At 72.9% G+C, this 56,350-nt stretch carries 54 protein-coding genes, 2 tRNA genes, 1 pseudogene and 1 riboswitch (1 of these 58 cut by a window edge); of the genes and pseudogenes, 33 read left to right on the forward strand and 24 right to left on the reverse strand.

All coding sequences use genetic code 11. The annotated features are described in order from the left end of the window. Positions 1–797 (reverse strand): TIGR01777 family oxidoreductase (locus LX15_RS18855; protein ID WP_253671018.1); only part of this gene is annotated, 797 nt, incomplete at its 3' end. A gap of 48 nt (positions 798–845) precedes the next feature. On the opposite strand from LX15_RS18855, the gene LX15_RS18860 reads away from it, so the two are divergent. Then, on the forward strand, positions 846–995 hold the full coding sequence (locus tag LX15_RS18860; protein ID WP_253670940.1) for a hypothetical protein: 150 nt from the start codon (positions 846–848) through the stop codon (positions 993–995). Between the two features lie 403 nt (positions 996–1,398). On the opposite strand, the gene sucB is transcribed toward LX15_RS18860, so the two are convergent. Both sucB and lpdA read right to left on the reverse strand, forming a co-directional pair. Continuing rightward, positions 1,399–3,189, reverse strand: coding sequence for a 2-oxoglutarate dehydrogenase, E2 component, dihydrolipoamide succinyltransferase (sucB, locus tag LX15_RS18865; protein WP_253670941.1), 1,791 nt, complete (start codon positions 3,187–3,189; stop codon positions 1,399–1,401). Between the two features lie 55 nt (positions 3,190–3,244). Continuing rightward, complete coding sequence (lpdA, locus tag LX15_RS18870) at positions 3,245–4,615, reverse strand: dihydrolipoyl dehydrogenase (RefSeq protein WP_253670942.1); 1,371 nt, start codon at positions 4,613–4,615, stop codon at positions 3,245–3,247. 318 nt (positions 4,616–4,933) lie between these two features. Between lpdA and LX15_RS18875 the strand changes: the two genes are divergently transcribed. Then, positions 4,934–5,266: an oxidoreductase gene (locus LX15_RS18875; protein ID WP_253670943.1), complete on the forward strand. Its 333-nt coding sequence runs from the start codon at positions 4,934–4,936 to the stop codon at positions 5,264–5,266. 296 nt (positions 5,267–5,562) lie between these two features. On the opposite strand, the gene LX15_RS18880 is transcribed toward LX15_RS18875, so the two are convergent. Together LX15_RS18880 and LX15_RS18885 are read right to left on the reverse strand one after the other, a co-directional pair. Continuing rightward, complete coding sequence (locus tag LX15_RS18880) at positions 5,563–5,895, reverse strand: antibiotic biosynthesis monooxygenase family protein (RefSeq protein WP_253670944.1); 333 nt, start codon at positions 5,893–5,895, stop codon at positions 5,563–5,565. A 134-nt stretch (positions 5,896–6,029) separates the two neighbouring features. Beyond that, a complete protein-coding gene (locus tag LX15_RS18885) occupies positions 6,030–7,523 on the reverse strand; it encodes a leucyl aminopeptidase (RefSeq protein WP_253670945.1) in 1,494 nt (497 codons plus the stop codon). 400 nt (positions 7,524–7,923) lie between these two features. On the opposite strand from LX15_RS18885, the gene LX15_RS18890 reads away from it, so the two are divergent. From LX15_RS18890 to LX15_RS18910, 5 genes are read left to right on the forward strand one after another with little or no spacing between them, the layout of a single operon-like run. Further along, positions 7,924–9,345 (forward strand): amino acid permease, encoded by a 1,422-nt coding sequence (locus LX15_RS18890; protein ID WP_253670946.1) that lies wholly within the window; start codon positions 7,924–7,926, stop codon positions 9,343–9,345. Positions 9,346–9,356: 11 nt separating this feature from the next. Continuing rightward, on the forward strand, positions 9,357–10,466 hold the full coding sequence (gene gcvT / locus LX15_RS18895; protein WP_253670947.1) for a glycine cleavage system aminomethyltransferase GcvT: 1,110 nt from the start codon (positions 9,357–9,359) through the stop codon (positions 10,464–10,466). After that, entirely contained in the window at positions 10,463–11,131 is a 669-nt protein-coding gene (locus tag LX15_RS18900) for a ribonuclease FAU-1 family protein (protein ID WP_253670948.1), read from the forward strand. Before gcvT ends, LX15_RS18900 begins: the two co-directional genes overlap by 4 nt. Then, positions 11,115–11,762, forward strand: coding sequence for a ribonuclease FAU-1 family protein (locus tag LX15_RS18905; RefSeq protein ID WP_253670949.1), 648 nt, complete (start codon positions 11,115–11,117; stop codon positions 11,760–11,762). The genes LX15_RS18900 and LX15_RS18905 overlap by 17 nt, the downstream gene beginning before the upstream one ends. Then, positions 11,762–12,118 carry an MmcQ/YjbR family DNA-binding protein gene (locus LX15_RS18910; RefSeq protein WP_253670950.1) on the forward strand — a complete coding sequence of 119 codons (357 nt, stop codon included), beginning with the start codon at positions 11,762–11,764 and terminating at the stop codon, positions 12,116–12,118. Before LX15_RS18905 ends, LX15_RS18910 begins: the two co-directional genes overlap by 1 nt. A 101-nt stretch (positions 12,119–12,219) precedes the next feature. On the opposite strand, the gene LX15_RS18915 is transcribed toward LX15_RS18910, so the two are convergent. Beyond that, entirely contained in the window at positions 12,220–12,510 is a 291-nt protein-coding gene (locus tag LX15_RS18915; RefSeq protein ID WP_253670951.1) for a hypothetical protein, read from the reverse strand. A 73-nt stretch (positions 12,511–12,583) separates the two neighbouring features. Continuing rightward, on the reverse strand, positions 12,584–12,874 hold the full coding sequence (locus tag LX15_RS18920; RefSeq protein ID WP_253670952.1) for a hypothetical protein: 291 nt from the start codon (positions 12,872–12,874) through the stop codon (positions 12,584–12,586). A gap of 115 nt (positions 12,875–12,989) precedes the next feature. On the opposite strand from LX15_RS18920, the gene LX15_RS18925 reads away from it, so the two are divergent. Next, positions 12,990–14,093, forward strand: coding sequence for a branched-chain amino acid aminotransferase (locus tag LX15_RS18925; RefSeq protein ID WP_253670953.1), 1,104 nt, complete (start codon positions 12,990–12,992; stop codon positions 14,091–14,093). 559 nt (positions 14,094–14,652) lie between these two features. On the opposite strand, the gene LX15_RS18930 is transcribed toward LX15_RS18925, so the two are convergent. The 3 genes and pseudogenes from LX15_RS18930 to LX15_RS18940 all read right to left on the reverse strand — a co-directional run. Continuing rightward, positions 14,653–15,396, reverse strand: a complete 744-nt coding sequence (locus tag LX15_RS18930; protein WP_253670954.1) for an adenosylcobinamide-GDP ribazoletransferase — start codon at positions 15,394–15,396, stop codon at positions 14,653–14,655. Positions 15,397–15,407: 11 nt separating this feature from the next. Continuing rightward, entirely contained in the window at positions 15,408–16,487 is a 1,080-nt protein-coding gene (cobT, locus tag LX15_RS18935; protein WP_253671019.1) for a nicotinate-nucleotide--dimethylbenzimidazole phosphoribosyltransferase, read from the reverse strand. A 153-nt stretch (positions 16,488–16,640) separates the two neighbouring features. After that, positions 16,641–17,192: pseudogene (locus LX15_RS18940) on the reverse strand (bifunctional adenosylcobinamide kinase/adenosylcobinamide-phosphate guanylyltransferase); the annotation flags it as partial. Between the two features lie 48 nt (positions 17,193–17,240). Between LX15_RS18940 and LX15_RS18945 the strand changes: the two are divergent. Beyond that, a complete protein-coding gene (locus LX15_RS18945) occupies positions 17,241–17,444 on the forward strand; it encodes a hypothetical protein (RefSeq protein ID WP_253670955.1) in 204 nt (67 codons plus the stop codon). Between the two features lie 76 nt (positions 17,445–17,520). Here LX15_RS18945 and LX15_RS18950 read toward each other — a convergent pair whose 3' ends face one another. After that, positions 17,521–18,504: an aldo/keto reductase family protein gene (locus LX15_RS18950; protein ID WP_253670956.1), complete on the reverse strand. Its 984-nt coding sequence runs from the start codon at positions 18,502–18,504 to the stop codon at positions 17,521–17,523. A 58-nt stretch (positions 18,505–18,562) separates the two neighbouring features. Continuing rightward, positions 18,563–19,201 (reverse strand): DUF3043 domain-containing protein, encoded by a 639-nt coding sequence (locus LX15_RS18955; RefSeq protein WP_253670957.1) that lies wholly within the window; start codon positions 19,199–19,201, stop codon positions 18,563–18,565. Between the two features lie 802 nt (positions 19,202–20,003). Here LX15_RS18955 and LX15_RS18960 point away from each other — a divergent pair. Next, positions 20,004–20,372 (forward strand): HesB/IscA family protein, encoded by a 369-nt coding sequence (locus LX15_RS18960; RefSeq protein WP_253670958.1) that lies wholly within the window; start codon positions 20,004–20,006, stop codon positions 20,370–20,372. 682 nt (positions 20,373–21,054) lie between these two features. Continuing rightward, positions 21,055–21,990, forward strand: coding sequence for a carbohydrate kinase family protein (locus tag LX15_RS18965; RefSeq protein ID WP_253671020.1), 936 nt, complete (start codon positions 21,055–21,057; stop codon positions 21,988–21,990). A gap of 545 nt (positions 21,991–22,535) precedes the next feature. Here the strand turns inward: LX15_RS18965 and asnB are convergent. Then, positions 22,536–24,452 carry an asparagine synthase (glutamine-hydrolyzing) gene (asnB, locus tag LX15_RS18970; RefSeq protein ID WP_253670959.1) on the reverse strand — a complete coding sequence of 639 codons (1,917 nt, stop codon included), beginning with the start codon at positions 24,450–24,452 and terminating at the stop codon, positions 22,536–22,538. Between the two features lie 344 nt (positions 24,453–24,796). Here asnB and ctaC point away from each other — a divergent pair, with 344 nt between their 5' ends. Continuing rightward, complete coding sequence (gene ctaC, locus LX15_RS18975) at positions 24,797–25,723, forward strand: aa3-type cytochrome oxidase subunit II (protein ID WP_253670960.1); 927 nt, start codon at positions 24,797–24,799, stop codon at positions 25,721–25,723. 53 nt (positions 25,724–25,776) lie between these two features. Then, on the forward strand, positions 25,777–26,175 hold the full coding sequence (locus LX15_RS18980; RefSeq protein ID WP_253670961.1) for a cytochrome c oxidase subunit 4: 399 nt from the start codon (positions 25,777–25,779) through the stop codon (positions 26,173–26,175). Positions 26,176–26,311: 136 nt separating this feature from the next. Here LX15_RS18980 and LX15_RS18985 read toward each other — a convergent pair whose 3' ends face one another. After that, complete coding sequence (locus LX15_RS18985; protein ID WP_372502754.1) at positions 26,312–27,361, reverse strand: DMT family transporter; 1,050 nt, start codon at positions 27,359–27,361, stop codon at positions 26,312–26,314. Positions 27,362–27,455: 94 nt separating this feature from the next. On the opposite strand from LX15_RS18985, the gene LX15_RS18990 reads away from it, so the two are divergent. Continuing rightward, the gene (locus LX15_RS18990) at positions 27,456–28,412 is read left to right on the forward strand and encodes a GlxA family transcriptional regulator (protein ID WP_253671022.1); all 957 of its coding nucleotides are present in this window, start codon (positions 27,456–27,458) and stop codon (positions 28,410–28,412) included. A gap of 179 nt (positions 28,413–28,591) precedes the next feature. Here the strand turns inward: LX15_RS18990 and trpD are convergent, their stop codons facing one another. Genes trpD through LX15_RS19005 form a run of 3 tightly spaced genes read right to left on the reverse strand, consistent with a single transcriptional unit; the run spans position 28,592 to position 30,720 of the window. Further along, a complete protein-coding gene (trpD, locus tag LX15_RS18995) occupies positions 28,592–29,689 on the reverse strand; it encodes an anthranilate phosphoribosyltransferase (protein WP_253670962.1) in 1,098 nt (365 codons plus the stop codon). Between the two features lie 9 nt (positions 29,690–29,698). Then, positions 29,699–30,109, reverse strand: coding sequence for a response regulator (locus tag LX15_RS19000; protein ID WP_253670963.1), 411 nt, complete (start codon positions 30,107–30,109; stop codon positions 29,699–29,701). A 38-nt stretch (positions 30,110–30,147) separates the two neighbouring features. Then, entirely contained in the window at positions 30,148–30,720 is a 573-nt protein-coding gene (locus tag LX15_RS19005) for a hypothetical protein (RefSeq protein WP_372502756.1), read from the reverse strand. Between the two features lie 123 nt (positions 30,721–30,843). Between LX15_RS19005 and ctaE the strand changes: the two genes are divergently transcribed. The 4 genes from ctaE to qcrB are packed head-to-tail and all read left to right on the forward strand — an operon-like array spanning position 30,844 to position 35,089. After that, a complete protein-coding gene (gene ctaE, locus LX15_RS19010) occupies positions 30,844–31,455 on the forward strand; it encodes an aa3-type cytochrome oxidase subunit III (protein ID WP_253670964.1) in 612 nt (203 codons plus the stop codon). A 51-nt stretch (positions 31,456–31,506) separates the two neighbouring features. Beyond that, entirely contained in the window at positions 31,507–32,313 is an 807-nt protein-coding gene (qcrC, locus tag LX15_RS19015; RefSeq protein WP_253670965.1) for a cytochrome bc1 complex diheme cytochrome c subunit, read from the forward strand. Continuing rightward, positions 32,310–33,428, forward strand: a complete 1,119-nt coding sequence (gene qcrA, locus LX15_RS19020; protein ID WP_253670966.1) for a cytochrome bc1 complex Rieske iron-sulfur subunit — start codon at positions 32,310–32,312, stop codon at positions 33,426–33,428. Before qcrC ends, qcrA begins: the two co-directional genes overlap by 4 nt. Beyond that, a complete protein-coding gene (gene qcrB, locus LX15_RS19025; protein ID WP_301304866.1) occupies positions 33,425–35,089 on the forward strand; it encodes a cytochrome bc1 complex cytochrome b subunit in 1,665 nt (554 codons plus the stop codon). The genes qcrA and qcrB overlap by 4 nt, the downstream gene beginning before the upstream one ends. A 666-nt stretch (positions 35,090–35,755) precedes the next feature. Here the strand turns inward: qcrB and LX15_RS19030 are convergent. Together LX15_RS19030 and LX15_RS19035 are read right to left on the reverse strand one after the other, a co-directional pair. Next, entirely contained in the window at positions 35,756–36,043 is a 288-nt protein-coding gene (locus LX15_RS19030) for an Lrp/AsnC family transcriptional regulator (RefSeq protein ID WP_253670967.1), read from the reverse strand. 96 nt (positions 36,044–36,139) lie between these two features. Next, positions 36,140–37,855, reverse strand: coding sequence for a DEDD exonuclease domain-containing protein (locus tag LX15_RS19035; RefSeq protein ID WP_253670968.1), 1,716 nt, complete (start codon positions 37,853–37,855; stop codon positions 36,140–36,142). An 88-nt stretch (positions 37,856–37,943) separates the two neighbouring features. On the opposite strand from LX15_RS19035, the gene LX15_RS19040 reads away from it, so the two are divergent. The 8 genes from LX15_RS19040 (at position 37,944) to LX15_RS19075 (ending at position 46,607) form a co-directional block, all read left to right on the forward strand. After that, entirely contained in the window at positions 37,944–39,392 is a 1,449-nt protein-coding gene (locus LX15_RS19040) for an NYN domain-containing protein (RefSeq protein WP_253670969.1), read from the forward strand. A gap of 696 nt (positions 39,393–40,088) precedes the next feature. Further along, a complete protein-coding gene (locus LX15_RS19045) occupies positions 40,089–40,367 on the forward strand; it encodes a hypothetical protein (protein WP_253671030.1) in 279 nt (92 codons plus the stop codon). Positions 40,368–40,524: 157 nt separating this feature from the next. Further along, positions 40,525–40,680: riboswitch (cyclic di-AMP (ydaO/yuaA leader) on the forward strand. A 99-nt stretch (positions 40,681–40,779) separates the two neighbouring features. Then, entirely contained in the window at positions 40,780–41,730 is a 951-nt protein-coding gene (locus LX15_RS33175; protein WP_253670970.1) for a C40 family peptidase, read from the forward strand. A gap of 154 nt (positions 41,731–41,884) precedes the next feature. Continuing rightward, complete coding sequence (locus LX15_RS19055; RefSeq protein ID WP_253670971.1) at positions 41,885–43,255, forward strand: basic secretory family protein; 1,371 nt, start codon at positions 41,885–41,887, stop codon at positions 43,253–43,255. A gap of 34 nt (positions 43,256–43,289) precedes the next feature. Further along, the gene (locus tag LX15_RS19060; protein WP_253670972.1) at positions 43,290–44,423 is read left to right on the forward strand and encodes a glycosyltransferase family 4 protein; all 1,134 of its coding nucleotides are present in this window, start codon (positions 43,290–43,292) and stop codon (positions 44,421–44,423) included. Positions 44,424–44,940: 517 nt separating this feature from the next. Further along, positions 44,941–45,414, forward strand: a complete 474-nt coding sequence (locus tag LX15_RS19065) for a ribose-5-phosphate isomerase (RefSeq protein WP_253670973.1) — start codon at positions 44,941–44,943, stop codon at positions 45,412–45,414. 9 nt (positions 45,415–45,423) lie between these two features. Further along, positions 45,424–45,780 carry a hypothetical protein gene (locus LX15_RS19070; RefSeq protein ID WP_253670974.1) on the forward strand — a complete coding sequence of 119 codons (357 nt, stop codon included), beginning with the start codon at positions 45,424–45,426 and terminating at the stop codon, positions 45,778–45,780. A gap of 14 nt (positions 45,781–45,794) precedes the next feature. Continuing rightward, on the forward strand, positions 45,795–46,607 hold the full coding sequence (locus LX15_RS19075) for an Fpg/Nei family DNA glycosylase (RefSeq protein WP_253670975.1): 813 nt from the start codon (positions 45,795–45,797) through the stop codon (positions 46,605–46,607). Positions 46,608–46,808: 201 nt separating this feature from the next. On the opposite strand, the gene LX15_RS19080 is transcribed toward LX15_RS19075, so the two are convergent. The 4 genes from LX15_RS19080 to LX15_RS19095 form a co-directional block, all read right to left on the reverse strand. After that, on the reverse strand, positions 46,809–47,588 hold the full coding sequence (locus LX15_RS19080) for a hypothetical protein (RefSeq protein ID WP_253670976.1): 780 nt from the start codon (positions 47,586–47,588) through the stop codon (positions 46,809–46,811). A gap of 315 nt (positions 47,589–47,903) precedes the next feature. After that, entirely contained in the window at positions 47,904–49,130 is a 1,227-nt protein-coding gene (locus LX15_RS19085) for a GNAT family N-acetyltransferase (RefSeq protein WP_253670977.1), read from the reverse strand. An 81-nt stretch (positions 49,131–49,211) separates the two neighbouring features. After that, on the reverse strand, positions 49,212–49,892 hold the full coding sequence (locus LX15_RS19090) for an alpha/beta hydrolase (protein ID WP_253670978.1): 681 nt from the start codon (positions 49,890–49,892) through the stop codon (positions 49,212–49,214). Positions 49,893–50,214: 322 nt separating this feature from the next. Further along, a tRNA-Gly gene (locus LX15_RS19095) sits at positions 50,215–50,288 on the reverse strand. A 107-nt stretch (positions 50,289–50,395) separates the two neighbouring features. On the opposite strand from LX15_RS19095, the gene LX15_RS19100 reads away from it, so the two are divergent. The 7 genes from LX15_RS19100 to LX15_RS19130 all read left to right on the forward strand — a co-directional run bounded on the left by LX15_RS19100 (position 50,396) and on the right by LX15_RS19130 (position 55,931). Continuing rightward, positions 50,396–50,469 (forward strand) — tRNA-Pro (locus LX15_RS19100). Between the two features lie 27 nt (positions 50,470–50,496). Then, a complete protein-coding gene (locus tag LX15_RS19105) occupies positions 50,497–50,709 on the forward strand; it encodes a DUF1737 domain-containing protein (protein ID WP_253670979.1) in 213 nt (70 codons plus the stop codon). A gap of 121 nt (positions 50,710–50,830) precedes the next feature. Then, on the forward strand, positions 50,831–52,213 hold the full coding sequence (gene tig, locus LX15_RS19110) for a trigger factor (protein WP_253670980.1): 1,383 nt from the start codon (positions 50,831–50,833) through the stop codon (positions 52,211–52,213). A gap of 276 nt (positions 52,214–52,489) precedes the next feature. Further along, the gene (locus LX15_RS19115; protein ID WP_253671024.1) at positions 52,490–53,071 is read left to right on the forward strand and encodes an ATP-dependent Clp protease proteolytic subunit; all 582 of its coding nucleotides are present in this window, start codon (positions 52,490–52,492) and stop codon (positions 53,069–53,071) included. Between the two features lie 21 nt (positions 53,072–53,092). Next, complete coding sequence (locus tag LX15_RS19120) at positions 53,093–53,746, forward strand: ATP-dependent Clp protease proteolytic subunit (RefSeq protein WP_308213488.1); 654 nt, start codon at positions 53,093–53,095, stop codon at positions 53,744–53,746. Positions 53,747–53,963: 217 nt separating this feature from the next. Then, positions 53,964–55,238, forward strand: coding sequence for an ATP-dependent Clp protease ATP-binding subunit ClpX (gene clpX, locus LX15_RS19125; RefSeq protein ID WP_253670981.1), 1,275 nt, complete (start codon positions 53,964–53,966; stop codon positions 55,236–55,238). A gap of 288 nt (positions 55,239–55,526) precedes the next feature. Next, complete coding sequence (locus LX15_RS19130; RefSeq protein ID WP_253670982.1) at positions 55,527–55,931, forward strand: protealysin inhibitor emfourin; 405 nt, start codon at positions 55,527–55,529, stop codon at positions 55,929–55,931. A 66-nt stretch (positions 55,932–55,997) separates the two neighbouring features. Here LX15_RS19130 and LX15_RS19135 read toward each other — a convergent pair whose 3' ends face one another. Continuing rightward, positions 55,998–56,350 carry the 3' end of an alpha/beta hydrolase gene (locus LX15_RS19135; protein WP_253670983.1) on the reverse strand. The gene runs 568 nt beyond the window's last position, so only the last 353 of its 921 coding nucleotides appear in the window; the start codon falls outside the window, past its right edge; it ends in the stop codon at positions 55,998–56,000.

Raw genomic sequence — 56,350 nt, forward strand, 5'->3', positions numbered from 1 at the left:
TGGCCGGTCAGCAGGGTCTCCGCGGCCTCGCCGAGCACGGCCCGCAACGCGAACCCGGGGACCACCCACGGCGTGGGGCGGCGCAGCGCGTCCCCGAGCGCGTGGATGAACTCGGTGTTGGTGACCGGAGCTGGCGCGGTGAGATTGACCGGCCCGGACAGGGACGGGTGCTCCAGCACGAACCGGATGGCGTTGACCTCGTCGTCCAGCGAGATCCACGACAGGTACTGCCGGCCGTCGCCCCACCGGCCGCCCAGGAACGCGGAGAAGAGGGGACGCAGCCGGCCCAGCGCCCCGCCGGACGGGGACAGCACGACGCCGCTGCGCAGCCGCGCGACCCTGACCCCCGCATCGACGGCGGGGGACGTCGCGTCCTCCCAGCGTTGGCACAGCTCGGCGAGGAACCCGCCGCCGGAGGGGGCCGCCTCGGTGACGACCTCGTCGCGGGTGTCGCCGTAGTAGCCCACGGCCGAGGCGTTGACCAGCACCGGGACCCCGTGGTCGACCACCGCGCCGGCCAGGACCTCGGTGGGCACGATCCTGGTGTCCAACAGGAGCTGCTTGCGCGCGGCCGACCACCGTCCGTCCCCGACGCTGACGCCGCAGAGGTTGACCACCGCGTCCGCGCCGTCGAGCGCCCCGGGCTGGAGCTCACCGGCCGGGGGATCCCAGCTCCGCTCGTCCGGGGCCGAGGGCCGCCGCCGCACCAGCCGCACCACCTCGTGCCCGGCCGCGCGCAACGCGGGGACCAGGGAGGTGCCGATCAGGCCGGAAGAGCCGGCGACCACGACGCGCATGCTGCCGATCGTGGCCGAGGGCGGCACGGAGCGCGACCCCATCGGGGTGTGATCACCATCCCGAGCGGCCGGGTCCGCTACCCGTCGTCGCTGTTCGCCGCCGACGGACAGCCCCCACCCGCCCTGGGGGGCGAGCCCCAGTCCAGCCTAGCGCTGACGCCGGCCGCCGCCATGCCCGTCTGCATGACCTGTGGATGAACTGACGGGTTGTGGATAACTCGGTCCCCTGACCAGGTACGTCTCCGGCTCCCGCAGGCGGAGCGGCAAGAACGGTGGGACTGTGAGGGATTGCCCTGGCGTCAGTTCCGGCCGTGAGCGGATCGCTGAGGAAGAGCACGCGAGCGGAATCCCGGCTGGCGGCGCGGAGAACACCACCTCGGCGTCCGAACCGGTGGGCATGAGGTCCGGCGACACCCCCAGCCCCAGCGCGCGTCCACCCCTCTCGCACATCGACCACGCCCGACCGGGTCGACGTCCCCGGTCCCCGCACGGCCGGCGGCGGGCCAGACGAAGCCCTGGCAGCGACACCGAGCCCCCGCCCATGAACGCCGAAGGCCCCCGCCGCGGGCGCGGCGGGGGCCTTCACAGCCAGGAACGGGCGTCAGAGGCCGAGGTCGGCCTCGAACGCGCCCTCCTCCAGCCGGTTCTTGATGGTGGTCAGGAACCGGCCGGCGTCGGCGCCGTCCACCAGGCGGTGGTCGTAGGTCAGCGCCAGGTACATCATCGAGCGGATCGCGATGGTGTCGTCGCCGTTCTCGTCGGTCACCACCACCGGGCGCTTCGTCACCACGCCGACGCCCAGGATGCCGACCTGCGGCTGGACGATGATCGGGGTGTCGAACAGCGCGCCGTTGCTGCCGAGGTTGGTCAGCGAGAAGGTGCCGCCGGCCAGCTCGTCCGGGGTCACCTTGTTCGCCCTCGCGCGGGAGGCGAGGTCGGCGATCTTGTGCGCCAGGCCGGCCAGGTTCAGGTCGCCGGCGTTGTGGATCACCGCGTTGAGCAGGCCGCGCTCGGTGTCGATCGCGATGCCCAGGTGCTCGGCGCCGTGGTAGGTGACCTCCTTGGCCTCCTCGTTGATCGAGGCGTTCAGCTTCGGGTGCTGCTTGAGCGCCTCGACGGCCGCCTTGGCGAAGAACGGCAGGAAGGTCAGCTTGACGCCCTCGCGGGCCTCGAACGCGGCCTTCGCCCGCGCCCGCAGCCGCGCGATCTTGGTGACGTCGACCTCGAACACCTGGGTGAGCTGCGCCGACTCGGCCAGCGACTCCCTGGTCCGCTGCGCGACGATCTGCCGCAGCCTCGGCAGCTTCTCGGTCCGGCCGCGCAGGGCCTGCGCCTCGGCCGACGGCTGGGCGGCCGGAGCGGCGGCGCGCGGCGCGGCGGCGGCCGGAGCGGCCTTGGCCTTCGCGGCCTCGACCGCGGCCAGCACGTCCTGCTTGCGGATGCGGCCACCCACGCCGGTGCCCTTGATGGTGTTCAGGTCCACCCCGTGCTCGGCGGCCAGCTTGCGCACCAGCGGCGTCACGTACGGGGCGCCGGCCTCGCCGTTGCCCTGCGGCTCGGCCGGGGCGGCCGGCGCCTGCCACGCCGCGGGCGCGGCGGGAGCGGGCGCAGCCGGCTGGGCTGGGGCGGCCTGGGCTGGGGCTGCCTGGCTGGGGGCCGGCGGCTGCGGAGCGGGCTGCGCCGGGGCGGCGGGCGCCGGAGCCTGGGCCTGGGCCGGAGCGGGGGCCGGAGCCGACGGGGCGGGCTGCGCGGCGGGGGCCGGGGCGGCCGCGGCGGCACCCGGCTGGCCCACGACGGCCAGCTCCGCGCCGACCTCGACGGTCTGGTCCTCGCCGACCTTGATCTCCAGCAGCGTGCCGGCGACCGGCGACGGGATCTCGGTGTCGACCTTGTCGGTGGAGACCTCCAGCAGCGGCTCGTCCACCTCCACGGTCTCGCCGACCTGCTTCAGCCACCGGGTGACAGTGCCCTCGGTGACGCTCTCACCGAGCGCCGGCATCGTCACCGGGGTGCCCTGGGCGGCGCCGGAGGGCGCGGGCGCCGGGGCGGCCGGCTGCTCGGCGGGCGCGGGCTGGGCGGGCTCCGCCGGGGCGGCGGGCTGCTCGGCCTGGGGCGCGGCGGCGGGGGCCGGCGCGGGCTCGGCCGCGGCCTCGCCCTCCTCGCCGATCACCGCGAGCTCGGCGCCGACCTCGACGGTCTCGTCCTCGTTGACGACGATGCGCTGCAACACACCGGCGGCAGGGGACGGGATCTCGGTGTCCACCTTGTCGGTCGACACCTCGAGCAACGGCTCGTCCACCTCGACCCGGTCGCCGACCTGCTTCAGCCACCGGGTGACGGTGCCCTCGGTGACGCTCTCACCGAGCGCCGGCATCTGGACGGAGAAGGCCATCGTTCGCTGACTCCTCGTGCTTCGTGCTGGCTTGGCTGTCCTCGCGCGGTCCGGCTCAGCCGTGCGCGTGCAGCGGCTTGCCGGCCAGGGCGAGGTGGGCCTCGCCGAGGGCCTCGTTCTGGGTGGGGTGCGCGTGCACCAGCGGTGCGACGTCGTCGGCGGTGGCCTCCCAGTTGTAGATGAGCTGGGCCTCGCCGATCAGCTCGCCGACCCGCGCGCCGACCATGTGCACGCCGACCACCGGGCCGTCAGCGGCCTTCACCAGCTTGATCGCGCCGGCGGTCTTGAGGATCTGGCTCTTGCCGTTGCCGGCCAGGTCGTAGGTGACGGTCTGGACCTCGCCGTACCGCTCCTTGGCCTGGGCCTCGGTCAGGCCGACCGAGGCGACCTCCGGCTCGCAGTAGGTGACCCGGGGGATGCCGCTCTCGTCGACCGGCCGCGGGTTCAGCCCGGCGATCTCCTCGGCGATGAAGATGCCCTGCTGGAAGCCGCGGTGCGCGAGCTGGAGGCCGGGGACCAGGTCGCCGACCGCGTAGACGTTCGGCAGGTTGGTGCGCAGCCGCTCGTCGGTGAGGACGAAGCCGCGCTCCATGCGGACGCCGGCCTCCTCGTAGCCGTGGCCCGCGCTGTTCGGGCCGCGGCCGACGGCGACCAGCAGCAGGTCGGCCTCGAGCTGCTCGCCGGACTCCAGGCTGACCGTCACGCCCGTCTCGGACTGGGTGGCGCCGGTGAACCGGACGCCGGTCTTGAACTTGATGCCGCGCTTGCGGAAGGCGCGCTCCAACTGCTTGGAGCTGAACTCGTCCTCCGCGGGGACCAGTCGGGGCAGGGCCTCGACGATGGTCACGTCGGCGCCGAAGGAGCGCCACACGCTGGCGAACTCCACGCCGATCACGCCGCCGCCCAGCACCACGACCCGCTCGGGGACGAAGTCCAGGTTCAGGGCCTGGTCGCTGGTGACGATCCTGCCGCCGATCTCCAGGCCCGGCAGGCTGCGCGAGTAGGAGCCGGTGGCGAGCACGACGTTGCGGCCGGTGTAGCGCTGGCCGTTGACCTCGACGGCGTTCGGGCCGACGAACCGGCCGGTGCCCTCGACGTAGGTGATGCCGCGCGACTTCACCAGGCCCTGGAGGCCCTTGTAGAGCCGGCCGACCACGCCGTCCTTGTAGGAGTTCACGCCGGCGATGTCGATGCCCTCCAGCGAGGACTTGACACCGAACTGGTCGCCCTCGCGGGCCGAGTCGGCGACCTCCGCCGCGTGCAGCAGGGCCTTGGTCGGGATGCACCCGCGGTGCAGGCAGGTGCCCCCGAGCTTGTCCTTCTCCACCAGGACGACGGACAGGCCGAGCTGTGCCGCGCGAAGGGCGCAGGCGTAGCCGCCCGAGCCGCCGCCGAGGATCACGAGGTCGGCGGAGGTGTCGGTCACGGGATCTCCTCGACAGGCAACATTGGCTATTCAGGTCTGGCGTGCCTCACGCGCGGGTGGGCGCGCGGCATCCGCCATCTTGTCACCTGTTCGGCAGCGTCGGCGACGCGGGTTGGCGCATGTCGGACCGATCCTCGGCGCGCTCGGGACCCGCCTGGCGCGCGGTGGTCACGGCGCGTGGGGAGCCCCTCCCGCTCGGTGTCCGGCCGGCGACTGGCAAGATCGTCGGCCGCGCTGTCGCCTTTGCCGGAAACCGACCCCTGATCGACGGGGTGAACTGGCACGATCGTGGGACGAGCGACAGGGGGAGGGGGCGAGATGGGCCTGTTCGACCGGTTTCGGCGGGATCGGCGGCCGTCGTCGGGTCGGCGGGCCGACGACGGGGACATCGCCCACCTCACGGCCTGGGCGGGGTCCCGGCGGGGTGTCGAGGCGTACCTGGAGCCGAGCACGGCCGTGACGGAGACCACCGTGGTGTTGATCGCACACGACGGGGAGTGGACCCGTCGGCGGGTCGCCGGCCAGGAGGCGGCGGCCAGGTGGGCCCGCAAGTTGGCGATCCCGCTCTACGACGTGCAGAAAGTCGGCTACCCGCAACGCATGCGCGACTACACCGCGCGCCAGCGGGAGCGGGAGCGCCGGTCGGACTGAGCGGCTGGCGGCCGCGGACGGCTCTCGGTCGGGCGTCAGTTGGCCTCGGTCGGGGTGGCCCTCTGGTCGTCGCCCTGATGTTCGTCTTCGGCCGCTCCCGGCGAACGTCGACCTCCGGTGATCGACGCGTTCGCGTTCAGGGGCTGGGAGAACCGTGGCCGCACGGCGAATCCAGCTTTTCCGGTGTCATTCGTCAGGCTGATGCTCCAGGCCCGGCGGCCTTCGTGGTCCCATTGGGCTCACCCGGTTTCCATGCCGGAGCCGGCGACCGACCCGCGTGACGGCGGGACGCCCGGTCAGCGCTCGAAACCGTAGGACCGCTCGACCCTGGCCACCCGCACCTCGTACGCCTCGTACCACCGCGTGCGGCCCTGGTCCTGCGCCTCGACGTGCTCCAGGTCGCGACGCCAGGCCCTGATCGCGTCCTCGTCCCGCCAGTACGACACCGTGATCCCCAGGCCGTCGTCGCGGGCGTGCTCGACACCCAGGAACCCCGGTCGCCCGGCGGCCAGTTCCAGCATGCGCCGCGCCGTCTCCTGATACCCCTCGTCCACGTCCGTGCGGCGTGAACTGAAGATCACCGCGTAGTAGGGCGGGCGGGGAAGCCGCGCCAAGCCAGACGTCTCCATGCCGCGGACCTTTCTCGTCAGTGTGGGGTGGTGGCCCGACAACGACCGCCACCGGGTGGTTCTTCGTCAGACGGACAGGGTCCCCGCGCCAGAGGCGCGGGGACCCTGCCGGGAACGCGGTCGCGGCGCGGTTGTCAGCCGTTCGCCGCGATGTCGGCGAGCACGGCGGCGATGGTGCGCACCGGCACGCCCGTGCCGCCCTTCGGCGTGTAGCCGTAGGGGCCGCCCGTGTTGTAGGCGGGGCCGGCGACGTCGATGTGCGCCCACTGGACGCCCTCGGCCACGAACTCGCGCAGGAACAGGCCAGCGGACAGCATGCCGCCCCACCGGTGCCCGGTGACGTTGGCGATGTCGGCCAGCTTCGAGTCCAGGTCGGCCCGCAGCTCCTCGGGCAGCGGCATGGCCCAGGCGTTCTCGCCGACGCCCGCGCCCAGCGCGGCGACCCGGTCGCGGAACTCGTCCGACCCCATCACGCCCGCGGTCCGCTTGCCCAGCGCCACCACGGCCGCGCCGGTCAGCGTCGAGGTCTCGATCAGGTAGTCCGGGCCGTCCTCGCAGGCGCGCACGATCGCGTCGGACAGGATCAGCCGGCCCTCGGCGTCGGTGTTGAGCACCTCGACGGTCTTGCCGCCGTACATGGTCAGCACGTCGCCGGGGCGGTACGCGCTGCCCGAGGGCATGTTCTCGGCCATCGGCACGGTCGCCACGACCTCCAGCGGCAGCTTCAGCTTCGCCGCCAGCACGACCGAGGCCACCATCACGGCGGCGCCGGACATGTCCGAGGTCATCTCGTCCATGTTGGCGGCCGGCTTGATCGAGATGCCGCCGGTGTCGAACGTGATGCCCTTGCCCACCAGGGCGACCTTCTTCTTCGCCTTGGCCGGGCGGTAGGCCATGCGGACCAGGCGCGGCGGGCGCGCCGAGCCGCCGCCGACGCCGAGGATGCCGCCGAAGCCGCCCTTGCGCAGCGCCTTCTCGTCCAGCACCTCGACCTCGAGGCCGGCGGCGCGGCCCAGCTCGGCGGCGCGCTCGGCGAACGACGCCGGGTACAGGTCGTTGGGGGCGGTGTTGATGAAGTCGCGGGCGGTGGCCACGGCCTCCGCCACCAGCGTGGCGGTCTTGATCGCGGCCTTGTGCGCCCTGGCGGTGCCCTCGGCCGGCGCCACGAGGTCGAGCCGGCCCAGCGAGGACTCGCCCTTCTCGGACTTGTACTCGGTGAAGGAGTAGGCGCCCAGCAGGCTGCCCTCGGCCGCGGCGACGAGGTCGAGCGAGGAGAGTGTGCTGACCGCCTTGGCGGTGCCGGCCAGCGCGCGCGCCGCGGCGCCGGAGGCCCTGCGGACCTGCTCGGCGGTGGGCCGGCCGTCGGTCGGGCGGCCGAGGCCGACCGCCACGAGCAGGTCGGCGGAGACCGTGCCCCTGGTGGGAACCTTCACGACCTCGTCGGCCCTGCCGCTGGCGCCGACCAGGCGCAGCAGCTCCAGCAGGCCGCCGCCGAAGGCCGTGTCGATCGGCTCCGCGCCCGGCGCCAGCTCCAGCCCGTCCGCTCCCTGGACGGTGCCGATGACGACGGCGTCGACGGCGAGGCCGGCCGGGTCGCTGTCGGTGAGGGCGAGCTTCGGCAAGGTCACGGTTGCTCCTCTGCTTGTGCTGGACCCGCCTCGGGTCGGCAGGCGACCACGAGCGTCGCACGGGAGGTGTCGCGCACGCCTGACCTCCTCACGAACGCGGGTCGACATCCGGGACGGCACCGTCCGTCGCGAGGGTGCGCTACGGACGGTGAGGAATGTGCCGCATGCTAGTGCTCGTGCGGGCGATATCAGCCGTCAGGGCGTTTCCGAAGGGCTCTCGTGTCTGTCACCGTGTCCTCGGCCGGGGCACGGTGATCGAGGCTCGGCGGGGACCCCGCGCACGCGCGCTCCCGACGCCGGCGGCGTCCCCGGCCCGGGGAGACGGCGCGCTCCCCGCGCGGGCGGGCACCCGACCGCCCCGCCGCCCGTCCCAGACCGTTCGCACGCCGGGAGACCGCGGGTGAGAGACCAGAAGTCCGTCGACGTCCAGCGCGACGCTGGCGCCGTCCCCGGGGGAGCAGGCCCGTCCCCCGCACACCACCACGACGACGGCACCACAGCCGGGGCGGACGTTCCGCCGGGCGCTGCCGCGCCGGCCGGTGCGGTGGCGGGCAACGGAACCACCGCCGCGACCCGCTGGCCGGGTCTGGGCGGCGCGTCCAGGACCGTGCCGGTCGCCGTGCTGCTGGGCACCGCCGGCATGCTCGGCGCCGGTGTCTTCCTCGGCCCCGCGCCGGCCGCCGCGCTCGCCGGCCGCTGGTACCTGCCCGCGCTGCTGCTCACCGCGCTGGCCACCACGTGCTTCGTGATCGGCAGCGCCGGCGCGGCGGCCTGGCACGCGGAGCCCGGCGGCAGCTACGCCTACATCAGGGACCAGCTCGGCCCGGTCCCCGGCCGGATGGCCGCCGCCCTGGTCCTCGCCGGCCGCGCCGCCGCCGCGGCCGCCATCGCCGGCGCGCTCGCCCACTACCTGCTGCCGTCCCACCCCATGGTCGTCGCCGTCGTCCTGATCGCGCTGGCCACCGCGTTCAACGCGGCGGGCCTGCGGCTGGGCCGCTGGGGATGGCTGCCGGTGGTGTTCGTGGTGCTGGTCCTCGGCCTCGTCGTGGCGACCGCCTTCGCGATCGAACCGCCGGCGGCGGTCCCGGTCGCCCCGCCCGGCCAGGCGGGCGCGGACGACGTGCGGGGGATGTCCGCCGCCGCGGCCGTCGCCTTCTTCCACTTCGCCGGGTTCGAGCGGCTGGCCTCGCCCGTGACGCTGTCCGACCGGTTCCCGCAGCGGGTGCTGCGGATCGCGTTGCCGCTCGTGGTGCTGCTCGCGCTGGCCGCGCAGCTCGTGGTGGGCCTGGCGCTGCTGCGCCAGCTCGGCCCCGCCCGGCTGGCGATCTCCCCGGCGCCGCTGCTCGACCTGCTCGTCGCGGCCGACGCCACCGCGTTGGCCCCGCTGGTCGTGCTGGCCGCGGTCGCGGCCATGGCGCCGATGCTGGTCGTCGCCCTCGCCGGGGTCAGGGCCGGCGCGTCCGCGGTCATCCGCGGCCGGGACGTCCCGCTGCGGATCAGCCTCGTCACCGGCCCGCGCGGGCCGTGGCGCCTCGACGTGGTGGGCGGCGGCGTCGCCGCGGTGTTCGTCGTCGCGCTGGGGCCGGTCCACTCGCTCCAGCTCGCGGCGTGCTGCCTGCTCTTCTACTACGCCTTCGCCAGCGCGGGGGCCCGACTGGTGCTGCTGGACGGGCCGTCGTGGCCGATGCGGTCGGCCTGCCTCGGCATGGGGCTGGCGGTGATCCTCGCCATGAGTTCCCCCGTGCCCTACCTCGTGGCCACGGTGGCGATCGCGGGCTCCGGCGTCGCCCTCGGGACCCTCATGAACCGTTGGTGGCGGTAGCGTCGGGGACCGTGAGCGAGACAGCGCTGCGGCACAGTCCCCTGCACGCCGCCCACGCGGCCCTGGGCGCCACGTTCGCGCCGTTCGGCGGCTGGGAGATGCCGATCCAGTACGCCGACGGCGGCGTGGTCGCCGAGCACACCGCGGTGCGGGAGGCGGTCGGCGTCTTCGACGTCTCGCACCTGGGCAAGGCGCTCGTGTCGGGGCGGGGCGCCGCCGAGTTCGTCAACGCCTGCCTCACCAACGACCTGCGGCGGATCACGCCGGGCCAGGCCCAGTACACCCTGTGCTGCACCGAGTCGGGCGGGGTCGTGGACGACCTGATCGCCTACCTCGTCGGCGAGGACGAGGTCTTCCTGGTGCCCAACGCCGCCAACACCGCCGAGGTGTGCCGCCGGCTGGCCGCCGCCGCGCCGCCGGGGGTCGCCGTCACCGACCTGCACACCGACCACGGCGTGCTCGCCGTGCAGGGGCCGCGCTCGGCCGAGGTGCTCACCGCGCTCGGCCTGCCCGCCGACCTGGACTACATGGCGTTCACCGACGCCGAGTGGTCGGGCCGGCCGGTCCGCGTCTGCCGCACCGGGTACACCGGCGAGCACGGCTACGAGCTGCTGCCCCGCTGGGACGACACGCCGGCGCTGTGGACGGCCCTGCTCGCGGCGGCCGAGGACCGCGGCGGCCGCGCCTGCGGGCTCGGCGCGCGGGACACGCTGCGCACCGAGATGGGCTATCCCCTGCACGGCCAGGACCTCTCGCCGGAGATCAGCCCGGTCCAGGCGGGGGCCGGCTGGGCGGTGGGCTGGAAGAAGCCCGCGTTCTGGGGCCGCGACGCCCTGGTCGCCGAGCGGGCGGAGGGCCCGGCGCGCCGCCTGCGGGGTCTGCGCGCGCTGGAGCGGGGCGTCCCGCGACCGGGCATGCCGGTCCTCGACGCCGGCGGGAGGCGGATCGGCGTCACCACGTCGGGCACGTTCTCCCCGACGCTGAGGACGGGTGTGGCGCTCGCGCTGGTCGACACCTCGGCCGGTGTCGAGCCGGGGGCCGAGGCGCTGCTCGACGTCCGGGGCCGGAGGCTGCGGTGCGAGGTCGTCAAGCCGCCGTTCGTCCAGGCCCACGTGCGATGACCCGGACCGCGACCCCGCCGGGCGGCGGCCCCGTGTGGCGGCCGGGCGACGAGCTGCTCTACCGCCTGCCCCGCCTCGACGACCCGCTCGGCCCGGTCCACCCCGCCCGCGTGATCGCCGACGACGGGCGGGAGCTGGTGTGCTGGGTCCCCGGCGGCACCGAGGTCGTGGCGATGCGGCTGCCCGGCGGCCGGCAGCAGCGGGACGTGCCGCTCGGCGAGCGGTTCACCTCGCCCCGCACGGCCGTGCGCTCCCGGTGGTTCGGCGGCGGCACCCTCCGGCTGGTCCTGGAGGAGCACTGGTCGTCGGTGTGGTGGTTCTTCGAGCCGGACGGCGCGTTCCGCAACTGGTACGTCAACCTGGAGATCCCGCTCGGCCGGGACGCCGCCGGCGTGCTCCGGGTCGACGGTGCCCTCGACGTCGCGGTCTCGGCGGACGGCCGCTGGGAGTGGAAGGACGAGGACGAGGCCGAGGCGATCGTCGACGCGGGACTGGTGAGCCGGGAGCAGATGGACCGGTTGCGGGCGGAGGGCGAGCGGATGATCGCGTTGGCCGAGGCTGGGCGGTTCCCGTTCGACGGGACCTGGTGCGACTTCCGCCCCGACCCCGCGTGGCCCGTCCCGAGCCTGCCCGAAGGGTTGGCCCCCGATGTCGTCGCCAACTGAGCCCCGCCGCGCCTGGCGGCCGGGCGACGAGCTGCTCTACCGGTTCCGCCGGCCCGACGGCAGCACCGGGCAGATCCACCCCGCGACCGTGGTCGCCGACGACGACCGGGGCCTGGTCTGCTGGGTGCCGGCGGGCACGGCGATCCTGGGCACCCGGCTGTCCGACGGCCGCCGCGTCCGTGACCTGCCGCTGGCCGAGCGCTTCGCCGCCCGCCGGGTCCACTTCCGCGACCGGTGGCGGGGCGTGTCCACCCTGCGCCTGGTCCCCGAGCGGGACTGGTGGTCGGTGTGGTGGTTCTTCGAGCCGGACGGCGCGTTCCGCAACTGGTACGTCAACCTGGAGATCCCGCTCGGCCGCTGGCATGGCGGGGTGGACCGGATCGACGGCGTGCTGGACCTCGTCGTCACGCCGGACCGCCGCTGGAGCTGGAAGGACGAGGACGAGGCCGCGCAGGCCCTCGCGGTCGGCCGGCTCACCCCCGAGCAGCTCGACCGGTTGCGGGCGGAGGGCGAGCGGATGATCGCGTTGGCCGAGGCTGGGCGGTTCCCGTTCGACGGAACCTGGTGCGACTTCCGTCCCGACCCCGCGTGGCCCGTCCCGAGCCTGCCCGACCTCGCCGAGGCGCGGTGATGGACCGCGCCGCGTTCCGGCGGCACGCGCTGTCGCTGCCCGACGCCGAGGAGGTCGAGACGTGGGGCACCCCCACGTTCCGCGTCCACGGGAAGATCTTCGCGATGGCCGGGACCGACCTGTCCACGGCGAGCGTGAAGACCGGCCTCGACGAGCAGGCCGCGCTGACCAGCGCCCGACCGGACGTCTACTCGGTCGCCCCCTACGTGGGGCGGTTCGGCTGGGTCGCCGTGGACGTGCGCGCGGCCGACCCGGGCGAACTGCGGGACCTGCTCACCGAGGCGTGGCGCCGCACCGCCCCGAGACGGCTCGTCGCCGCCTTCGACGCCGAGGCCGCCCGTCGCGACGCGCTGTGAGCGACGCGCTGTGAGCGATGAGCGGTGCGCGGTGCGCGTGAGCCGGGTGAAACGCCGTGAACGCCGTGAACGCGGCGAGTGGGGTTGAGCGCGGCGGATGCTCAGCGTCGGTGTCGTCGCCGGCACGAGCCGAACGCCCACAGCACGGCGAGTCCAGGCGCGGCCAGCGCGCAGAGGATGGCCAGGACCAGCAGGACCGGCCCGCCGCCCGCCGAGTCGCCGTCTCCCGGCGTCTTCCCGATCAACCCGAGCACCAGCAACGGCACCGCCGTCCACCCCAGGACGGAGACCACGGCCAGCAGGACCCATAAGCTCGCGCGCCCACGGGACCGCTTCGCGGGCGTGGCGCCGTTCTCCTTCTTGATCATCACGAACACCCCCAGGGCCGCCATGCTGCCAGCGGTGGGTGACCGAGAAACGGTGTTCGCGAGGGTTCGCGCTCGGGCGCTCCGAGCGCTCCAGGCGCTACAGGATCGTGAAGGCCGTGAGCACGGCCGCGACCACCGCGACACCGACGAGCGCGCGCGTGGACAACTCGGGCGGGAACCAGCGCCCGTGCCGACGCCGCCACCAGAACAACGCGCCGCCGGCCGCGAGGACGGCCAGCACGACGCCCACCTCGTCCAGCAGGATGTAGCCGTCGAGGAGGAGCAGCCCGACGGTCAACGGCGTCAGCGCGGCCAGCCCGGCCGCCCGCAGGTCCTGCGAGAGGTCGGTCGGCTGCGGCGTGTTCTCGGGACCGCTCTGGCTACTCACGGCCGGCATCGTAGGACGCGCCGCCGGCCGTGGGGGCGGGTCGGGGGAGATCGTCGGAAGGCCGACAGGTGGGAACACGACTTTCGGAATCCTGATAGTGGACTACGGTGCATCCATGACGACAGCGTTGCCGTTCTCCCGGACGCCGAACCCGCACCCGGCCTCGCCGGAGCGGCGGGCGGAGGTGCTGGCCCGGCCGGGCTTCGGTCAGCACTTCACCGACCACATGGTCACCATCCGTTGGGACGTCCAGCAGGGCTGGCACGACGCGCGGGTGGAGCCCTACGGCGCCATCGCCCTCGACCCGGCCGCCATGGTGCTGCACTACGGCCAGGCGATCTTCGAGGGGCTCAAGGTCTACCGGCAGCCGGACGGCTCCCTGGCCTCGTTCCGCCCCGACGCCAACGCGGACCGCTTCCGGGCCTCCGCCCACCGCCTCGCCATGCCCGAGCTGCCCAACGAGCTGTTCGTGGACTCGCTGCGGGAGCTGCTCGCCCTCGACGGCGGGTGGGTGCCGGCGGCCGGCGGCGAGGAGTCGCTGTACGTCCGGCCGTTCATGATCTCGACCGAGGCGGCGCTGGGCGTGCGGCCGGCCAACGAGTACCTGTACGCGCTCATCGCCTCGCCCGCCGGCGCGTACTTCTCCGGCGGCGTCCGCCCGGTGAGCGTGTGGCTGTCGACCGAGTACGTGCGGGCCTGCCCCGGCGGCACCGGCGCGGCGAAGTTCGCCGGCAACTACGCGGCGTCCCTGCTGGCGCAGGCGCAGGCGGCCGAGCAGGGCTGCGACCAGGTCGTCTGGCTGGACGCGTGTGAGCGGCGGTTCGTCGAGGAGATGGGCGGGATGAACCTGTTCTTCGTCCTCGGCAGCGGCTCGGACGCGCGCCTGGTCACCCCGGAGCTGTCCGGCGCGCTGCTGCCCGGCGTCACGCGGGACTCCCTGCTCCAGCTCGGGCGGGACCGGGGGATGGCGGTGGAGGAGCGGAAGATCTCCACCGACGAGTGGGAGAAGGGCGTCGCCTCCGGCGAGATCACCGAGGTCTTCGCGTGCGGCACGGCGGCGGTGATCACGCCGGTCGGCAGGGTCAAGCACGCCCACGGCGAGTTCCTGGTCAACGGGGGCGAGGCCGGCGAGGTGACGATGGCGCTGCGACGCCAGCTCACCGAGATCCAGCGCGGCGTCGCGCCGGACCCGCACGGTTGGATGACCCGTCTCGCCTGAGTCGGCTGGTCGCCTGAGTCGGCTGGTCGTCGGACTCTGGACAACGGACTCCGGTCGACGGACTCCGGTCGACGGACTCTGGTTGGCTGACGGCTGAGCCGGCTGTCGGCTTGGGACGCGGTGTGGACGCGGACGCGTCAGGCCCCTCTCCTCGCTCTGGGGAGAGGGGCCTTTTGTTGTTGCCTGTCAAGGCTTTCGCTCGTGCGGGGGACGGGGTTATCCACAGGTGTGCTGGTTGTCCACAGGTTTGTGTGATCACCTTCGCGGTGGGGTGCGGAGCGGATAGGCTGGAGCAGGGCTCGCCCCCCAGGGCGGGTGGGGGCTGTCCTCTGGTGAATGTGCTCCCCGGCGCACGGGAGTGGTGAACCGTTTTCTGTGTGGTGTCAACCCTTTCGCCGGTTTGGGCGACGTGGTTGTCCACAGGGGCCTGAGTTGTCCACAGCGGACCGATGTGACCTTTCGGCGTGGGGTGGTTGTCGGCAGGCTGGAGCGGGGCTCGCCCCCCCAGGGCGGGTGGGGGCTGCACTCTGGTGAGGGGTGTGGTCGGGGGGAGTGGTGGTCAGCCCAGACAGGTCGTGACCAGCACGGCCGTGGTCGCGACCTCGCAGCCCGCCCCCAGGACGTCCCCGGTGATCCCGCCGAAGCGGCGCGTCGCGTGCCAGGTGAGCAGTGTGACCAGTCCGGCCGCCGCCAGCACGGCCAGCGGCCCCTGCCACGGCCGTTCCGGCACGGCGGCCGTCCCGAGCGCCGCCAACACCAGCCACCACGCCACCGGCACGAGCGTCGGCTGCGAGCCCGCGACCAGCGCGCCCATGCCCTCGGGCCGCGCCGCCGGCACACCCCGGCGGCAGCACCAGGCGAACGCCGCCCGTCCCGCGGCCACCGCCAGCACCACCGCGGCCCACCGGCCGTCCTCAGCCAGCGCGGCCAGCGCGCTCGCCTGCGCCCCCAACACCAGGACCAGCGCCACGACCGCGAACGGCCCGGCGCCACCGTCCTTCATCACCGCGAGCGCCCGCTCGGGCGGCCCGTAGCAGCCCAGCCCGTCCACGACGTCGGCCAGCCCGTCGACGTGCATGCCCCTGGTGAGCAGCACCAGCAGGCCCAGCACCGCGAACCCGGACACCAGCCCCGGCGCGCCCGCCGCCCGCGCCCCGGCCAGCGCCGCGGCGCCCAGACCCCCCACCAGGGCCCCGACGAGGGGCGCCAGCGCGATCGCGCGCCGGCAGACGTCCCGGTCGAACCGCCCGGCGGGGACGGGGAGCACGGTGAGCCAGGTCAGCGCCAGCCGCAGTCCGTGCACCGCCGACCCGCTCAGCCCTCGGCGGAGGCGGCCAGCTCGGACGGCCGGTCGCTCACCCCGGCGTCCTCGAACGTGGCCATCTCGGCGAGCACCCGCACGGCCATCGAGAGCAGCGGCAGCGCCGCCACCGCCCCGGAGCCCTCGCCCAGCCGCATGTCCATCTCCAGCAGGGGCTTCAGGTCCAGGTGCTCCAACACCATCGCGTGCGCCGGCTCCACGGAGCGGTGCCCCGCGACCCACCAGTCCCTGGCCCCGGGCGCCAGCTCCTCGGCGATCAGCGCCGCCGCGCCGACCACGACGCCGTCCAGCACGACCGGCGTGCGGCGCACGGCCGCCTGCGCCAGGAAACCGGCCATCGCGGCGATGTCGGCCCCGGAGGAGGTGCGCAGCAGCGCCACCGGGTCGTGCACGACCCGGCGGGCCCGTCGCAGCGCGTCGCGGATCGCGGCGCACTTGCGCATCCAGCCCTCGTCGTCGACCCCGGTGCCCCTGCCGATCACCGCGACCGGCTCGGCTCCGGTCAGCGCGGCGACCAGCACGGCCGACGGGGTGGTGTTGCCGATGCCCATGTCCCCGGCCACCAGCAGGTCGGCTCCGCCGTCGACCTCCTCGTCGGCGATCGCCCTGCCGGCCGCGACCGCGGCCAGCACCTCGGCCTCGGTGAGCGCGTCCTCGCGGTCGATCGAGCCGGAGCCGCGCCGCACCTTGTGCGCGCGCACCTCCTCGGGCGTGTCGGCGTCCACGGCGAGGTCCACCACGCGCACGCCGGCGCCCGCCGCGTCGGCCAGCACGTTGACGGCCGCGCCGCCGGCGAGGAAGTTGGCCACCATCTGGCCGGTGACCTCGCTGGGGTAGGCGGACACCCCGTGCCGGGCCACGCCGTGGTCCCCGGCGAACACGACGACCCTCGGCCGGGCCAGCGGGCGCGGCGGGCACAGGCCCTGGCACGCCGCCAGCCACACGCCCAGCTCCTCGATGCGGCCGAGCGAGCCGGTGGGCTTGGTCAGCCGGCCGTGCCGGGCCAGGGCCGCGGCCCGGACCTCGGCGTCCGGCGGGGCGATCGGGGGGAACGCGACCAGCCCCCGGTCCACCAGGCTCCCCGTCGTGTCCCGGGCCGGGGCCTCAGCGACCACCGGGGCGGGCCGCGCCGCCTGGCCCGACGTCGCCGCGTCGACCTCGCCGTCGGGCGTCTCGGAAGAAGGCATCCCGTACCTCCGTGCTCCACCGCCGCGCAACGTCAGCGGGATTCCCGCGACGAGCAACAGGACCTCGTCGCACTCGTCGGCCAGCGCGGCGTTGAGCGCGCCGAGCTCGTCCCGGAAGAGCCTGCCAGAGCGGGTCGACGGCACCACGCCGAGCCCGACCTCGGCCGACACCAGCACGACGCGCGCCGGGCAGTCGCGGACCGCGCCCACCAGCTCGGCGCACCGCCCGCGCACCCGGTCCAGCCCCGAGCCCTCCCACGCGCCGGCGTCGTCCATCTCGCCGGTCAGCCAGGTCGCGACGTCGTCCACGAGGTACGGGCCGTCGCCGGGCGCCGCGGCGCGCAGCAGGGCCGCCACGTCGGCGGTCTCCACCGTCCGCCAGCCCTCGGGCCGGCGGCGCACATGGTCCTCGACCCGGGCGCGCCACTCGGCGTCGTCGCCGTCCACGCGGGCGGTGGCCACGTAGACCACGGACTCCTCCGCCGCGACCAGGCCCTCGGCGTGCGCCGACTTGCCGGAGCGTGCGCCACCGAGTACGAGAGTGCGCTGCGCCACTCCGACCTCCTTGATCGACCTTCCTGGGTCATCCACCGGCGGGACAACGCTACCGTTTGGCCACGCGGTGGAAGGGAGCCCGAGGTGGTCTACCGGTGGCGTTACCAGGACTCGGCGGGCGGCGAGGTCATCGGGCCGGACGAGCGGTTCGACGACCAGGCCTCGGCCGAGCTGTGGCTGGAGGACAACTGGCCGGACCTGCTCGACGGCGGCGTGGAGCAGGTGACGTTGCTGCACAACGACGCCGAGGTCTACGGGCCGATGAGCCTGAACCCGCCGGGGGAGTAGCCCGACGTGCGGAGGGGGTGGCCACCGGTGTTCCGGTGACCACCCCCTCAGTGTGTTCGCCGCGCGCTCGGAGGCGTCAGGGCGAGACGGTGAGCCGCGGGTCGTACTCCACGACGCCGTCCAGCACCTCGTCGATGCGGCGCAGGACCTCCTCGTCCAGCTTCACGCCGGCGGCCTTGACGTTCTCGGTGACCTGCTCCGGGCGGGACGCGCCGATGATCGCCGAGGCCACGTTCGGGTTCTGGAGCACCCACGCCACCGCGAGCTGCGCCAGCGACAGGCCGCACTCCTCGGCGATGGGCCGCAGCCGCTGCACGCGGGTGAGGACGTCGTCGGTGAGGAACCGGGAGATGAAGTTCTTCCCGGACTCGTCGGTGGCCCGCGAGCCGGCCGGCGCCGGCTGGCCCGGCAGGTACTTGCCGGTGAGCACGCCCTGGGCGATCGGCGACCAGACGATCTGGCTCATGCCCTCGCGCTCGGAGGCCGGGATCACCTGGGACTCGATGACCCGCCACAGCATCGAGTACTGCGGCTGGTTCGAGACGAACGGGACCTTCAGCTCGCGGGCGAGCGCCGCGCCGCGGGTGATCTCCTCGGCGGTCCACTCCGAGACGCCGACGTAGAGCACCTTGCCCTGCCGCACCAGGTCGGCGAAGGCGAGCATCGTCTCCTCCAGCGGCACGGTGCGGTCGAACCGGTGCGCCTGGTAGAGATCGACGTAGTCGGTCTGGAGGCGGCGCAGCGAGGCGTTGCAGGACTCCATGATGTGCTTGCGCCCCAGGCCGCGGTCGTTCTCCCCGGGCCCGGTCGGCCAGAAGACCTTGGTGAAGATCTCCAAGCCCTCGCGGCGCTGGCCACGCAGGGCCCGGCCGAGCACGGACTCGGCCTTGGTCTGCGCGTAGACGTCGGCGGTGTCGAAGGTCGTGATGCCGGCGTCCAGCGCGGCGTTGACGCACGCGGTGGCCTGCTCCTCCTCGACCTGGGAGCCGTGGGTGAGCCAGTTGCCGTAGGAGATCGCGCTGACGGACAGGCCGCTGCGGCCGAGACGACGGAATTCCATGTGGCGATCCTAGGTCCTTAGCTGGGCGAAGGACCTGGGGCCGGTCGGGGGGAGCCGGTCAGGGCTGGTCGCCGTAGGTGACCCTCGGACGCGGGACCCGCAGCTTGCGAAGCTGGGTCGCCCTGGTGAAGGCGTACCAGCCCAGGGAGAGGCCGCGGTCCGTGGCGTCGGGGAAGCGCTGCCGCACCTTCTTGGTCACCTGGCGGCCCAGCAGGATGCCCTCGAAGATCATCGCCAGCATCATGAACATCACCACGATGCTCGCGTACTGCTGCACCTGCACCGACGGCACCAGCAGGGCCACGAAGACCAGCACGGCCATCGGCATGAACAGGCCGACCAGGTTCCGGCGCGAGTCCACCAGGTCGCGGACGTAGGCCCGCACCGGGCCGCGGTCGCGGGGCAGCAGGTAACGGTCGTCGCCGGCCATCATCCGCTCGCGGCGCTCCGCGGCGGCCTTGCGGCGCTCCTCCTTGTTGCCGCGCATCCGCCGCATCGCCTCACGCTGGCTGCGCGGAGGGGGCGGAACAGGGCCGCGGCGCCGGTTCTCGGCCTCCCGGCGCTTCGGCGTCGGACGGCCCTTGCCCGGGGTACGCCCCTTGGCGTGCTCCTTCGCGTCCTCGTTCGCCGACGCCACCTCGGCACTGCTCTGGGTGGCCTCGGTGTCGTCGGTCTGGCTGCGGCGAAGGAACCTCACGCCCAACAGAGTAGGACAAGGGCGTTTCGTGCCCCGTTGCCGTCCTCCACCCGCTCCGCGCGGTCCGGCGCGCCGTCGCCCGGAGCCGGCGAACAGGCATGGGGTGGGGAACCGCTCGCCTGCGGTCGCGCCACCCGCTCGGCGGGAGGCCGCTCGGACGCCGACGAGCGGGAACCTGTCATGTGGTGGCGGACCGCTCGCCCTGCGTGCGCGCTGGTCCAGGCCTGGACCCGGCTCGGCGTCGCGGGTGGTTGGTGATCGCGGGGAGGGTGGCTTCGAGGGATCGAGGGGGAGGGTGGCTTCGAGGGGTGGGCAGTCGCCGCGCGGTAGCCCGTCATGACCGTCCGAGGCCGCGCCAAGCAGGCCCGTCGTCCCTGTGTCGAGGCCGCGCCAGGCAGGGGAGCTGGCCTGGCGCCGACCGGGTCGGCGGAGGCGGTCGCGAGGCCTCCGAATGAGGGTGACGACCGCTCACGACGTGACCGGGCGCCTGGTCGCGGTCGAGGAGCGCTGGCCCACCCGCCGGCACCCGGGCTGCGCGGGCTGCCCACGCTGCCGGACAGCGGAGCCGGTGAGCTGTCGTCGCGCCCCGGGGGGGCCGTCAGCCCGGCCGGAGGGAGGTTCGGAGGACCGCCGGGACGAACCAGACCGGCGGCGGGCGGGGACGGCTGTCACAGCGGTCGGGAGCGGGCTCGGGGTGTGCCACCATGGGGACGGGACTTGCAGTCCGGGAGAACCCGGGAATAAGCCCGACCGCCGGCGGTGTTGCCGCGAGGAGAACGGGCGCACACCTCGAGGGAGAGCCATGACCGTCGAGAACACCACGGCGACCACGACCGAGGCGCCGACCCACGGTGTCGAGCTGAGCGAGGCCGCCGCGAGCAAGGCCAAGGCCCTGCTCGAGCAGGAGGGCCGGGACGACATGTTCCTGCGCATCGCCGTCCAGCCCGGCGGGTGCGCCGGCCTGCGCTACCAGCTCTTCTTCGACGAGCGCACCCTGGACGGAGACGCGTTCCGCGACTTCGGCGGCCTGAAGGTCGTCGTGGACAGGATGAGCGCGCCGTACGTGCAGGGCGCGGTGATCGACTTCGTCGACACCATCGAGAAGCAGGGCTTCACCATCGACAACCCGAACGCCACGGGCTCCTGCGCCTGCGGCGACTCGTTCCACTGATCGACTGATCGGTTCGCTGGTCGGCACGACGGTCGCACCCGACCGCGTGCGACCGGGCACGGTCCGCACGGGTCCGCGCGCGGCGGCGTGACGCCGTCGGCGCGAACCGCCGTGGCACCGTGCTCGGTGTGAGAAGACCCTCGGCGCCCGTGAGCCTCGGCTCACGGGCGCCGTCGCGTTCACGGGGCTGTTGGCTCACGGGGACGGTCGTGTTCGTGGGCTGAGGCGTTCGCGCGGCTGACGCGTTCGCGGGACTGACGCGTTCATGAGGGCGGCCCGGCCCACCCGGGGCCGCCATGCGTCGCCGACACCACGCGTCGCCGACACCGTGCGTCACCGACGCCGGGCGGACCTCCTCGGGCCGACCACTCCGGCCAACCACTCCTCGCGATCGGCCGTTCGTCGCTGACCAGGGCGTTCGCCGGCGTGGCGCGGCCGGGACACCCGGGGAGGCCATCCGGCCCAGCGGCGCGCGTGAGTTGACGTTGTGTGGGGTGATCGCCCCGCGTCGCCGGCGCCGGCGGGTAATCTCCGGCGCTGTCCGAAGCTGTGATCCGCCCACCCGCGAGGAGCGGGCAACACGCGTCCGAAGGGTGGGGGGACACCGCACCCAGGGACCACCGCCACGAGGGAGAACACCGTGCCTGTCGCCGTCACCGGCAGCATCGCCACCGACCACCTCATGCACTTCCCCGGGCGGTTCGCCGAGCAGCTCGTCGCCGAGCGGCTCGACCGCGTCTCGCTGAGCTTCCTGGTCGACGACCTCGTCGTCCGGCGTGGCGGCATCGGCGCCAACATCGCCTTCGGCATGGGCGTGCTCGGGGCCCGCCCCCTGCTGGTCGGCGCGGTCGGCGCGGACTTCGCCGACTACCGCTCCTGGCTGGAGCGCCACGGCGTCGACTGCTCCGGCGTGCACGTCTCCGAGATGGCGCACACCGCCCGCTTCGTCTGCACCACCGACGACGAGATGTGCCAGATCGCCTCGTTCTACGCCGGCGCCATGGCCGAGGCCAGGCAGATCGAGCTCCAGCCGCTCGCCGAGCGGTTCGGCGGCCTGGACCTGGTGCTGATCAGCCCGAACGACCCGGAGGCCATGCTCCGCCACGCCGAGGAGTCCCGGCAGCGCGGCTACACCTTCGCGGTCGACCCCTCGCAGCAGCTCGCCAGGATGGACGGCGAGCAGGTGCGCCAGTTCGTGGACGGCGCGGCCTACCTGTTCAGCAACGACTACGAGTGGGAGCTGTTGCTGCGCAAGACCGGCTGGACCGAGGAGCAGGTGCTGGAGCGGGTGGGCATGCGCGTCACCACGCTCGGCGAGAAGGGCGTGGAGATCGTCGGCCGTGACGTGGCGCCGTTGCACGTGGCCGCGGTGCCCGAGGTCGCCAAGGTCGACCCGACCGGGGTGGGCGACGGCTTCCGCTCCGGGTTCCTGGCCGGCCTGGTCGGCGGGCTGTCCCTGGAGCGGTCCGCGCAGCTCGGCTCCCTGATCGCCGTGCTGGTCCTGGAGACCGTCGGCCCGCAGGAGTGGACCTTCGACCGCGAGGTCGCCCTCCGTCGCATCCGCGGCGCCTTCGGCGACGCCGCGGCCGACGAGATCGCCCCTCTCCTGCCGGCCTGAGCCCCGACCTCCCTCGGGCCGGTCACCATCGGTGAGCGGCCTGGGGTGGCGCGTCCGCGACGGCGATCGCTCGCCGGGAACGTGCCGTCGGGGGCAACCCTCCAGTGGAGCACACGGGACTGACGCTCCAGGCTGGCTTCACCTGTCCGGGGCGGGAGTTATCCACACCCACCGGAGCTGTCCACAGCCGGTCATGATCCGCTTGGCCGGGTCGTGCCGCGCCGATAGGCTGGTCGCGGGGCTCGCCCCCCGGGACGGGTGGGGGCTGACCTGCGGGAAGGGTGAAGATCCGGTGGCGGGGCGGCGCCCGTGGACGGGAGTGGGCACCTGACCCCGCGGACGCCTGACCCCGCGGACACGCCCGACCTCGCGGACACTCGCCTCGCGGAACGGGCGGCACGCCGCCCGTTGCCGCCCTCGCCTCTCGCCTCTCGCGCCTCGTGGCCGATGTCGGTGGCCCGGGGTGTCGCCCGAGTCAGGAACCCCGAGAGACGACGAGGCCCGGGAGCGACGGATCGCTCCCGGGCCTCCTCATGCCGTCTCGGTCAGAGCTTCACCGGGTACTGCGGCTCCGGGACCTCCGGACGCAGCCGGCGCTCGACGAAGATGCCGTGCCACAACATGAAGACCAGCAGCGCCCAGATCCGGCGGCTGTGGTCCCGCACGTCGGTGCGGTGCTCCTCCAGCACCTGGAGCACGGCGTTCTTGTCGATCAGGTGGTCGGTCTGCGACTGGATCACGATGTCCCGCGCCCAGTCGTACATCTCGTCCTTGAGCCAGTGCCGGATCGGCACGGGGAAGCCGAGCTTCTTGCGGTTCAGCACGTGCGGCGGCACGATCTCGCGCAGCGCGCGCCGGAGCGCGAACTTCGTCGTCTCCTTGGTGATCTTGAGGTTGTACGGGATCTGCGAGGCCACCCGGAACACCTCCGGGTCCAGGAACGGCACCCGCAGCTCCAGCGAGTTGGCCATGGTCATCTTGTCGGCCTTGACCAGGATGTCGCCACGCAGCCACGTGTAGAGGTCGACGTGCTGCATCCGCGCCACCGGGTCCCAGCCGCGCGACTCGCGGTACGGCCGCGCCGTCACGTCCTGGTGCGTCACCCTCGGGTCGTAGGTGCGCAGCACCCGCCGCAGCTCGTCCTCCATGAAGATCCGGGCGTTGCCGTAGTACCGCTGCTCCAGCGTCAACGCCCCCCGGCGCAGCAGGTCCTTGCCGCGCACGCCGTGCGGGATGCGCTCCGACACCTTGCCCATCACCTGGCGCAGCGCGCCGGGGACCTTCTCGAACGGCGCCAGCGACAGCGGCTCGCGGTAGATCGTGTAGCCGCCGAACAGCTCGTCGGCGCCCTCACCGGACAGCACCGCCTTGCAGTACTGCCGCGCCTCGCGCGCGACGTAGTACAGCGGCACCAGGGACGGGTCGGCCACCGGGTCGTCGAGGTACCAGACGATGAGCGGCAGCGCGTCCATCATCTCCTGCGGCGACACCGTCTTGACCACGTGCTTCACGCCGATCGCGGCGGCGGTCTCGGCGGCGACGTCGACCTCCGAGTACCCCTGCCGCTCGAAGCCGGTCGTGAACGCGATCAGGTCGGGGTTGTGCTCCTTGGCCAGGCAGGCCGTCGCGCTGGAGTCGATGCCGCCCGACAGGAACGCGCCGACGGTGACGTCGGCCCGCATGTGCTTGGCCACCGAGTCGCGCAGCACCTCGGCGATCTCGTGGTACAGCCGCGAGGCGTCCGCGTCGCCGTGCACCGGGCGCGGGCGGAAGGTCGGGGAGAAGTACCGCTCGGTGACCACGTGGCCACCCGGCGACACCGTGAACGACGTGCCCGACTCGATCCGGCGGATGCCCGTGTGCAGGGTCTCCGGCTCCGGCACGTACTGGAGGATCATGTAGTGCTGGAGCGCGGTGCGGTCCAGCTCGGGCTTCAGCCCCAGCGCCTCGCCCAGGTGCAGCAGGCTCTTCTTCTCGCTGGAGAAGGCCACGCCGTTCGGGCCGGCCGCGTAGAACAGCGGCTTGATGCCGAACGGGTCGCGCGCGCCGAAGATCACACGCTTCTCCGCGTCCCAGATCAGGAACGCGAACATGCCGCGCAGCCGCCCCACCATGGACGGGCCCAGGTAGTGGTACGCGGCGACGATCGCCTCGGTGTCGCCGTCGGTGGCGAACTGGGCGCCGTGCTTCTCGATCAGCTCGGCCCGCAGCTCCAGGTAGTTGTAGATCTCACCGTTGAAGATGATCGTGTAGCGACCGTCGGCGTAGTGCAACGGCTGGTGCGAGTGCTCCAGGTCGATGAACGCCAGCCGGTTGAACCCGAACACCACCTCGTTCTGGTGCCAGGTGTCGCTCTCGTCGGGCCCGCGGTGCCGCTGGCACCGCATCGCCCCGGCGACAGCCGACCGGGCCGTCGCGGCGTCGCTCGTGGTGGGGCTAACCAGTCCAAGTAGGCCGCACACGCGTCTACCGCACCTTCCGTTCCGTCTCCCTGGTCGGCTTCCGGCCGTCAGGCTCGGGCACTTCCCTGGTGGCCCAGTATGCCCGTCGACGCGCTCCCGCCCCCGGTGGCGGTGCGACCGGCCGCGGGGCGCGCGCCGCCGGGAAACCACTCGACGGAGTGATGTACACGGCACCCTTTGTGAATCACCCCCGAGCGGTAGCGCCGCTGTTGCTGGGCTACGCTTCCCCGCGACTCCGGCGGTGTGCCGTCACCGCACGTCGGTGCCCACGGACGGGGACCGGCGGCGATCGACCGACGACCGCCGCGAGGAGTGCGGATCAGTCAGCGAGGAGGCGTCGAGCAGTGGGCCTGAAGGTGGGCACCCGGGCAGCGCGGCTGGCCAAGATCTCCGGCCTTGTCGGCCTGGTTGGCGTGGCGGCCACGGGCTGCTCCGCGGAGGAGGTCCTGCGCTTCGGATGGCCGCAGAGCGTCACTCCGCAGGCCGAGCGGATGCGCGATCTGTGGACCTGGTCGGTCGTCGCCGCGCTCGTGGTCGGCGTGATCGTGTGGGCGCTGATCCTCTGGCCGGTGGTCTTCCACCGCAAGAAGTCGGAGGAGATGCCGCGGCAGACCCAGTACAACCTGCCGCTGGAGTTCATCTACACCGCCCTTCCCCTGGTCATCGTCGTCGTGCTGTTCTACTTCACGGCGACCACCCAGACCTTCGTCCTTGACAAGGAGAAGGAGCCGAACACCACGGTCGACGTGGTGTCGTTCAAGTGGAACTGGGAGTTCAGCTACCCGGGCTACAAGACGCCGGACGGCAGCCCGGTCAGGACCGTCGGCACCAGCCAGGAGATCCCGCTGCTGGTCGTGCCGGCCAACGAGGTCGTGCGGTACCAGTTGTCGTCCAAGGACGTCATCCACTCGTTCTTCGTGCCGCAGTGGCACTTCAAGCGGGACACGCTGCCCCGGCCGGAGAAGAACAGCCAGGACAACGTCTTCCAGAACACGATCGACCGCGAGGGCTCCTTCGTGGGGCGGTGCGCCGAACTCTGCGGCACGTACCACTCGATGATGAACTTCGAGGTGCGGGCGCTGTCCCCGGACAAGTTCAAGAGCTACATGGACCTGCGGACCAGGAACAACCCGCAGACCGGCAAGCCCTACACCGCCGCGGAGGCGCTGACCGCGATGAACTGCGGTGAGCTGTGCGCCCCGCAGGCGGTCACCACCAAGCCGTTCGACACCAACCGCACCGTCCGCGAAGCGTCCGGCACGGGCCGCTGACGACAGACGGCAGAACGTAGCGGCGACGGACGGCGAGAGCGAGGACAGCAACCATGAAGGTCGAAGCGCGGCTCTTCGAGGTCATCACGGTCTTCTTCTTCGGGGCGGCGATCGTCTACGGGTTCCTGGCCAAGGAGCCCGTGGGCATCACCGCGATCACCCTCACCGGTGGCCTGTCGCTGATCATCGGCACCTACTTCCGGTTCGTCGCCCGCCGTGTGGAGACGCGGCCGGAGGACAACCCGGACGCCGAGATCAGCGACGGCGCGGGCGAGCTGGGCTTCTTCAGCCCCGGCAGCTACTGGCCGGTCGGCCTGGCCGCCGCCGCGGCGCTGGGCGGGGTCGCGGTCGCCTTCTTCCACGTCTGGATGCTCGTGATCGCGGTCCCCGTCATCCTGATCATGGTCGCCGGCCTGGTGTTCGAGTACCACGTGGGCCCCGGCCACGAGTGAGTTCGGCGACCCGAGAGTCGCGCGAGAGGGGCGGCACCCGTTCGGGTGCCGCCCCTCTCGTTCGTCCGCCCCGTCCCGCCGTCCCCTGTGGACTGTCGGGGCGTCCCGCCGGAGGGCACCCTGACATCGCGTGGGCTCACGCCCGGTCGCGGGACCTCCCTCGCGTCCTCCGGGCGGGCAGCTTGTGGCCGACCGCGGCCGCGAGCACCGCGACCATGCCCGCGCCCTCCGCGACCCCCACGCGGTGGCCGTACAGGACCACGTCGAAGACCAGCGCCACGGCCGGGTAGAGGAACGACAGCACCGCCACGGTCGCCGTGGACAGCCGGCCGATGCTGGCGAACATCAACACGTACATGAGCGCGGTGTGCACGACACCGAGCAGCGCGAGCCAACCCCAACCCGCCCCGAGCGGCGGCAGGGGAGCGAACAGCAGCGTCGGCGCGAGCAGCACCGCCCCCACGCAGCACTGGACGGCCGCGAGCACCTCCGGCCGGACGTGCGCCTGCCGCTTCGCCACCAGGGCCCAACCCGCGTACAGCAGGGCCGCGCCCAACGCCATGGCGACGCCGTCCAGCCCGACCCGGCCGCCGCCGACGCCCTGCCCGCCCAGCGCGATCAACGCCACACCGCAGAAGGCCACCGCACCGAACCCGAGGTCCCTGCGGGCGACCCGCTCCCCGAGCACCGCCACCGCCAGACCGAGCAGCAGGAACGGCTGCGTGTGGTAGACGACGGTGGCCACGGACAAGGACGCCCTGCCGTAGGCGGCGAACAACAGCACCCAGTTGCCCACCAGCAACACCGCGCCGAGCGCCGCCAGCCCGAGGTCGTGCCCGCCCAGCGGCAGCCGTCCCGGCCGCAGCCAACCCCGCGCCGCGCACCACAGCACGAGCAACAGGCCGCCGACGAGGCACCGGGCGAAGGCCACGGTGAACGGGGCCGCGCCGGACTCGGTCACGGCGACGCCGATCGTGCCCGACAGGACCATCGCCGCGGTCCACCGCGCCAGCGCCGCGCGCTGTGCCCGGCGCTGCCCGTCGGGTTGTCCCTCGCGGCGCGCGGGGGAGTGCCCGGGGGAGCGCCCAGGGGACTGCCCAGGGGCCTGGCCAGGGGCCTGGCCATTGGACTGTCCAAGGTGGACAGTGCTCGTTGGTGTGTTCCCGTCGGTGGTGCTCGCTGTCATGCGGACACCGTGCCCCGCCGGGCGCGCGATCCGTGAGGGCGGAAACGACACCGACCGCGAAACTTCCGACACCTAGGCTGGCGGCGTGCCTGATCTGCGCGTGGACCGGGTGGCCGTCGTCCTGGAGGGCGCGGTGTCCCCCTTCGAGTTGGGCGTGGCGTGCGAGGTGTTCGGCACCGACCGGGGCCCCGACGGCATCCCCGGCTGGGAGTTCGCCGTGTGCTCGCCGAACGCCGAACCGGTGCGCAGCTCCTCCGGCTTCACCCTCCAGGACCTGGCGCCCCTCGACGTCGCCGGCGCCGCCGACCTCGTCATCGTCCCGATCTGCGCCGACCGCGCCGCCGGCCCGTCCGACCAGGTGCGGACCCTGCTGCGCGACACCGTGGAGCGCGGCGCGATGGTCGCCGGCTTCTGCACCGGGGTGTTCGCCCTCGGCCACGCCGGCCTGCTCGACGACCGCGACTGCACGGCGCACTGGGTGTACGAGGCCCAGTTCCGCCAGCTCTTCCCGGCCGCCCGACTGGACCCCTCGGCCCTCTACGTCGCCGACGGCCCGGTGGTGACCAGCGCCGGGACCGTGGCCGCCGTCGACCTGTGCCTGCACCTGGTGCGCCGCACGCGCGGGGCGGAGGCGGCGTCCGCCCTGGCCCGCCGCATGGTGGCCGCGCCCCACCGCGAGGGCGGACAGGCCCAGTTCGTGTCAGCGCCGCTGCCCAGGACCGAGGACCACCTGCTCACCGAGCTGATGGAGTGGGTGGAGCGCCGCCTCGACCAGCCGCTCACCGTGGCCGAGCTGGCCCACAGGGCCGGGCTGGGGGAGCGGACCTTCCTCCGGCGGTTCACCGCCGCCACCGGCACCACCCCGCATCGCTGGCTCACCCAGCGGCGGCTGGAACGCGCGATGCGGCTGCTGGAGCGCACCGCGCTGACGCTGGACGAGATCGCGGTCACGTGCGGCTACGGCTCGGCGGCATCCCTGCGCCACCAGTTCGCGCGGAGACTCGGCACGAGCCCCAGCGCGTACCGCAGGGCCTTCCAGATCGCGTCCTGACGGCCCGCGGCGGGGTGGTCCGACACCCAGGGCCGCCCTGGGTCATGGGAGCCGCCAGAAGCGAAACGGGCCAGAAGTGAGCCAGAAGTGCGATGAAGGGCCCAGCCGCACGTCGCCGGCCGTGTTCACGGAAAGGAGCCCGTGTTCGCGGGAAGGAGGACGTGCGGGACGAGTGCCGCTCAGCCGAGTTCGGCGCGCAGCCTGGTGGACACCGAGGCCCACCGGTCGAGCAGGGTCGCCGCCGCGCCGGAGTCGACCGCCTCGGCGGCCCGGTCGAGCCCCGCCCGCAGGTCCTCGGTCAGGTCCTCGCCGAAACCCCGGTGCGCCGCCAGCGCGCCCGCCGCGTTGAGCAGCACGGCGTCCCTGACCGGCCCCGGCTTGCCGGCCACCAGCTCCCGCACCACCTCGGCGTTCACCTCGGCGTCCCCGCCGAGCAGGTCCTCGGGGTCGGCCGGGGCCACGCCGAGGTCCGCGGCGTCGACGACCGCCCGCCGCACCTCGCCGTCCCGCACCACCCACGCGGTGGTCGTGCTGGTCGTGGTGATCTCGTCCAGCCCGTCGTCGCCGCGCACCAGGAGCACGCTCGCGCCCCTGGACGCGAACACCTCGGCCATCACCGGCGCCATCCGGGTGTCGGCGCACCCGATCAGGCCGACCTCGGCCCCGGCCGGGTTGGTCAGTGGGCCGAGGAAGTTGAACGCCGTGGGGATGCCCAGCTCGCGGCGCGGCCCCGCCGCGTGCCGCATCGCGGGGTGGAAGACCGGCGCGAAACAGAACCCGATGCCCAGCTCGTCGACGCAGCGGCGCACGCCCTCCGGCGGGAGGTCGATCGCCACGCCCAGCGCCTCCAGCACGTCCGCCGTCCCGCACTTGGACGAGGCGGCGCGGTTGCCGTGCTTGACCACGGGGGCGCCGGCCGCCGCGGCCACCAGGGCGGCCATCGTGGAGATGTTCACGGTGCCCGCGCGGTCGCCGCCGGTGCCGACGACGTCCACCGCGCGGACGTCCAGCTCCACCCGGCGGGCGTGCCGCAGCATCGCGGCGGCCATGCCGCCGACCTCGTCCGCGGTCTCGCCCTTGGCCCGCAGCGCGACCGCGAACCCGGCGACCTGGGCTGGCGTGGCCACCCCGGACATCACCTGGTCCATCGCCCACGCGGTGTCCGCCGAGGAGAGGTCCTCCCCGTTCACGAGCCGGCCCAGCAACGAGGACCAGCCCCTGGCGGGCGTCCTTCCCCCGGTGGTGGAGCGGGCCGCTGGGGACGTCCGGTCAGCCATGTCGCCGCCTCAGCCGCGCAGGGCTGGCGACCGGTGCGACCGCAGCACCTCGGCCACGGTCTCGGCGGCGGCCAGCGGGTCAAGGGGGTGCACGATCACGGCGTCGGCCTGCGACCAGGTGGCCAGCCACCGGTCGTCCGCGCGCCGCACCGCCACCACGATCGGAGGGCAGTCCGCCAGCTCGTTCTTGAGCTGGCGGGACAGCCCCATGCCCCCGGTGGGCTGCGCCTCGCCGTCCAGGATCGCCAGGTCGACCCCGCCGGCGTCGACGACGCCCAGCACCTCGGCGATCGTCGCGGCCTCGACGTAGCGCACCCTGCCGAGATCGGCGGCCGGGCGCCGCCCCACGGCGGTGATGATCGCCTCACGCACCTCGGGCCGGTGGCTGAACACCAGGATCGTCAGCGTCTCCGTGCTCATACGGCGCCTCCCGCTCTGGGCTGTCGGGCCGTTGGATGCTATCGGTCCGCACCGGGGAGTTGTAGTGCGTCCCAGCCACTGGCGTCGCCGCCGAGCCGTTGCGCCAGGCTGGCCATGCGCGACCGCTCCTGGGCGCAGTGGAGCGCGTCCAGCTTCTGCACGCGCACCGCGACCAACCGGACCAGGTCCCCGGCGGCCCCTGTCGTCTCACCCGCGCCCGTCTCACCCGTGCCCGCCGCGCGGGCGCGCGCGTGGTCGGGACGGTCGGGGCGGTCAGGAGCCGCGTCCGTCCCGGATGGACGGTCGCCCGGCGGCCGGCCCTCACCCCGTCCGGGGAGGCCGTCGCCGTCGTCGCCGGCACGGTCCCGCTCCGGGACCTCGTCCAGCCGCCACCCGTCCTGGGCGAGCAGTTCCCTCGCCCGCGCCACCGCCCCGGCCGGCAACGTCAGGTGGTGCCGCAGCACCGCGGGTTCCTCGGCCCGCCACCCCGTGGCGCGGGCCAGCGCGGCCGACGCCGCCTCGGCGTCGTCGAAGGCCGTCACCACCACCACGAGCGCGGGGTCGTCGACGTCGAGCTGCGGCGATCGCCCGGCTCGCCAGCGATCCCGCAACCGGCCCAGCAGTCCCACGGTGTCCCGCTCCGTTCCGCTCCGTCACTCACGCTCTGTGACGCCCCGCACGATCACCCGCCACGGTCGGACCCGACCGGGCGGCCTGGATATCCGCAAGCCATAATGCGTCGCGTGACAACGGCAGCGCCCTCCATCGGCCAGCGCGTGCACTCGCTGAACCGGCCCAACATGGTCAGCGTCGGCACCATCGTCTGGCTGTCCAGCGAGCTGATGTTCTTCGCCGGGCTGTTCGCCATGTTCTTCACGGTGAAGGCCCAGAACGAGGGCCACTGGCCGCCGGAGCCGACCGAGCTGAACCTGGCGTACGCCCTCCCGTTCACGATCATCCTGGTGGCGTCCTCGTTCACCTGCCAGTGGGGCGTGTTCAAGGCGGAGCAGGGTGACGTCTTCGGGCTGCGGCTCTGGTACACGATCACGCTGGTGCTCGGCCTCATCTTCGTGGCCGGCCAGGCTGGCGAGTACTACCAGATGGTCACCCACCACGGGACGACGATCTCCTCGTCGGCCTACGGCACGGTGTTCTACCTGACCACTGGGTTCCACGGCCTGCACGTCATCGGCGGCCTCATCGCGTTCGTGTACCTGCTCGTCCGGACGAAGCTGAGCAAGTTCACGCCGGCCCAGGCCACCGCCGCGATCGTCGTGTCGTACTACTGGCACTTCGTCGACATCGTGTGGATCGGCCTGTTCGCCACCATCTACCTGGTTCCCTGAGCCCTCGGCGCGTCCGAGCCCGAACTCGACCAGCAAGGGTTGCCGCACACCATGACCACCAACAAGCAACGGACCCGCCCGCGCTCAAAGCTGCGGCGGCGGGTCGCCGGCCTGCTCGCGCTGGGCATCGCGTTGCTCAGCGCGGGCGCGCTGTACGCCGTGTTCACCCCGCAGCCGCAGATGGCCAACGCTGCCGAGGACCCCGCGCTGATCCGGCAGGGTGAGCAGATCTACAACACGTCCTGCATCAGCTGCCACGGCGCGAACCTCCAGGGCGAGAAGGACCGGGGCACGAGCCTGATCGGCGTCGGCGGCGCCGCGGTCTACTTCCAGGTCTCCTCCGGCCGGATGCCCATGGTCCGCCAGGAGGCGCAGGCCGAGCGCAAGCCGGCCAAGTTCAACCCGGAGGAGATCGACGCGCTCGTCGCGTTCGTGCAGTCCCGGGGCGGCGGCCCCGCGCGCCCCGAGGAGCGCGGCGAGGCGCTGCGCGGCGCCGACCCGGCGCGCGGCGGCGAGCTGTTCCGCCTGAACTGCGCCTCCTGCCACAACTTCACCGGCCGCGGCGGCGCGCTGTCCTCCGGCAAGTTCGCCCCGACGCTGGACGGCGTGACCGAGGACCAGCTCTACACGGCCATGCTGACCGGCCCGCAGAACATGCCGAAGTTCTCCGACCGGCAGCTCTCGCCGGAGGAGAAGAAGGACATCATCGCCTACGTCAAGTCGGTCACCGACGGCCGCAACAACCCGGGCGGCAACGCCCTGGGCGGCTACGGTCCTGGCCCCGAGGGCCTGATCGCGTGGATCGTGGGCATCGCCGCGCTGGTCGGCGTGACCCTGTGGATCGGGAGCAAGGCATGAGCGAGCAGCGCAAGGACCTGCCCGGCGAGGCAGAGCTCGCCGACATGAGCCGCGACGACCTGGTCAAGCTCGGCACCAACCTCGACGGCGTGGAGCTGGTGCACTACGCCGACCGGTGGCCGGTGAAGGGCACCAGGGCCGAGCGGCGCGCGGAGCGCGGCGTGGCCGCGTGGTTCATCCTGTCCGGGCTGGCCGGCCTGGCGTTCGTCGGCGTCTACCTGTTCTGGCCGTGGCGCTACAAGGGGCCGTTCACCGACGGCGAGCTGCTCTACTCGCTCTACACCCCGATGCTCGGCCTGACCCTGGGCGTGTGCATCCTCGCCCTGGGCATCGGCGTGCTGGCGCACGCGAAGCGCTTCTTCAACGAGGAGATCGCGGTCCAGCAGCGGCACGACGGCCCGTCCGACGCGGTCGACCAGAAGACCATCGGCGCGCTGCTCGGCGACGCGGCCGCGACCACCGGCCTCGGCCGGCGGTCGATGATCAAGCGGTCGGTCGGCTTCGCCGGCGGCATGTTCGCCGTGGGCGCCGGTCTGTTCACCCTGGGCGGCCTGGTCCGCGACCCGTGGAAGACCGACGACAAGGACTCGCTGTGGCACACCGGCTGGAAGCCGGAGAACGGCGAGAAGATCTACCTGCGTCGCGACACCGGCGACCCGCACGAGGTCGTGCTGGTGCGGCCGGAGGACCTCGACGCCGGCGGCTTCGAGACGGTGTTCCCGTTCCGTGAGTCCGAGCGCAACGACCCGGAGAAGCTGCTCAAGGCCCTCCGCCGGTCGGACAACCCGGTCATGCTGATCCGGCTGCGGCCGAACCAGCAGGTCGTCAAGCGCAAGGGCCAGGAGGACTTCAACTACGGCGACTACTACGCCTACTCGAAGATCTGCACCCACCTCGGCTGCCCGACCTCGCTGTACGAGCAGCAGACGGGCCGCCTCCTGTGCCCGTGCCACCAGTCGCAGTTCGACGTGTTCACCTACGGCAAGCCGATGTTCGGCCCTGCGACGCGCGCGCTGCCGCAGCTTCCGATCACGGTGGACGAGGACGGGTACTTCGTCGCCCGCGGCGACTTCATCGAGCCGATCGGTCCTGGCTTCTGGGAGCGCAAGTCATGAGTGCCATCACCACGCCTGCCAAGGCGTCGGGCGGCCGTGTGGTCAACGCCGCGAGGGAGGCGGACGAGCGCTTCCGCATGGCGGCGGGGCTGCGTCGGCAGTTCAACAAGGTGTTCCCGACGCACTGGTCGTTCATGCTGGGCGAGATCGCCCTGTACAGCTTCGTCGTCCTGCTGCTGTCGGGCATCTACCTGACGCTGTTCTTCGACCCGTCGATGGCCGAGGTCCAGTACCAGGGCCCGTTCGACAACCTGCGCGGCGTGCACATGTCGCGGGCGTTCGAGTCCTCGCTGCACATCTCGTTCGAGGTGCGGGGCGGCCTGTTCGCGCGGCAGCTCCACCACTGGGCGGCGCTGCTGTTCATGGCCTCGCTCGTCGCGCACATGTTCCGCGTGTTCTTCACCGGCGCGTTCCGCAAGCCGCGTGAGATCAACTGGCTGATCGGCGTGCTGCTGTTCATCGTCGGCATGTTCGAGGGCTTCACCGGCTACTCGCTGCCCGACGACCTGCTGTCCGGCACCGGTCTGCGGATCATGTCCGGCATCGTGCTGTCCGTGCCGGTCCTGGGCACCTGGGTGCACTGGGCGCTGTTCGGCGGCGAGTTCCCGGGCACCGAGATCATCCCGCGGCTCTACACGGTGCACATCCTGCTGCTGCCGGGCATCATCCTGGCGCTGGTGGCGGCGCACCTGGCGATCGTCTGGTACCAGAAGCACACCCAGTTCCCCGGCGTGGGCCGCAAGGAGACCAACGTCGTCGGCGTCCGGATCATGCCGGTCTTCGCCGCCAAGGCGGGCGCGTTCTTCTTCGTCACCCTCGGCGTGCTGGTGCTGATGGCGGGTCTGTTCCAGATCAACCCGATCTGGAACATCGGCCCGTACAACGCGGCCCAGGTGTCCGCGGCGACCCAGCCCGACTGGTACGTGGCCTGGTCGGACGGCTTCCTGCGGCTGTGGCCGGCGTGGGAGGTCTACCTCGGCAACTGGATGATCCCGGCGACCTTCTTCCCGGCCGTCGGCGGCATGACGTTCGTCTTCGTGATGGCGTTGGCCTACCCGGCGATCGAGCGGAAGCTCACCAAGGACACCGCGCACCACAACCTGCTCCAGCGGCCGCGCGACGTCCCGGTCCGCACCGGCCTGGGCATGATGGCCATCGCCTTCATCGGCGTCGGCATGGTGTCGGCGTTCAACGACATCATCGCGGACAAGTTCAACATCTCGCTGAACGCGATGACCTGGGCCGGCCGCATCGGCCTGCTCCTGCTGCCGCCGATCGCGTACTACTTCACGTACCGCGTGTGCATCGGCCTCCAGCGGTCGGACCGCGAGGTGCTGGAGCACGGCATCGAGACCGGCATCATCAAGCGCCTGCCGCACGGTGAGTTCATCGAGGTGCACCAGCCGCTGGGCGGCGTGGACGAGCACGGCCACGCGATCCCGCTGGAGTACCAGGGCGCCTCGGTGCCGAAGAAGATGAACAAGCTCGGTTCGGCCGGTCACCCGGTGCGGGGCAGCTTCCTGCGCCCCGACCCGCCGGAGGAGACCGTGGCGCTGGACCGCGCCCGGCACGAGCAGGAGGCCGGCAAGGAGCGCCTGGGCGCCGAGGGTGTGGAGCCCCCGGTCGGGCACAAGGAGCTGACCTCCGAGTCCCAGCACTGACCGGCACCGCTGTCACGTCACGACGGGGGCCCGGAACCGCCACGGCGGTTCCGGGCCCCCGTGCTTTCTCCGGCCACGTCGCGGCGTCCGCTGTGGTCCTGTGCCTCCTGGGCACTGGTTCCCGGTCTCAGGCTTCTGGCGGCCCTGGAAGGAGCTGGGACGGTGAAGGCCGCTCGCTGAGGGTGTGAGGGTGCGCCGCCGCGCGCGGGCGGCTCGGCGTCTCTGACGGGTCGTTCAGGGCCGGCTGCTGGTGCGAATGGAACTGGGAGCGGGCCTTCGGCTTCCCGCGCCGTGACGGAGTCCACAAAGGACAGACGTCGTTGGGCGCGCGAGGGCACGTCCCCTGACGGGAGGGTTCTCGCCGTCTCCCATCCCAACGGGCGAAGCACACGTCCCTGTTCTGTCAGACCTGCGTGCGATGGTGGAAATGGGGGGGTTCCACCCCTAGACCACACAGGAATAGACAACACACGGCGAGGGCACGCCGCAGCGCGCCGCACTCACCTGTTGATCTTTCGAGCCGCCCCGTCGAGCTGGCTATCTGCCTTGTGGCCCCGCACCCAGTCGTCGCCGCGCCGCGCTCGGCGGCAGTCAGCGCAGAAACCCCGGACCGCGCAACAGGAACCGGACAGGACCGGCGCGGCGGGAATTCCTGCCCGAGGCGGACTAGTCGGCGTCGTCCAGACCGATGGCGAACGTCGCCTCGGTGTCGCGCCGCGAGTAGGAGCGGAAGGCGATGTGCGTGTCGGTGCCCATCACGCCGGGAACCTTGCTGATCCGGCCGGGCACCAGGGCGGCGAGCTCCTCGTGCTCGGCGACCCGCACCAGCGCGATGAGGTCGACGTCACCCGCGCACGAGTAGACCTCGGTGACCCCCTCGATGTCCGCGATCGCCTGCGCCGTCTCCGGGATGCGGTCGGCGGCGGCGTGGATCAGCACGATCGCGTTGATCACCTGGGACCTCCTGGGACGGCGGTGTCCGGTTGGCGGAACCTCTGGTGCGGCGATCCTAGACCGGAGCGGCTCGTTGACGCACCGGTGGCGGCCGGCTCAGTCGGCTGCCGCGTACCCGGCGGCGCCGGCCGAGGCCATGGCGAGCCACGCGTGCCAGGAGGCGGCGCCCCGCACCGGCTCGCGCCAGGGCTCGGCGCACCGCACCAACCGGGTGCCCGGCCGGACGAGCCAGCGGCGGACCACCGCGACCTCGTCGGCCGAGGCACCGCGCAACGGCCCCGGGCCCGGGAGCACCGTCTCGGCGCCGGCCTGGAGCGCGTCGACCACGGGCATCGGCGGCACGCCCCGGCGCGCCACCCCGGCCGCGGCGAGCCTGCCGTGGCGGACGACCGCCAGCTCCCACCCGCCGTCCCCGTCCGGCCGGGCCGCGACCAGCTCGGGCACCGCCGCCACCGCCGCCAGGCGCTGGCCCCGGATCAGCGCCCGCAGCAGGCCGACGAGCCGGTCCCTGCGCGCGCCGGCGTCCTCGAAGCGCTCGTCCTCGGCGAGCTGTTCGACCTGGCGCCGCAATCGCACCAGAGGTTCGTCGGACCGGCCGGCCAGCAACTCCGTCAGCAGCCGAACGGCGGGCGAGTACTCCTCGACCGTCTGCCGACCGGCGCACGGCGCGCCGCACCGGCCGATCTCGGCGAGCGCGCAGGGTCGGCCGTCGGGGCGCCTCGGGGAGATCCGCAGGGTGCAGCGGCGCACGGGAACCACGTCCTGCAACGCCTCCACGGCCTCCTGCGCGGCGTTCCGCGAGGAGAACGGCCCCAGGGCGGTCTCACGGGGCTCACGCACGACGGAGAGCCGGGGGAACGCCTCGTCGGTCAGCACGACCCACCAGGCGCGGTGCGGGAACTTCGACCGGCGGTTGTACCGGGGCTGGTGCGCGGCGAGCAGTCGGAGCTCACGCACCTCGGCCTCCAGCGAGTGCGCGCACTCGACGGCGTCGACGCGCTCGGCGATGCCCACCATCTCCCGGACGCGGCGCCGGGTCTCGCCGGCCGTGAAGTACTGGCGCACCCGGCGTCGCAGGTCGGACGCCGTCCCCACGTACAGCACCTCCTCGCGGGGACCGCGAAAGAGGTAGACGCCGGGGGAGTTCGGCAGGTGCGCCGCCAACTGCCGTTTGCGCCGCTGCGCGGGGGTGACCTCGGGGAGGAAGGCGAGCAACTCCTCCAGCGAGTGCACGCCCAACGGGCCGACCCGTTCCAGCAGACCGTGCAGCACGTCCACTGTGGCGCGGGCGTCATCGAGCGCGCGGTGCACGGGCCGGGTCGAGGCCTGGAACAGCTCCGCCAGCGCGGCCAGGCGACAACTCGGCGCCTCGTCCCTGGTCAGCACGCGGCGGGCCAGCTTGAGCGTGCACAGCACCTGCGGTTTCGGCCACGGGTAACCGAATCGTTCACACGCTGCGCGCAGGAAGGTCACGTCGAAGCCCGCGTTGTGCGCGACCAGCACCGAACCGGCGGCGAACTCCAGGAACGCCGGCAGGACCGTGTCCATCCGGGGAGCGTCGGCGACCATCGCCTGCGTGATCCCGGTCAACGCGACGATCGTCGGCGGGATGCCGCGCCCCGGGTCGACCAGCGTGCCGAACTCGCCGAGCACCTCGCCGCCCCGCACCTTCACCGCGCCGATCTCGGTGATCGCGTCCTCGTCCGCGCGCCCGCCCGTGGTCTCCAGGTCCACCACGACGAAGGTGGTCTCGCGCAGCGGCGAGCCGAGTTCGTCGAACGAGAGCTGGGCGGCGGAGGGGAGCGGGTCCATGGCGTGCCACACCCTAGGCGGGCCCACCGACGGCCCCGTGCTCGCCGGATCGCTCGGCCAGGTCAGCGCGCACTAGCCTGGGAGGGTGATGCCCCAGTCACCGGAGCCCGGCTCGTCGCTGCCGGCGGAGAGCACCGGGCCGTCCCGCGAGGACAGTGCGTTCGCCACTGCCGCCGACGCGGACGGCCCGGCGACCGACGCTGGGGAGCGCCCGCCCACCGCGCGGGGCGAGGAGGAGCCGGCGGAGGCGCTCGCGGTGGACTGGGCGGGGTTGCCCGAGGCCGTGCGGGTCAGGCTGGCCGAGATCGCGGCGGCCGCCGTGGGAGGCATGGCGCGGGCGGACGTCCCGGCGTCCGTGCGGCCGGTCGCGCGGTTCGCGCCGGCCAAGCGCGCGCGGCTGGGAGCCGGACCGCTCCTGAACGCGTTGCGGGACTCCTCGGCGTTCCGGGTCGCGGTCGTGGAGTGGGCCAGGGAACACCGGCCGGAGATGGTGGACACCACCGTGGACGATCCCGTGTCGGCCGCGGCCGCCGGGATGTTGCTCGGCGACCGCGCCGTCCGCGACCACGTCGCGGTGGTCGCGCGCCGCGCCGAGGACGCGCAACTGCGCGCGGAACGGGACGCGGCGGTGGCGCGGGCGGACAAGCTCACGGCCGAGGTGGAGCGGTTGCGGGCCGAACTCGCCGAGGCGCGGGGCGCCGTGCAGCGGGTGCGGGACGAGGGCGAGGCCGAGCTGGAGCGGCTGCGCCGGCGGCTGCGGGAGCAGGGCGTGCGGCTGCGCCAGGCCAGGGACGAGGCCGCGGCGGCCAGGGCGGACCTGGAGCGGGCCGCGGCGGTGGCGGCGGCGACCGAGCGGGCGTTGGCCGCGGAGCGGGACCGCGAGCGGGAGCGGGCCGAGGCCGAGCGGGCCAGGGCCGCCAGGGCCGAGGCCGACGCCGAGGTGGCCCGGCAGGCGGCGCGGGAGGCCCGGCAGGCCGACGAGGTGCGGTTGGCGTTGCTCGTGGACACGTTGGCGGGCGCGGTCACCGGGCTCCGCCGGGAGCTGGCGCTGGGCGGCAGCGGACCGCGTCCCGCGGACCTGGTGCGGGGAGCCACGACGCCACAAGGCGCGGTGGGCCGGGTGGAGGACCCCGCCGCGTTGGATCGGTTGCTCGCGTTGCCGTCGGTGCACCTGGTGGTCGACGGCTACAACGTGACCAAGACGGGCTATCCGGAGTTGACACTCGCCGACCAGCGGGACCGCCTGGTGAACCAGCTCGCCGCCCTGGCCGCCAGGACCGGCGCGGAGGTCACCGTGGTGTTCGACGGCGCCGGGGTCGTGGCCGTGCCGTCGGCGAGCCCGCGCGGGGTGCGGGTGTTGTTCAGCGATCCCGGGGTGTTGGCGGACGACGTGATCCGCGCCCTGGTGACGGCGGAACCGGAGGGGCGGCCGGTCGTGGTGGTCACCTCCGACCGCGCCGTGGCGGACTCCGTCCGGCGTCGGGGAGCGCACCCCGTCCCGTCGTCGGTGCTGCTCGCCCGACTGGGCCGCGTCTGACCGCAGGCCAACCGAAGCACGCGCGGGAGCGCCGCGCCCGACTCTGTCCTTTGTGGACACACTTCGGGGGCGACCTCGTGGACCGACTCGGAAAGGCTTGGAAAACAAGCGGTTGACGCCCTCGACCCTTCGGCGCCCCGCCCCAGCTTCGTGATCTCCCCCCAGCACAGCCCCCACCCGCCCTGGGGGGCGAGCCCCGCTCCAGCCTACCGCCGATCACCCCGCCGACCCAGCGGTCGCACCAACCCTGTGGAGGAAATCGGGTGACTGTGGACAACTGGGGAGAACCTGCGCCCAAGCCCTATTTGCCCAGCGCTCGATGGAGATCGCGAAGCGGGTGAGCCATCAGTGCGTGCCCGAAAGTGGACGGCAGACGTTGCACGCTGCGACATCCTCACCAGGGCGTCCTCGCGACAACCCGCCCCCGGGGCATGGCCGCACAAGCGACGCGTGCCTTTCGCGCACCCCGGTTCAGCTCTTGCTCGGCGTTGGGTCGACGGATCGTGAAGACCTCTGCTCGGAACGAACTCGGAACGAACTCAGAGCAGGCCGGGCAACGCTCCCGTCGCCTCTCACGTGAAGGAAATGACCACGTCAGGGGACTCGCGACGCTCGCGGTTCGAACTGGTGTGCGATAGGTTGGCCCGGTCCGTGCCGACGCCGCCCGGGCCGCCCCGGGGTGGAGAGGAGTCAGCGGTGATCGTCGACTGCGACAGGTGCGTGGTGCGCGGGGACGCCTGCCAGGACTGCGTGATCAGCCTGCTGCTCGGCGCGCCGCCCGGCGCGGACGTGGAGGTCCGGGAGGATCGGGGGCCGGGCCGGAGCGCCGACATTCCCATACCTGTGGGGAAGTCGCGCCGCCTTCGGTTGATCGCCCGTTCGGGGGGCGAGATCGGGGCATCGTCGGACTGTCACCGACGAAGCGCCGAACGGTCGGCCGGAAGCGCCGAACGGTCACAACAGCAGGTGAGCTGAGCGCTCGCACCCTACACGCTGCGGAGTCGCGGGTACGCCGAACGAGGCCTTGTGCACGTTTTCACGATTTTTCACCCCCCGGTGGTGGACGGGGAGGCTCACTTTTCGTAACCTAGCCGAGACCTTGCGCAGGAACGTCGATCATGGTGGTCGACGACGCAGGTCGCCGCCGAATCGGCTAGTCGGGGAGCCGAACCGGGGACCCAAACCCGCAGGGGTGAATCCGGTCCGGGCGTGTGGACCACGTCCTGCTGGTAGGGCGCGTCCGGCCCGAACCCGTCAGCTAACCCGGTAGGCGGTTGCCGAGGACGAAGGAGTTACGCGCGACGTGGCGTCGCAACGACTGAAGCGCACCTTGCGCGGGGCGCTGACGGCCACGGCAGTGGCGGCCGCAGCGAGCCTCGCAGCACCCGTGGCACACGCCGACCCCGAGCCGCCCGCGGCCAACGCCTCCGAGGCGGTGAAGAAGCTCAACGAGCTGAGCAAGGAGGCCGAGGCCGCCGCCGAGCAGTGGCACAAGGCCCAGGACGACCTCGCGGCCCGCAAGGCCGAACAGGACAAGGCCACGGCCGACGTCCAGCAGTTCGGCAAGGACGCCGAGCAGGCCAGGGCCAAGGAGGCGGAGTTCCGCGTCCAGGTCGACAAGCTGACCAACGCCTCCTTCCAGGGGGCCCGGTTCAACCAGCTCTCGGCGTTGCTGGTCAGCGACTCGCCGCAGGACTTCCTCGACCAGATGTCCGCGCTGGAGCTGCTGGCCAACGACAACAAGCAGGCGTTGGACAGGCTGGCCGGCGTGAAGGCCCAGACCGAGGAGGCCGAGCGCAAGGCCAAGGAGGCGCAGGCCAAGGCCGCCAAGGCCGCCGAGGACGCCGCCAAGATCGAGGCCGACCTCGCCAAGCGCAAGCAGGAGCTCGACGCGAAGGTCGCCAAGGCCAAGGAGCAGGCGAACCGGCTGACCGCGGCGGAGAAGGCCTCCCGCAGCGGCACGGGGGAGAGCGTCAACGTCGGCCCGGGCAGCGGCAAGGGCTACGAGGCCCTCATGGTCGCGCTTGAGCAGCGCGGCAAGCCCTACGTCTGGGGCGCGACCGGCCCGAACTCGTTCGACTGCTCCGGCCTGGTCGTTTACTCCTTCCGCCGGGTCGGCGTCCAGCTCAAGAACCGCTCCACCTACGGTCTGGTCACCGAGGGCACCCCGGTCCCGCGCAGCCAGCTCCAGCCCGGTGACATGGTGTTCACCAACAACAACGAGCACATGGGGATCTACGTGGGCGACAACAAGTTCGTCCACGCGCCCACCGAGGGCGACGTCGTCAAGGTCTCCTCGCTGGACTCCCAGCAGTTCTACGCCGCGCGGCGCATCTGACGAAGCCACGCCACGGCGCCCGTCGGGCCGGCACCCCCACCGGGGTGCCGGCCCGACGTCGTCGCGGACCAGGCCGTCGTGACCTCGCCGGAGCATCTGGTGGGCTTCGGTCATCCCGGCTCCCCGGTGGGAGTCGACCTTTACGATGCGGACCATGGCCGGGCTGGGCCGACTCCGTGGATGGCTGGTGGCGATCGTCGCGATGACGCTGCTGGCCGGCCTCGTCCTGGTGTCGGTGCCCTCGGCGGAGACCTCCGCGCCACCCGTCGCGGCCTCGGAGCCCGCGCTCTCCGACCCGTCGTCGTCCGAGGTCGCCCCCAACGCCAACCGGGCGCCAGCGGTCCGCCGCGACGATCGTGCCGACGCCGTCCGCGAGTTGTTGGAGCGCAGGGCGAGCGCGGTGCTGCGGCGGGATCGTGAGGCCTTCCTCGACACCGTGGACCCGCTGGGGGAGACCAGTTTCCGTACGGCCCAAGGTGCCCTGTTCGACAACCTCGACGGTCTTCCGTTCGGCGAGTGGCGTTACACGCTCGACGCCGGGCAGGCCCTGCCGCCACCGGCGCTGCCCTCGGGCGTTCCCTCGGCGGACGAACTGTGGGCGCCCAAGGTCGAGTTGCGTTACGCCTTCCAGGGAGTGGACGTCGTGTCGACGTCCCGCTCCATGGGCTACCTGTTCGCGCGGCGGGGCGGCGACTGGTTCCTGGTCTCCGACACCGCCCTGGAGCCGCAGGGGCGACGGACCTGGCGCGGCCCGTGGGACTTCGGCCCCTGCCAGGCGGTCCGCACCCGGCGCGGGATGGTGATCGGCCACCCTGGGAACCAGTCCCTGGCGGCGGCGGTGGCCCGGGAACTGGACGGCGCCGTCGCGGCGGTGAGCGAGGTGTGGGGCGACGGCTGGCCGGAGCGGGCGGTCGTGCTGCTCCCGGAGACGATGATCGAGCTCCAGGCGTTGGTGGGACCGGAGTTCTCGGTCGACGGCATCGCCGCCGTGGCCGTGGCCGACCGCGTGGACACCCGCGTGGGGACGGTGGAGGGGCCGCGCGTGGTCATCAACCCGCGCACGGCTTCCCGGCTGTCCCTGACGCCGCTGCGGGTCGTGCTCCGCCACGAGATCACCCACGTCGCGGCCAGGGGCGTCACCGTCGACGGCGCGCCGATGTGGTTGACCGAGGGGTTCGCCGACTACGTGGGGTACCGGACCAGCGGTCTCGCGCCCGCGCAGGCCGCGCCCGAGTTGGCCCGCAGGGTGCGGGCGGGGTTCCTGCCCGACGACCTGCCCGGCAACCGGGACTTCCAGACGACGGGCGACCGCCTCGACCTCGCCTACCAGCAGTCGTGGTCGCTCGCGGCGTACGTGGCGGGGCGGTCCGGCGAGGCGCGGTTGGTGCGGCTGTACCGGAGGATCGCCTCGGCGGGACCGACCGATCGGTCCACAATGGACAACATGCTGGCGGAGGAGCTGGGGGTCGGCCGCGCGGAGCTGCTGGAGGGGTGGCGGAGCCACCTGGTCGCCACCTTCCGCTGACCGGAGCAACGGCGGGATGGATACGCTCGCCCAGATGCGCCGCACCCTGCTCGTCACCAACGACTTCCCGCCGCGCCCCGGAGGGATCCAGGCCTACCTGCACGCGTTGGCCCGTCGGCTCCCGGCGGACGACCTCGTCGTGTACGCGCCGGCGTGGCGGGGCAGTTCGGGGGCGCATCCCGAGTTCGACGCCGAGCAGCCGTTCCCGGTGGTTCGGCACCCGGGGCCGTTGATGTTGCCCACCGCGGCGGTGTTGCGCCGCGCCCGGGAGGTGCTCAGGAGCGAGCGGTGCGAGGGCGTGTGGTTCGGCGCCGCCGCGCCGCTGGCGCTGCTCGCCGCGCCGTTGCGGAGGGCCGGCGCCGACCACGTGGTGTCGTGCACCCATGGTCACGAGGTCGGCTGGTCGATGGTGCCCGGCGCGCGGCGCGCCCTCCGGCACATCGGTCGGACGTCGGACGTGGTGACGTTCGTGAGCCGGTACACGCGGGCGCGGTTCGCCGACGCGTTCGGGCCCATGGCGGTGCTGGAGCACCTTCCGTCCGGTGTGGACACAGACGTGTTCCGACCGGACGACGCCGCGCGGGCGGAGCTGCGGCGGCGGTACGGGCTCGGGGACCGCCCCGTGGTCGTGTGCGTCTCCCGGTTGGTGCCGCGCAAGGGACAGGACGTGCTCGTGCGGGCGTTGCCGCTCATCCGGCGCCTCGTCCCGGACGCCGCCCTGCTCCTCGTCGGCGGCGGTCGGTACCGGAGCCGGCTGGAGCGAATCGCCGTCGAGTCCGATGTGGACGATCGTGTCGTGTTCACGGGACCGGTGCCGTGGTCCGAGCTGCCGGCGCACTACGCGGCGGGCGACGTGTTCGCGATGCCGTGCCGGACCAGGGGCGGGGGACTGGACGTCGAGGGGCTCGGCATCGTCTTCCTGGAGGCGTCGGCGACGGGCCTGCCGGTGGTCGCGGGGCGGTCGGGCGGCGCGCCCGAGACGGTGCGGGACGGCGTGACCGGCCACGTGGTCGACGGGTCGTCGGTGGCGGCGGTGGCCGAGGCGGTCGGCGGGCTGCTGGCCGACCCGGATCGCGCCAGGGGGATGGGCAGGGCCGGGCGGGAGTGGGTGTCGACGCGGTGGCGCTGGGACGACCTCGCGGCGAGGCTCGCGCGCCTGCTGGGCTGAGCGGTCCGGATCTTCCTGGGCTCGGTGTGAGGGCGGCCCCCGAGTGGGACGCCCGGGTACCTACCCGCGCCACGACGCCCGGTCCTGTCGTGGACTGCCCCCGAGTGGGACGCTCGGGTGGGGCGCGTGCGGCCGTTCACGGGGACGCTGTGTGACGGTGGCGGTGCCGGCGAGGGCGCTGTCGTGAGATCGGTGTCCCCACGGGTGAGCCTGGCTGGTGCGCGCTCAGCGACGGGTGACGGAGCAGATCGGAGCCTCGTGCGCAAGGCCTTCCCCTGTCAGGGGGACGGAGTTATCCCCAGGTGTCCAAGTTGTCCACAGGTTGGCCTCGGGGGGTGGGGCTCGCGGAGCGGGATGGGTAGGCTGGAGCGGGGCTCGCCCCCCAGGGCGGGTGGGGGCTGCACTCGGGTGGTGAGGTTGGCGATCCGGTGCGAAACCGCAGGTCAAGGTGCTGGTAGCCCCGAATGGGGGAACCCGCCGCCGGTGGGGTCCGGTGTCGTTTGGCAGACTCCCCGCCGTGCGCGTCTACCTGGGAGCTGACCACGCGGGCTTCGAGCTCAAGGCCCACCTCGTCGAGCATCTCACCCGCCAGGGGCACGAGGTGATCGACGTCGGGCCGGCCGCCTTCGACCCGCTCGACGACTACCCGCCGTTCTGCGTCGAGACCGCGCGGCGCGTCGTCGCCGACGAGGGCAGCCTCGGCGTCGTCATCGGCGGCTCCGGCAACGGCGAGCAGATCGCCGCCAACAAGGTCCCCGGCTGCCGGGCGGCCCTGGCCTGGAGCACGCAGACCGCGACCCTGGCCAGGGAGCACAACAACGCGCAGGTGATCGGCGTCGGCGCGCGCATGCACTCGGTCGAGGAGGCCACGGCGATCGTGGAGGCCTTCCTCGCCACCCCGTTCTCCGGGGACGAGCGGCACGTCCGCCGGATCGACATGCTCAGTGAGTACGAGCGGACCGGCCAGCCGCCGGCGCTGCCCCAGGGCTGAGCGAGGGCCGTGGCGCGGCGGGCGTCCGGGTTCGCCTGGGCCCTCACCCCGCTGGTGGCGGTGACGGGCACGCTGCTCGGCGTGCTGGCGCTGGCCTACGGGCAGGGCCGGCTGGTGCCCCGGATCGCGGGCGGGGTCGAACGGGTCTGCGGCACTGTCGACTGTGGACTCGGCGTCGGTGTGACGCTGATCCTCTTCGGGTTCCTCGTGGTCTGCGTGGCGATGACCGCGGGCTGTCTGGTGGCGTTGCGGCGCAGGGAGGATCCGGACGGCCGCCGGGCGGTGTGGCGCGGCGTGTGGATCACTGGGTGGTGCCTGGTGGTCTACGCCGCGCTGTCCGTCGTCGCCTGGTGGCCGAAGCTGTAGGAGGAGGACGTCCCGTGCCCGAGGGTCACACGCTGCACCGGCTCGCCCTGCTGCACCAGCGGCGCTACGCGGGCTCGCCGGTGTCGGTCTCCAGCCCGCAGGGCAGGTTCGCCGCTGACGCGTCCATTGTGGACGGAAGGGTGCTGGAGCGCGCCGAGGCGCACGGCAAGCACCTGTTCCACGTCTACGGCCCAGACCTGGTCGTGCACGTGCACCTCGGGCTCTACGGCGTGTTCACCGAGAAGCCGCTGCCCGTCCTCGACCCGAGGGGACAGGTGCGGATGCGCCTGGTCGGCCCGACCCACTGGACGGACCTGCGCGGCCCCACCGCCTGCCGCCTGCTCAACGACGCCGAGGTGTCCGCGCTGCGGGCGCGCCTCGGGCCGGACCCGCTCCGCCCCGACGCGGACCCCGACCGGGCGTGGGCGCGGATCAGCCGCTCCCGCACGCCGATCGCGGTGCTGCTGCTGGATCAGTCGGTGGTCGCCGGCGCGGGCAACGTCTACCGCGCGGAGGTGCTGTTCCGCCACGGCGTGCACCCGCTGCTGCCCGGCCGTTCCCTCGACCACGCGCTGTGGCGGACGATCTGGGACGACCTCGTCGCCCTGATGCGGGAGGGCGTGCGCACCGGGCGCATCGACACCGTGCGGCCCGAGCACGACCCGACGGTCACCGGGCGCGAGCCCCGGCGCGACCGGCACGGCGGCGAGGTCTACGTCTACCGGAGGGCCGGGATGCCCTGCCTGGTCTGCGGCACGCCCGTGTCCTGGCGCGACCTGTCCGGGCGCAAGCTCTACTGGTGCCCGACCTGTCAGCCGGAGATCTGAACCTCCCGGAACTCTCGCCAGCCTGGCCGGTCGACGCCTTCCCAGCGCGTCCAGATCCGGGCGACGCGCCGAGCCCCGAGTCCCTCCAGGCCCTGGCGAATCATCGCCTGACGAAACGCCGGAGGCCGGCGCCCCGCGGGGCGCCGGCCTCCAAGAGCGTCCGTGGCCGGACCTGTCGGACCTGCGGGCCCGGAAGCCCGCTCAGAAGTCGAAGTCGCCGCCCCCGTCGCCGCCGAAGTCGAAACCACCGCCGAAGTCGAAGCCGGAGTCGCCGCCGCTCGGGTCGAAACCGCCCCCGTCGCCGCCGGCGTCCATCGCGTGGCCGTCGTGCAGGCCCTCGGCGTAGGCCGCCGCCGCGATCGCGTCCGCGTTCACGCCGTGCATCCCGGAGAACATCGCGTCGAACAGCAGGAACGAGCCCACGCCCCAGGCGCCGGCCACCAGCGCCGGCTTCCACCACGGCTCGCTGTACCAGCCCTGCGGGACCGGTCGCCCGGCCACCATGCCGCCCGGGTAGTAGTGCGGCGTCCCCGAGGTCGGCTGCGGCGAGGCCGCGTAGTCGTGCCCCTGCACCGAGACCCTGCGCTCCTCGGTCACCTTGCCGGCGTTGCGCTGGCCGGAGAGGTCGGGCAGCTCGGGGCCGGGGTCCAGGTCCATGGCCACCCGCGCCGCCCGCACGTAGTACAGGCCCTCCAGGGCGGTCTGGGTGACGAGCTGGCACTGCTGGGCGGTCCTGGCCTGCTCCATCTGCGAGCCGGCGGCGGTGTACCGCTCGGAGGCGTCGGCGAGCGCCTGCTTGGCGGCCTCGGTCGTCCCGACGAGGTTCATCACCTGGCCGCCGAGCCGCTCGACCCAGCGGCGCGCCTCCGCCTTCGCGTCGTCCAGCGCGCGTTGCTTGGCGGCGGCCTGCTGCCGATACCACAGGAACCCGCCGCCGGCCACCAGCACGAGCACCAGCAGCAGGATGATGACGCTGGTCACGAAGTCCTCCACAAGCCGCGTCCCCGTCGCGCCCGAGGACGCGCCACCGAACCGACGAAGCGGGCCGCGCCGGCGTCGCCGCCGGTCGGCCCCGATCCACCGCGTCAACGTACGGTGTCGAGCCCGAGTTCCGCCGGCAGGGTCACAACCAGTTGGGGACAGAACCGCCCAGCGCCGGATGACCGAGAGACGGAACGACCAAGAGACACAACGACCGAGAGACAGAACGACCGAGACGGAACGACCGAGAGACACAACGACTCAGCGCCGGAACGCTTGAGGGCCGGAACGAGTGAGGGCCAGAACCGGCCAGCGTCAGAACGACTCGGGGCAGTGGGGCGCGCGGTCCCCGGCGAACGCGCGGCTGACCGTCGCCACCGCGCCCGGCCGCGCCTCGCGCACCCGGCCCGCGTCGGCCAGCTCGACCAGCGTGGGGCCGCCGAGGAACGCGGAGCCGAGCGCGGCGACGTCCAGCACCAGGTCGGGCTCGGCCTCGGTCCGGCGCACGTCGGCGGTCCCGGACGCGTCGATCCGCAGCCGCCACCGGCCGGCGTTCCACGGGCAGAACGCGTCGGTGACCTCCATCACGACGTCCGTGGGCGCGGCGTAACGGCGGGCCATGAGTCCCCGGTCGACGTCCACCACTCGCGCCCAGAGCGCGTCGTGCAGGGTGCGCGGGGCCAGCCGGGGATCGACCAGGAGGTGGGGGAGCGGCTCGTCGGACCTGGCGAAGGGGTGTTCGACCTCGCCGACGAGGTCCAGGTCCAGCAGGTACCGCCACAGGGCCGCGTAGGCGACCGGTGTGGCGGCGACGATCTCCCGCACCCGGAGCAGGTGGCGGGGGCCGCGGTCGGTCCAGTCCTGCCGCACGGCGTACGTGGCGTACCCGTCCGGGTGGACGGCGAAGCGAAGCCGGGTGAACCCGTCGGCGACCGCGTCGTCATCGGCGTACCACCACCGCCAGGCCGTCTCCGGCCGGGAGATCCAGCCGACGCTGGTCGCGGCCACTTTCGTGTGCAGCTCGCGCAGCAGCGGCGCCGCCTGCTCCTCGGGGAGGTCGCGCACCCGGTCCTCGCCCACGTCCACGCCGTCCCGGAACGCCGCGCCCCTCGGCACGGCGACGCGGCACCGCCATGCCGCCGGCCCGTAGCCGAAGCGGCCGTAGATGCCGCCCTCCGAGGCCCACAGGGCCGCGACCGGCTCCGCTCCGGCCTCGTGCAGCCCGCGGAGCTGCGCGCGCATCAACGCCGTGAGCACGCCACGGCGGCGTTGGTCGACCGCGACGACCACTCCGGTGACACCGGCGACCGGGCTCGGCCCGACACCGGGCAGCGTCATGTCGAGGGTGAGGGCGAAGGCGCCGCCCAGCAGGGTGCCGTCGGTGTCGAACGCGCCCAGGCTGCGCGGGAGTTCGACGCGCGCGGTGTCGCGCTCGACGGCCGCCGGCGTCGAGTTGACCAGGAAGGCGTCGTGGTCGAGGCGGATGTACTCCTCGATCTGGTGGGCGGCCAGCGGCCGGACGGTCAGCGCGGATTCGGACATAACTCCGCTTGGTACTCGGTCCCGAGGTGCCCGGGCCAGCCGACATGACCGGTCGGGCGGCCCCCGGTCGTACGGTTTCGCTCAGTCGCGCACGCCGGAGAGGACGTCGGCGACCCGTTCGGGGCGCGCCACGTGCGGGCAGTGGCCGCCCAGCAGCTCCACGCACGCCGCGCCGAGGCGCTCGTGGGCCGCGCGGCGCATCCAGTCCGGGCGCAGGGTGCGGTCCTCGACCGGGAGCAGGTAGGTCGACGGGATCGCCCGGGGATCGGCGGTCGGGCGGTGCTGGTAGACCGCCTCGGCCCGGAACGGGCGCACCGTTCCCAGCGCCCAGCGCAGGGTGGCCAGGTCGCAGTCGTGGAACAGGAAGTACGCGGCGAGCACCGGATCGGTGGACGGGTCCTGTCCCAGCCACTCCTGGTTGACCGTCGCCGCAGGGTCGCCGCCGACGTCCTCCAGCAGGCACGCGCCCCCGTCGAAGTCCGGGACGTAGGCGGCCAGCCACACCTGGTGGCTCGCGTCGAGGGCCTGGGCCAGCGCGGGCAGCAGCGCGCCGCTGCCCGAGTGGGCGACCACCACCGGCGCCCGCGCCCGGTCGGCCCACCAGCGGGTGGCGTGCCGCGCGTAGGCGGTGGCCGGTGCGTCGGCGGGCACCTCGGCCAGGTCGAGGCAGTGCGCGTGGTGACCGCGCTCGGACAGCGCCGCGACGAGCCGGTCCCATCCGGACGGAGCCTGCGTCGTGCCGTGCACGAGCACGAAGTCCACACGCGCCTCCGGGACCGGGGGAGGTTCAAGATCCGGCACGCAGCCTAGCCAGGGACCCGCTTCCCCGGAACGGTCGACCGCGCTCCGCCGAGCGCGTCGCCGCGGCGACCGGCTCACGGGAGGAGACAGTCCGAGCGTGACGCCGGTCACCTCGACGTGTTCCGGGGTGCGGACCGAGGGGGTCGCGCCTGTCCGAGGTTGGCCGGGGCGCGCGTCGCGCCGCCGTCGAGCACCGGCCACGCGGTGGTCCGAGAACGGGGAAGGGGTGGGACCGAAAACCGGTCCCACCCCTTCCACCAGGCCCTGACCTGGGCCCGCGGTGTGGAGCGGGTGACGGGAATCGAACCCGCACAACCAGCTTGGAAGGCTGGGGCTCTGCCATTGAGCTACACCCGCTTGCGGCCCGGAGCGCCGGGCGCGTTCAACAGCCTAGCGCGTCACGCTAGGCTGCTTGTGCACCACCGGTCAGAAAGTCGGCCCAGCCGAGGTGACCGACGGTGCGACGGGGTGTGGCGCAGCTTGGTAGCGCACTCGCTTTGGGTGCGAGGGGCCGTGGGTTCGAATCCCGCCACCCCGACGACGTCGGGCAGGAGCGGAGGGTGTGTTGGCGGAGCGGTTGAGGTACCGGTTGACCACCGGTCCCGACGACGCCGCGTTCTGCCGCCGGATCAGCGCCCTGCTCGACGAGGGGTACCGCCCGCACGGCTCGCCCGCCCTCACCTTCGACGGGGAGCGCGTCGTCGCGGCCCAGGCCCTGGTCTGGGCCTCCGCCCCCGCGGGCGCGCCCGGCGCCGCGGTGGAGACCGCGCGCGGCTAGGGCCGCGAGGGCCAGCTTCGGGTGGACCCCCTGACGGCCTAGACTTGGCCGGACGTCCACGCGCCGCCGTCGGGCCTGGCGCTGGACCCCCACTGCACGCCCTGTTCCACGAGGAGACCACGTGAAGAGCACCGTCGAGCAGCTCAGCCCGACGCGCGTCCGGATCAACGTCGAGGTGCCGTTCGACGAGCTCAAGCCGAGCTTCGATCGCGCCTACCGGAAGCTCGCCCAGCAGGTCCGCATCCCCGGCTTCCGCCCTGGCAAGGCGCCGGCCCGCGTGCTGGAGAGCCGGATCGGTCGCGCCCCGGTGCTCGACGAGGTCGTCAACGAGGCCATCCCCGCCAAGTACGGCGAGGCCGTCACCGCCGGCGAGGTGCGCCCGCTGGGCCAGCCGGACATCGAGGTGACCAAGCTGGAGGACGGCGAGCTGCTGGCCTTCACCGCCGAGGTGGACGTCCGGCCGAAGATCGAGCTGCCCGCCTTCGACGGCATCACCGTCACCGTCGACGACGTCGAGGTGACCGACGAGGACGTGGACAAGCAGCTCGACGAGCTGCGCGCCCGCTTCGGCACCCTGGTCGGCGTCGAGCGCCCCGTCCAGCAGGGCGACTTCGTCGTCCTCGACCTGTCGGCCACCGTGGACGGCGAGGACGTCCCCGACGCCCGGACCACCGGCCTGTCCTACGAGGTCGGCTCCGGCCAGCTCGTCGAGGGCATCGACGACGCCCTGGTCGGCGCCGCCGAGGGTGAGACCCGCTCCTTCACCACCACCCTGGTGGCCGGCGAGCACGCCGGCAAGCAGGCCGAGGTCAGCGCCGTGGTCACCTCGGTGAAGGAGCGGCAGCTCCCCGAGGCCGACGACGAGTTCGCGCAGCTCGCCAGCGAGTTCGACACCCTGGACGAGCTGAAGGCCGACCTGCGGGAGCGGCTGGGCCGCGTCAAGCGCATGCAGCAGGCCATGCAGGCCCGCGACAAGGTGCTGGAGGCCCTGCTGGAGGCGGCCGAGGTGCCGCTGCCGGAGAAGGTCGTCGAGTCCGAGGTGGGCGTGCGCAAGCACGACGCCGTGCACCCGTTCGACCACGACGAGGCGCGCTTCGCCCAGTGGCTGGAGTCGCAGGGCCAGACCCTGGAGGACTTCGAGAAGGAGGCCCGCGAGGACGCCGAGCGCGCGGTCAAGACCCAGTTGCTGCTCGACGCCATCGCCGACGCCGAGGAGCTCGGGGTCACCGACCAGGAGCTGACCGAGCGCATCGTGTACCAGGCGCAGCGCTTCGGCATCAGCCCCGACGAGTACGTGCAGCGCGCCCAGCAGGCCGGCCAGCTCGGCGTGATCTTCGCCGACGTGCGGCGCGGCAAGGCCCTCGGCGTCGTGGTCCGGCAGGCGACCGTGACCGACGCGTCCGGCGCGACCGTGGACTTGTCCGACCTGTTCGGCGAGGAGCAGGGCGGGAAGGACGAGTCGGGCGCCGAGTCCGCCGAGGCCGGTCAGACCGAGCAGAAGTGATCACCGGGCGTGCCGGGACCGCCTTCCGGCACGCTCTCAGCGAACGCGGGCGGTGTCGGGAAGTCGGCGCCGCCCGCCTTCGTTAGGGTCGGTTGGGACGGGTCCGCCACACGGACCCCACGGCTTACGCAAGACCAACGAAGGATCACGGCGGGGCACCCCGCCGGCGTCGACGGCGCCGGCCCCGGGCCGCTCGCCCGCCGACCACCTGGGAGAAAGCAGGCAGACGTGACGCAGCACCTCACCGTCCCCGGGGGCGGTCCCACGCTTCCGCAGATGCGGGCCGGCGGGGGCATGTCGCTCAACGACTCGGTGTTCGAGCGGCTGCTCCGTGAGCGGATCATCTTCCTCGGCCAGCAGGTCGACGACGCGATCGCGAACCAGATCTGCGCGCAGCTCCTGCTGCTGGCCGCGGAGGACCCGGAGCGGGACATCACGCTCCACATCAACTCGCCGGGTGGCTCGGTCACCGCGGGCATGGCGATCTACGACACCATGCAGTACGTCGAGTGCGACATCAAGACGGTGGGCATGGGCCTGGCGGCCTCGATGGGGCAGTTCCTGCTCTGCGCCGGGACCCCGGGCAAGCGTTACGCCCTGCCGCACGCGCGGATCATGATGCACCAGCCGTCCGCCGGCGTCGGCGGGACCGCCTCCGACATCAAGATCCAGGCTGAGGTCTTCGCCAAGCACAAGCGGGAGATGGCGGAGCTGATCGCCCAGCACACGGGGCAGCCGGTCGACAAGATCGCCGAGGACTCCGAGCGGGACCGGTGGTTCACCGCCCACGAGGCCCTGGAGTACGGCTTCATCGACCACGTCGTCACCCGCGCCACCCAGCTCGCCGACGGCAACTGACCGCACCACGAGGAGACACCAGTGAGCCTCTTCCTCACCCCCAACTCCCGGCTCGTGACGCCGCAGTCGCGGTACGTGCTGCCGTCCTTCGTGGAGCGCACCAGCTACGGGATCAAGGAGTCCAACCCGTACAACAAGCTCTTCGAGGAGCGGATCATCTTCCTCGGGGTGCAGATCGACGACGCGTCGGCCAACGACGTGATGGCGCAGTTGCTCTACCTCGAGGGCGACGACCCCGACCGCGAGATCACGATGTACATCAACTCGCCGGGCGGCTCGTTCACGGCGCTGATGGCCATCTACGACACGATGCAGCACGTCCGGCCGGACATCACCACGTTCTGCCTGGGCCAGGCCGCCTCCGCGGCCGCCGTGCTGCTGGCCGCCGGCACGCCGGGCAAGCGGTTCGCGCTGCCCAACGCCAGGGTGATGATCCACCAGCCGTCCACCGAGGGCGCCTACGGCCAGGTGTCGGACCTGGAGATCCAGGCCGCCGAGATCCAGCGGGTGCGCACCCTGCTGGAGACCACGCTGGCCAGGCACACCAACAAGGACGTCGAGCAGGTCCGGCGCGACATCGAGCGGGACAAGATCCTCACGGCCGACGAGGCCAAGGAGTACGGGATCATCGACGACGTCCTGACCAGCAAGAAGCCCGTTCCGTCGAAGCGCTGACGCACGGGAGGCGGGCCAGTCCTCCCCCGGTCGCCCGGCCGGGGGAGGGGCCGGCCCGGCGACCGCGACACGCCGTCGTGACCTGCCCCTCCGGGGTTGTCCGCGCGTGTCGGGGCAGGCTGGTGCTCCCGCTCACACGGGATGGGCGGGTACCGTCGAGGCAAGTAAGCCAGGCGCACCGGTGGGGGTGCGCCGGAGGGGACAGAGGTCAGCGGCCATGGCGCGTATCGGTGACGGCGGCGACCTGCTGAAGTGCTCCTTCTGCGGGAAGAGCCAGAAGCAGGTCAAGAAGCTCATCGCCGGCCCCGGTGTGTACATCTGCGACGAGTGCATCGACCTCTGCAACGAGATCATCGAGGAGGAGCTGGCCGAGGCGGGCGACGTCAAGCTCGACGAGCTGCCCAAGCCGGCCGAGATCCACGAGTTCCTCGACCAGTACGTGATCGGCCAGGACGAGGCCAAGCGCATCCTGTCGGTGGCCGTCTACAACCACTACAAGCGCATCCAGGCCGGTGAGAAGAACCGGGGCGACGACGGCGTCGAGCTGACCAAGTCGAACATCCTCATGCTCGGGCCGACCGGCTGCGGCAAGACCTACCTCGCCCAGACCCTGGCGAAGATGCTCAACGTCCCGTTCGCCATCGCCGACGCCACCGCCCTGACCGAGGCCGGCTACGTCGGCGAGGACGTCGAGAACATCCTGCTGAAGCTGATCCAGGCCGCCGACTACGACGTCAAGCGGGCCGAGACCGGCATCATCTACATCGACGAGGTCGACAAGATCGCCCGCAAGAGCGAGAACCCGTCGATCACCAGGGACGTCTCCGGCGAGGGCGTGCAGCAGGCGCTGCTGAAGATCCTGGAGGGCACGACCGCGAGCGTGCCGCCGCAGGGCGGGCGCAAGCACCCGCACCAGGAGTTCATCCAGATCGACACCACCAACGTCCTGTTCATCGTGGCGGGGGCGTTCGCCGGTCTGGAGCGGATCGTGCAGGACCGGGTGGGCAAGCGGACCCTCGGTTTCGGCGCCGAGATCCGGTCGAAGCAGGAGATCGACAACACCGACGTCTTCGCGGACGTCATGCCGGAGGACCTGATCAAGTTCGGGCTGATCCCGGAGTTCATCGGCCGGCTGCCGATGGTCGCCACGGTGACCAACCTGGACAAGCCCTCGCTGGTGCAGATCCTCACCGAGCCGAGGAACGCGCTGGTGAAGCAGTACCAGAAGCTGTTCGAGATGGACGGCGTGGAGCTGGAGTTCACCCACAGCGCGATGGAGGCGGTCGCCGACCAGGCCATCCTGCGCGGCACCGGGGCCAGGGGCCTGCGGGCCATCATGGAGGAGGTGCTGCTGCCGGTGATGTACGACATCCCCAGCCGCACCGACGTCGCCAAGGTCGTGATCACCGAGCAGACGGTGCGGGAGAACGTGAACCCCACGATCGTGGCCCGTCAGGCCGCGCGCCGGGAGCGGCGCGAGAAGTCGGCCTGACCGCCGACCCCAGACTCACCCGCCGGGCCCCGAGGACGTCGTCCTCGGGGCCCGGCGGCGTTTCCGGCGTTCCGGGGAGGGCGCCACCCGCCGAAGGCAGGAAATGTCACAGGTGAGAATCGACGACCATTCTGGGTGAACGGCGGATTGACACCGCGGCCCACGATTCCTCGCGGTGATGATCAACACCGGTTGGTGCCCCGATCGGAGGTATGACCTGTTATCGCCCGGAACGGAAGATCGTGCCGGGCGAGACCCGCCCTGACCGACTTCGGAAGGGACCCTTTCGTGAAGACGATCTACCGCTTCGTGTTGGCGTTCGCCCTCCTGCTGGGCGTCACCGGTGTCGCGACCGCGCAGACCTCCCCGCTGGGGGCCGCCGAGGCCGGGGGCGGGGTGCGCTCGGTGACGCTGACCACGACCGGCGGCTTCGCGGGCGTGCACGAGACCGTGACCGTGACCGACCAGACCGCGTACCCGAAGAAGGACCAACTGTTCGCCCTGGTCACGCGGGCGGACTTCCGGGCGCTGAAGGACAGGTACCTGCCCGCCAACACCTGTTGCGACCGGTTCTTCTACACCCTTGAGGTGACCTACGCCGACGGTCAGTACAAGAAGGTCGAGACCATGGACGACGCCAACGCCCCCAAGGTCCTCTTCGACGTGATCCAGCTCCTGCGCTCCACGCGCTGACACCGCGCCACGATGCCGGCGGTCGCCCCGCGACCGCCGGCATTCGCGTGTCAACCGTTTCGCGAATCAGACGTGACGGCCGACGAAACGAATGGCTTCCGGAAGAACCCGTCGGTAATAGTCGTCATTGTGGGCGCCGGGTCCGGTCGAGCCGATGACGGGTTTCGCCTCCCTGATGAAGCGCCGCGTCCCCTCGATGAACCGGTCCTCGGTCCCGCACCAGACGCCGACCGGGACGTCCCCCAGTTTGTCGATGTTGCGCAACGGGTCCGACGCCGCCCAGTCGGAGGCGTCCGGGAACGCGTCGCGCTTGCGCATCTCCCGCCACGACAGCAGGAGCGCCGGGGAGATCGCGGCCACCGCCCTGACGGGGTCGCGGCGCTCCCGGCGACGGCGGGCGTAGAGCAGGGCCCCGAACC

Source organism: Streptoalloteichus tenebrarius (assembly GCF_024171885.1).
Taxonomy (GTDB): Bacteria; Actinomycetota; Actinomycetes; order Mycobacteriales; family Pseudonocardiaceae; genus Streptoalloteichus; species Streptoalloteichus tenebrarius.

Bases quoted from the DNA above. Each gene is read 5' to 3' on its own strand.
- sucB (WP_253670941.1), bottom strand. From the start codon at position 3,189: ATGGCCTTCTCCGTCCAGATGCCGGCGCTCGGTGAGAGCGTCACCGAG.
- LX15_RS19040 (WP_253670969.1), top strand. From the start codon at position 37,944: ATGCCCCAGTCACCGGAGCCCGGCTCGTCGCTGCCGGCGGAGAGCACC.
- LX15_RS18880 (WP_253670944.1), bottom strand. From the start codon at position 5,895: ATGGAGACGTCTGGCTTGGCGCGGCTTCCCCGCCCGCCCTACTACGCG.
- LX15_RS18950 (WP_253670956.1), bottom strand. From the start codon at position 18,504: ATGGAATTCCGTCGTCTCGGCCGCAGCGGCCTGTCCGTCAGCGCGATC.
- LX15_RS18910 (WP_253670950.1), top strand. From the start codon at position 11,762: ATGGACCGCGCCGCGTTCCGGCGGCACGCGCTGTCGCTGCCCGACGCC.
- LX15_RS18900 (WP_253670948.1), top strand. From the start codon at position 10,463: ATGACCCGGACCGCGACCCCGCCGGGCGGCGGCCCCGTGTGGCGGCCG.
- LX15_RS19085 (WP_253670977.1), bottom strand. From the start codon at position 49,130: ATGTCCGAATCCGCGCTGACCGTCCGGCCGCTGGCCGCCCACCAGATC.
- ctaE (WP_253670964.1), top strand. From the start codon at position 30,844: ATGCGTCGCGTGACAACGGCAGCGCCCTCCATCGGCCAGCGCGTGCAC.
- LX15_RS19035 (WP_253670968.1), bottom strand. From the start codon at position 37,855: ATGGACCCGCTCCCCTCCGCCGCCCAGCTCTCGTTCGACGAACTCGGC.
- LX15_RS18875 (WP_253670943.1), top strand. From the start codon at position 4,934: ATGGGCCTGTTCGACCGGTTTCGGCGGGATCGGCGGCCGTCGTCGGGT.
- LX15_RS19055 (WP_253670971.1), top strand. From the start codon at position 41,885: ATGGCCGGGCTGGGCCGACTCCGTGGATGGCTGGTGGCGATCGTCGCG.
- qcrA (WP_253670966.1), top strand. From the start codon at position 32,310: ATGAGCGAGCAGCGCAAGGACCTGCCCGGCGAGGCAGAGCTCGCCGAC.
- LX15_RS18965 (WP_253671020.1), top strand. From the start codon at position 21,055: ATGCACTTCCCCGGGCGGTTCGCCGAGCAGCTCGTCGCCGAGCGGCTC.
- LX15_RS19000 (WP_253670963.1), bottom strand. From the start codon at position 30,109: ATGAGCACGGAGACGCTGACGATCCTGGTGTTCAGCCACCGGCCCGAG.
- qcrC (WP_253670965.1), top strand. From the start codon at position 31,507: ATGACCACCAACAAGCAACGGACCCGCCCGCGCTCAAAGCTGCGGCGG.
- clpX (WP_253670981.1), top strand. From the start codon at position 53,964: ATGGCGCGTATCGGTGACGGCGGCGACCTGCTGAAGTGCTCCTTCTGC.
- LX15_RS19060 (WP_253670972.1), top strand. From the start codon at position 43,290: ATGCGCCGCACCCTGCTCGTCACCAACGACTTCCCGCCGCGCCCCGGA.
- LX15_RS18915 (WP_253670951.1), bottom strand. From the start codon at position 12,510: ATGGCGGCCCTGGGGGTGTTCGTGATGATCAAGAAGGAGAACGGCGCC.
- qcrB (WP_301304866.1), top strand. From the start codon at position 33,425: ATGAGTGCCATCACCACGCCTGCCAAGGCGTCGGGCGGCCGTGTGGTC.
- LX15_RS18925 (WP_253670953.1), top strand. From the start codon at position 12,990: ATGACGACAGCGTTGCCGTTCTCCCGGACGCCGAACCCGCACCCGGCC.
- LX15_RS18985 (WP_372502754.1), bottom strand. From the start codon at position 27,361: ATGACAGCGAGCACCACCGACGGGAACACACCAACGAGCACTGTCCAC.
- LX15_RS18960 (WP_253670958.1), top strand. From the start codon at position 20,004: ATGACCGTCGAGAACACCACGGCGACCACGACCGAGGCGCCGACCCAC.
- LX15_RS18905 (WP_253670949.1), top strand. From the start codon at position 11,115: ATGTCGTCGCCAACTGAGCCCCGCCGCGCCTGGCGGCCGGGCGACGAG.
- LX15_RS19115 (WP_253671024.1), top strand. From the start codon at position 52,490: ATGCGGGCCGGCGGGGGCATGTCGCTCAACGACTCGGTGTTCGAGCGG.
- LX15_RS18980 (WP_253670961.1), top strand. From the start codon at position 25,777: ATGAAGGTCGAAGCGCGGCTCTTCGAGGTCATCACGGTCTTCTTCTTC.
- trpD (WP_253670962.1), bottom strand. From the start codon at position 29,689: ATGGCTGACCGGACGTCCCCAGCGGCCCGCTCCACCACCGGGGGAAGG.